Below are 57,671 nucleotides of genomic sequence, written 5' to 3'. Positions count from 1 at the left end.
GGCGGCGGGGGCGTGCCGCACGTTCAGGCCGCCGTGGGCCGTGTCCCACAGGGCCACACCGCCATGGTGACGGGTCGTCAGAAAAATGTAGCGGGCCCCGGCCCGGGCGAACAAATCCGCCCAGGCGCGGGGCCGGTAGCCCGCGGCGGTGAATCCGTCGAGCTGCGCCATGTACCGGTCGTGCGGGACATCGCCCTCGAAGAACGATCAGGACTCCCGCACACCGTCGACCGCGTAGATGCCTCAGTGGATGAAGATCCCCAACTTGGCGTCGGGGAAGCACTGTTGCATGGTCACACGCGCTCCCTCCGGAAGCGCAGGGTGAGGATCTGGAAGGGACGCAGCGCCACCGTGACCGCGCCGTCCTCGTCCACGGTCAGCGGCTGCTCGTCGGCCAGGGGCCGTTCCAGCAGGTCGACGACGGTGGCCCCGGTGTGGGTGAATCCGGGGAGGATCCGGCTGCGGGTGCGGCCACCGAGCGACTCGTACACCCGCACGACGACATCACCGGACCGGTCGTCGGCGAGCTTCACCGCTTCCACCGTGGCGGCCGGTCCGTCCGTGCTGACCAGCGGGGCGACGGGCGCCGCGGGGCCGGTCGCCGCGAGGCGCAGCGGCAGGTTGAGCGCGTACCCCTCGGCGATGGCGTCCTCGACGCTCGCGCCGGGCAGCAGCGCGTAGGTGAAGCGGTGGGTGCCCTGGTCTGCTCCGGGGTCGGGGATGCGCGGGGCGCGGACCAGGCTGAGGCGGACCGTGGTGGTGGTGCCGCCGTCCTCCTCGCGGGTGGTGCGGCCGACGTCGTGGCCGTAGGTCGAGTCGTTGATGATCGCGACGCCGTAGCCGGGCTCGGCGACATGCACCCAGCGGTGGCCGTAGACCTCGAACCGGGCCGCTTCCCAGCTGGTGTTGGTGTGGGTGGGGCGGTGGACATGGCCGAACTGGATCTCGGCGGTGGACCGGTCGGCGCGCACATCGAGGGGGAAGGCTGCCTTGAGGATCTTCTCGGCCTCGTGCCAGTCGATCTCGGTGGCGATGTCGATCCGCCGGCTGCCGGCCCGGACCGTGACGGTCTGGACGATACGGGAACCCTTGCCGAAGTCGCGCTCGATCCGTACCGCGCCGATGAGCGGTCCCTGTTCGGTGAGGGTGACGGTGACCGCGCCGGGGTCACGCAGATCGGTGAAGCGCTTCTTGTAGTGCTTGTCGATGTCCCAGGCGTCCCAGGAGTTGGGCAGGTCGCTGTGGAGGCGCAGCAGGTTCCCGGCGGCGCCGGGGGCGAGGACCTCGCGGTCCGCGGTGAGGTCCCGCACGGAGGCGAGGGTGCCGTCCTCGGCGATCTCGACCCGCACGAGGCCGTTGTCGAGGACGCGTCCCGCCGCCGTGACGGCCTCGGGCGCGGTGGCTCCGCCCAGCGGGGCGCTGCCGGAGGCCGGGACCTCGGTGTAGACGGCGACGGTGCCGTCCGCCAGGCGCTGCCCCTCGACGCCGGACACGTCGGCGGGGACGGTGACGACCTCGGCGCGGGCACGCGGGGCGGTGTTGAACACCTGGGTACGGTCCTGGTCGCCCAGCGCGGCCAGCGCGTCCGCGATGATCCCGGCGAGTTCCTCCGCGACGCGCGCGTACTCCGCCTCGGCCTCGCGGTGCACCCAGGCGATGGAGCTGCCCGGCAGGATGTCGTGGAACTGGTGGAGCAGGACCGTCTTCCAGAGCCGGTCGAGATGCTCGTACGGGTAGGGGAAGTCGGTGTGCAGCGCGGCGGTGGCCGCCCACAACTCGGCCTCGCGCAGGGCGTGTTCGCTACGGCGGTTGCCCTGCTTGGTGCGGGCCTGCGAGGTGTAGGTGGCGCGGTGGAGTTCCAGGTACAGCTCGCCGGACCAGACCGGTGCGTCCGGGTACTCGGCGCGGGCGGCGGCGAAGAACTCGTCGGGGTGCTCGATGGCGACCTTCGCCGAGCCCTCCAGATCCGCCAGCCTGCGGGCGCGCTCCATCATCTCGCGGGTGGGGCCGCCGCCACCGTCGCCGTGGCCGAAGGGGGCGAGCGAGCGGGTGCCGCGTCCCTTGTCCTGGTAGTTGCGGACGGCGTGGGCCATCTCCTGGCCGGAGAACTCGGCGTTGTAGGTGTCGACCGGCGGGAAGTGGGTGAAGACCCGGGAGCCGTCGATGCCCTCCCACCAGAAGGTGTGGTGGGGCAGCTTGTTGGTCTGGTTCCAGGAGAGCTTCTGGGTGAGGAACCACTCGTTGCCGGCGAGCTTGGCGAGCTGCGGGAAGCAGGCGTTGTAGCCGAAGGAGTCCGGCAGCCAGACGCCCTTGGTCTCGATGCCGAACTCGTCGAGGAAGAAGCGCTTGCCGTGGACGAGCTGGCGGGCGAGGGCCTCGCCGCCGGGCAGGTTGCCGTCGGCCTCCACCCACATGCCGCCGACGGGCGCCCACTGTCCGTTGTTCACGGCCTCGTGGATCCGGTCCCAGACCTTCGGGTAGTTGGTCTTGACCCACTCGTACTGCTGGGCCTGGGAGCAGGCGAAGATGAACTCCGGATACTCCCCCGCCAGCGCCGTGACGTTGGAGAAGGTCCGTGAGGTCTTGCGCTTGGTCTCGCGGATCGGCCAGAGCCAGGCGGAGTCGATGTGCGCGTGGCCGACCGCCGACAGGGTGTGGGCGCTGGCGTGCGCGGGCCGCTGGAGCACACCGCGCAGCGCTTCGCGCGCGTCGGCGGCGCTGCCGGGGACGTCGTCCAGGTCCAGCAGGTCCAGGCTGTGGTCGAGGGCCTGGGCGATCTCGTGGCGGCGCGGGTCGTGCTCGCCGAGTTCGAGCATCAGCTCGCGCAGGACCTGGAGGTCGAGGGAGAGGTGCCAGACGTTCTCGTCGAGGACCGACAGATCCGCGCGGGAGAAGGTGTAGAGGGGGGCGCGGCCCGCGGTGAGCTTGTCACCGAGCGGGGTGGGGGCGCGGAAGTCGTTGGCGAGGATGTCGGGGTTGGAGGCGGCCTCGATGAGGAAGTCGACGCGCTCGCCGCCCTCGGCGGGGTGCGCGACGGGGACGTACTGGTTCTGCGGGTTGACCGCCTTGACCGGGCTGCCGTCCGGGGTGTGGACCAGCGCCTCGGCCTGGCTGCCGGGCCAGTCGCCGACGAAGCCGAGGTCGAAGACGGCCTCGACGCGGCTCCCGGCCCAGGCCGCGGGGACCTCCCCGCGGACGCGGAACCAGGTGGTGCCCCAGGGCGGGCCCCAGGGGGTGCCGGTGGTGAAGGGGGTGTACGGGGCGGCCTCGGCCTCGGCGAAGGGCACCGGCTCGTCGGGGGCTTCCCACGCCTCGATGGCGAAGGGTACGGAGGAGGTGTATACGGCGGGCTTCACCCGCTGTTCGAGGACGCGTTCGACTCGGTCCTCGATGCGGCGGCGTTCATCGTGCATAGGAGTGCGTCCTACTTCCGGTTCAGATAGGCGAGGCCGGGATGTTCGGCGGTGTAGCCGTCGACGAGACGGCGGGCGACGGTCACCGAGTCCACGAGGGGGTGCAGGGCGAAGGCCTTGGCCGCGGTGGAGCGCGAGCCGCTGGCCGCGGCGGCCAGGACCTCGCGTTCGACGGCCTTGACCGCGCAGACCAGCCCGGTGGCATGGTCCGGCAGGGGAGCCGCGGAGAACGGATGGGCACCGCTGGCGTCCACCAGGCAGGGCACTTCGATGACGGCTTCCTCGTCCAGGACCCGCAGGGTGGAGCCGTTGCGGACATTGAGGATGAGGGTGGCGCGTTCGTCGCGGGCGATGGCCCGCATCAGGGCGAGCGCGACCTGTTCGTAACCGCCGGACTCCAGGTCGCTGGCGTCGCGTTCGCCGACGCCCGCCGTTTCGCGGTTCTCCGCCATGTAGGTGGCTTCGCGTTCGGCGCGGGTGCGGTCCCAGGCCGAGAGGGCGGCGGTGCCGGGCAGCTCCATCTCCTGGTAGAAGCGGGCCTGCTGGTCGCGGAGGAAGGCGCCGCGGGTCTGCTTCACCTCCTGGTAGGCGCGTACCGTTTCCCGGTTGAAGTAGTAGTAGTGCAGGTACTCGTTGGGGATCGCGCCGAGGGACTGGAGCCACTCGGGGCCGAACAGCTTGCCCTCCTCGAAGGAGGAGAGCGCCTCGGTGTCGGCGAGCAGCCGGGGGAGTTCGTCGCGGCCCGCGACGCGCAGGCCGCGCAGCCAGCCGAGGTGGTTGAGGCCGACGTAGTCGATCCACGCCTCGTCCGGGTTGGCGCCCAGCACCCGGGCGACGCGTCGGCCGAGTCCCACGGGCGAGTCGCAGATGCCTATGACCCGGTCGCCGAGATGGCGGGACATGGCCTCGGTGACCAGCCCCGCCGGGTTGGTGAAGTTGATGACCCACGCGTCGGGGGCGAGGGCGGCGACCCGGCGTGCGATGTCGACGGCGACGGGGACGGTACGCAGTCCGTACGCGATGCCGCCCGCGCCGACGGTCTCCTGGCCCAGGACCCCGCGGTCCAGGGCGACGCGCTCATCGGCCGCGCGGCCCTCGAGGCCGCCGACACGGATCGCGGAGAAGACGAAGTCGGCGCCGCGCAGTGCCTCGTCGAGGTCGGTGGTGGCCGTGACGACCGGGGCGTCGGGAACGCCTTCGGCCTGCTCCGCCAGGACCCGGGCCACGGCCGTGAGCCGGGCGGGGTCGAGATCGTGCAGGGTGACTTCGGTCACCCTGCCCTCGGCGTGATCGCCGAGGAGCGCTCCGTACACCAGCGGCACCCGGAACCCGCCGCCACCGAGAATGGTCAGTCTCATGCCTGGACCTCCGTCGCCCGAACCGTGTTCATACCCGAACCACCTTCACACCGGCCTCCTCCAGCACGGCGCAGGTCGCCGCGTCCGAAGAGGCGTTGGTCACCACTGACTGGAGATCCCCGGGTCCGCAGACCCGCGCCATGCCCGTCCCCGGGAACTTTCCGGAGTCGGCGAGGAGCACCACCCGGTCGCTCGCCGCGATCATCGCCCGCTTGACGGGAACCTCGACGACCGTGGTGTCCATCACCTGTCCGCCGGGGCGGACACCACTGGTGCCCAGGAACAGCCAGTCGGCGTGGAGCTGGCGGAGGCTGTCCTCGGTGAGGAAGCCGACCAGCGAGCGATATTCACGTCTGACCACACCGCCGAGCAGCACCAGCTCGATGCCGGTGTCATCGGCCAGCTCCTCGTACACCACCAGATTGCTGGTGACCACGGTCAGCCTGCGGCCGTGCAGCTGCCGGGCGAGCCGGTACGCGGTGGTGCCGATGTCCAGGAGAACACACTGCCCGTCCTCCACCATCGTCGCCGCGGCCGCCGCTATGGCGTCCTTCTCCGGTACGCGGACCCCGGCGACCTCCGCGAAGGGCTGGTCGCCCTCCTCGACGACCGCCCCGCCGTGGACCCGTGTGAGCAGGCCCTCCTCCTCCAGCTTCAGCAGATCGCGCCGTACCGTCGCAGCACTCACACCCAGTCGCTCGGAGAGGTCGGCCACCGCGGCGGGCCCCCCCGAGCGCAGGGCGCGCAAGATCAATTGATGTCGTCGCTCAGCTAGCACGGCCCGAACACTACTCTTCAAGCTCAATCATTTCCATGCATTCTTATGAAGAACTATTGCCATTTTTGCGCAAGAGGCGCACGATCCTGTGCACATCACTGCAGATCCATGACGAGAGGAGGCTGCTCGTGAGTGAGCCGCCCCCGTCCGGCCACCAGCCGTCCCGATCCCCCGGCCCCGCCGCTCCGCCGGATGTGCTGCTGACCGGACTGCTCTTCTACGATCTGGTCCTCACCGGCCTCGGCAAGCCGCCGACCCCCGGCGAGGAGATCTGGACCGGCGGTATGGGCTGCGGCCCCGGTGGCATAGCCAACCTCGCGGTGGCCGCTGCCCGCTACGGGCTGACGACCTCGCTGGCCACGGTCTTCGGGGACGACTTCTACGGGACCTACTGCCGCGAGATCCTCACCCGGCAGGAGGGCGTCGACCTGTCCCTGTCGCGTACGGCACCGGGCTGGTCCACCCCCGTCACCGTCTCGCTCGCACAGGGCCACGACCGCGCCCTGGTCACCCACGGCCAGGAGCCCCCGCACTCGCAGGACACACTGATGCGGGGCGCCCCGGCCGCCCGCAGCGCCGTGGTGCATCTGGACGCCGAGCCACAGGAGTGGATCGGGCGGGCCGCGGCGGCCGGTACCAAGATCTTCGCGGATGTCGGCTGGGACCCCACCCAGCGGTGGTCGGCCGACCTGCTCGCCCCGCTCTCCCTGTGCCACGCCTTCCTCCCCAACGAGGTCGAGGCGATGGGCTACACCCGCAAGGACACCCCGGCCGCCGCCCTCGGTGTGCTCGCCGACCTCGTCCCTGTCGCGGTTATCACACGCGGCCCCGACGGCGCGCTCGCCGTGGACCAGACGACCGGCGAACACGCCGAGGTGGCGGCACTCCCCACCGACACACTGGACGCGACCGGCGCCGGCGATGTTTTCGGTGCGAGCTTTGTCGCCGCTACCCTGGGCAGCTGGCCCCTCGCCGACCGGCTGCGCTTCGCCTCCCTGGCGGCGGGCCTGTCCGTACGGCAACACAGCGGGGCGCTCGCCGCCCCCGGCTGGTACGGCATCGACCGGTGGTGGCGTACCACCGGCAGTACGGACCCGGCGCTGCGCCGGACGTACGGTTTCCTGGCCGACCGGATCCCGGCCGACCCGGGGCCACCCGTGCATCACGCACCGGTCACCCCACACGTGCTCTGACAGCGACGGCGTACTGAGAAAGGCGGTGGGAGCGGTGCATCTCTCGCGCAGAGGACTGCTCCGTGCGGGCCTGGCCACGACCGTGGCCACGGCACTCGGCGGCACAGCGGCAGGCTGCTCGGCCCCGAGCGGCTCCACAGGCCGGGACATGACCCTCTGGTACTGGACCGGAGGGCTGAGCGACAAGGTCGTCGCCCAGGCAGAAACACACTTCACGGATGTCACACTTCGGCCGGCCCAGATCGGCGGCTACTTCAAGTCCAAACTGCTCACCACGATGGCGGGGCGTGCCTACGTCCCCGACATCACCGGGCTCAAGGGCGAGGACATGGCCTCGTACCTCCCCAACGCGGATCAGTTCATCGATCTGCGCACACTCGGCGCGGACCGGCTCAAGGACCAGTACCTGCCGTGGAAGTGGGCACAGGGCATAGCCCCCGACGGCCGGATGGTGGGTTTTCCCATCGACACCGGACCGGTCGCCCACTACTACCGGCCCGCGGTGTTCGAGCGGGCCGGGCTGCCCACCGAACCGGACGAGGTCTTCGCGGCGACGGCCACCTGGGACAAGTTCCTGGCGGCCGGCCAACAGCTCCAGAAGAAGATCCCCGGCGCCCATATGCTCATCGACCCGCTCTCGGTCTACCAGTACATGATCGGGCAGGGCACCCAGCGGTACGTCGACAAGAACCGCCACTTCATCGGCGACCAGGAACACGTACGCCGCGCCTGGGACACCTCGATCGAGGCGTACGAGCGCGGTCTGTGCTCGAAGTTCGTCTCCGGCACGCCGGACGCCAACTCTGCGACCGAACGGGGCCTGCTGCCCAGTCAGTTCGGCGCGTCCTGGGCGGCCGGTGACCTCAAGCTGGCGGTGCCGAGGACCAAGGGCAAGTGGCGGGTGGCGTCGCTGCCCGGCGGCGCGGCCAACAACGGCGGCTCGTTCCTCGCCATCACCAAGTACTGCCGGGAGCCCGAGCGGGCCTTCGCGATCATCAGCTGGCTGCTCTCCCCGGACAACCAGACCCGCGGCTTCGTGGACGCCACACTCTTCCCGTCCACCCCCGCCTCGTACCGGCAGAAGGCCATGCGCGCGCCCGACCCGTTCTTCGGCGGCCAGGTCACCATCGATGTCTTCGGACCCGCCGCGCAGAAGGTCCCGGTCGCGTACAACAGCCCGTACGACTATCCCCTCGATCAGACGGTCACCGCGGAACTGACCAATGTGAACGCCCTGGGCAAGGACCCGCGCCAGGCATGGAAGGACGCCATGGACAAGTGCCGGCGCATCGCGGACCACCTGGGGGTCACGACATGACCGCGCTCGAGACCGCGCCCCCGCCCACCGTGTCCGACACCGCCGCCCCCGTGCGCGCCCCGTCGAAGATCAGCTCGGCGCTCGCGCACTGGCGGCTCTATCTGGCGATCTCGCCCTTCTACCTGCTGTTCCTCTGCTTCGGTCTGGTGCCGGTGGGCTTCTCGCTCTATCTGTCCTTCCACCGGTGGGACGGTCTGGGCAAGATCGAGTACGCGGGGCTGTCGCAGTACCGCTACCTGATCGGTGACAGCCAGTTCTGGCACTCCATCGGCAACACCCTGATCATCTGGGCGCTCGGCACCCTGCCGATGCTGTTCATGGCACTGGTGGTGGCGGTGATGCTCAACTCGGCGGTGCGGTTCAAGAACGCCTACCGCTTCGCCTACTTCCTGCCCAACGTCACCTCGGTCGTCGCCGTCGGGATCATCTTCTCATCGATCTTCTCCACCAACTTCGGCCTCGCCAACGCCGTACTCCAGTGGTTCGGCCTCGACCAGGTCGCCTGGCTCAACAGCGACTGGGGCATCAAGACTGCCGTCGCCGCCCTGATGACCTGGCAGTGGACCGGCTACAACGCGCTGATCTTCCTCACCGGACTCCAGACCATCCCGAGCGAGCTGTACGAGGCGGCCAAGGTCGACGGCGCGGGACCGGTGCAGACCTTCTTCCGGATCACCGTGCCGATCATGCGGCCGATCATCCTGTTCACCCTGATCGTCTCCACCGTCACCGGGCTCCAAACCTTCACCGAGCCGCAAGTGCTGCTCTCCAACACCAACAACAGCTCGACCTTCGGAGGCGGTGCCGGCAACGCGGGCCAGACGATGGTCCTCTACTTCTTCCAGCAGAGCTTCGACAACAACGACTTCGGCTACGGCGCCGCGATCGCCTGGGGCATCTTCATCGTGGTGGCCCTCTTCTCGATCGTCAACTGGCGTCTGGTCCAGCGCAAGGGAAAGCGGGGGCAGTCGTGATGAGGACGAAGGCCATGAAGGGCGTGCGTGCCCGGGGAGTGACCCTGCATCTCGGTCTGATCGCCGGGGTGATCATCTCCCTCTTCCCGTTCTACTGGACGGTCGTGATGTCGACGTTGTCGTCGACGGAGATCTTCCAGTTCCCGCCGAGGCTGCTGCCCGGATCACACTTCGGCGAGAACGTCCGTCATCTCTTCGAGAAGATCGACTTCTTCGGGTCGATGCTCAACACACTGATCGTCGCGGTCTGTGTGACCTTCCTGGTGCTGTTCTTCGACTCGCTCGCCGCCTTCGTCTTCGCGAAGTTCCGCTTCCCCGGGCGCCGGGTGCTGTTCGCCATGATGATGGCCATCTTCATGGTGCCCGCCCAGCTCCAGGCCATCCCGCAGTTCGTGATCATGGCGAAGCTGGGCTGGATCGGCTCGCTGACCTCGCTGATCGTGCCCGCCGCCGCCAACGCGTTCGGCATCTTCTGGATGCGGCAGTACATGCAGGGCTCGATCCACGACGAGCTGATGGACGCCTCCCGGCTCGACGGCTGTGGCTTCCTGCGCCAGTACTGGCACGTGGCGCTGCCCGTGGTGCGGCCGGGCCTCGCCTTCCTCGGGGTCTTCACCTTCATGGGCCAGTGGAACGACTACGCCTGGCCACTGATCGCGCTGATCAACCCGGACCATGTGACGCTCCAGGTCGCCCTGTCCCAGCTCAACAGTGTCAACGGCACCACCGACTACGGCATGGTCATGGCCGGCGCCCTGCTCGCGCTGATCCCCCTGCTCGTGGTGTTCTTCCTGGGTGCCCGCCAGATCATGGCGGACCTGGCCAAGGGAGCCATTCGCTGACGGGCGGTGCGGGAGAAGACACTCACTCCGCGCCGGGCAGGCTGTCCAACAGCCTGCCCGGCGCCGCCTGTTTCCAGGAGTCCTGGATGATGTCGCGCAGTTCGTCCAGATCCTCCAGGGCCGCCAGCCTCACCCGTACCCACGCGGACGACGCCTCGTGCGGCGGCACCCAGAACTTCTCCGGCTCGGCCGCGATCAGCTCGGTCCGCTCGTACCGGGGGCACCGTACGGCGAACGACGTCTGATCGTCGGGGACCGTGACGAACATCTTTCCGGCGACCCGGAAGGTGGGCATGCGCCACGCCTCCTTCTCCACGGTCTGCGGGAGGGACAGAGCGATTCGGCGGACGTCCTCGGCATCGATCACGCCCTCGATGGTAGGCGGCCGCCCTCTTCCGCGTATTCCCCCGAAAGACTGTTCCTCCAGGGACTGTTCCTCCAGGGCGGCGACGATCTCGGGGGCCGAAATACACAGATCGCTACCGCCCATCGCATAAGCGGTCAATCTCTGAGGAATACCGCGGAATGATCGGTGGATCACCCCCCTGTCCCGTCCGGTGGCCATGCCTTCTCCGTTTCTCCGTCGAGACGCACCTTCCTGGCGCGCGGGACATGACGATCACTCATCCCACCCGCGCCACGGATACGTCCGCCGCCCCGCGGACCCACTGACCGCGCCGGCGACCTCCCCCGGCCGCACCTGCCGAGATCGTGTCCTCACCGTGACACTTCGGCTCCGATGAGGGCACGAACACACCGACGGCGGGCCGGAATCCACCATTCGGTGCCAACCGGCACAAGAAAGCTCCTTTCCGGACCAATTCCCCTGCTCCACAGGGTTTCTTCCCATCGAATAGTCAATCTTCGGTATCCAGATCACCTGGAGTGTGGTTAATGTTCAAGCACAGCCAACTCGCTGGTAACCCCAACGACGGCTCACGTTCGGCTGTCCCCACGCCGTTTCGGCCTCCCCCCTCCGCTTCGACGACGAAGCGATTCGCACCGTCGCGCCGCCATGCCCCGGAAGCGACGCACGAAAGGCAATTTCCTTGCGCACTTCTCGTGATGTCAGACGAAAGCTCATATCCCTCACCGCGGTATCCGCGACCCTGCTCTCCGGCACCGCCGTCGTCTCCCTGGCCCTGACCGGCCCGGCCGCCGCACAGCCCGCCGTCGAGAGCCCCGCGCCCGCCGCGGTCCCGGCCGCCCCCACGGCCGAGCGGCTGATCGTCGGTTACAAGGCCACCGCCGCCGAGGCGAAGTCGAACTCCGCTGCCGCCGCCGACGCCGAGGCCAAGGGCGTCGACGCCGACCAGGGCTTCCAGCGCAGGCTCGGCACCGGCGCCGCGCTGGTCGACCTGGGAGCGGACGTCAGCAAGGCCGAGGCCGCCGATGTCATCGCGCAGTACCAGGCCGACCCGCAGGTCGCCTATGTCGTACCGGACCGGCTGAACACACTGCAGGCGGACCCCAACGACACCGAGTACACCAAGCAGTGGGATCTGTTCGAGACCACCGCCGGTATGAACGTCCCCACCGCGTGGGACACCACCACCGGCAGCGGTGTGACCGTCGCGGTCATCGACACCGGCTATGTCGCCCACTCCGACCTGGCCCCCAACATCGTGGCCGGCTACGACTTCATCGGTGACACCGCGGTGTCGGTGGACGGCAACGGACGCGACAGCGACGCATCCGACCCGGGCGACTGGTCCCGCGCCGGTGAGTGCGGCACGGGCAGCCCGGCGAGCAACTCCTCCTGGCACGGCACCCATGTGGCGGGCACCATCGCCGCCGCCACCAACAACAACAAGGGTGTCGCGGGCATCGCCCACGGCTCGAAGATCTCGCCGGTGCGGGTCCTCGGCAAGTGCGGCGGCTACGACTCCGACATCATCGACGCCATCACCTGGTCCTCCGGCGGTACGGTCTCGGGCGTCCCGGCCAACGCGAACGTCGCCAAGGTCATCAACATGAGCCTCGGTGGCAACAGTTCCTGCTCCACCGCGACCCAGAGCGCGATCAACGCGGCCGTGAACCGTGGCACCACGATCGTCGTCGCGGCGGGCAACTCCAACGCCAACGCGGCCAACTTCTCGCCCGCCAGCTGCAACAACGTGATCAGTGTGGCCGCCCTGAACCGCACCGGTTCGCGCGCCTCGTACTCCAACTTCGGCGCCTCGGTGGACATCGCCGCGCCCGGTGGCCAGACCAACACCGGTACCGCCAACGGCATCCTGTCCACACTGAACTCGGGCACCACCACCCCGGGCGCCGAGTCGTACGCGTACTACCAGGGCACCAGCATGGCCGCCCCGCACATCGCCGGGCTCGCCGCGCTGCTGAAGTCCGCGAACACCTCGCTGACGCCCGCCCAGATCGAGTCCGCGATCAAGGCCAACGCCCGCGCGCTTCCCGGCACCTGCTCGGGCGGCTGCGGCGCCGGTCTGGCCGACGCGGCCAAGACGGTCCAGGCCGTCAGCTGACCTGTCGTCAAGCCTGACAGGGCCGGTCCGGTGTGCGTCACACACACCGGACCGGCCCTTCGGTGTGTCCGGGGGTGGTGGGTGGGTGGTAAATCCTACAGACCGCCGGCCACACGCAGGATCGCGCCCGTGGCGTACGAGGCGTCGTCCGAGAGCAGCCAGGAGACCGCGCCGGAGATCTCCTCCGGCTGCCCGGGACGGCCCAGGGGAATGGCGGACGCGCGCCTGTCCGGGCGCTCGGGGTCCGCGTGGAAACCTGTCCTGATGATGCCGGGAGCGACCGCGTTGACACGGATTCCGGCGGCGGCGACCTCCTTGGACAGACCGGTGGTCATGGTGTCGACGGCCGCCTTGGCCGCGGCGTAGTAGACGTACTCCCCGGAACTGCCGAGCGTGGCGGCCGCGGAGGAGATGTTCACGATGGAGCCGCCCCCGGTGCGTGTCATGTCACGGACCGCGCGGCGCGCGCACAACAGATAGCCCAGGACGTTCACCTCCAGGCTCCGACGCATGCCCGCCGCGTCCGCGTCGGCGAGGGGACCGACGGGGCCGCCGACCCCGGCGTTGTTGACCAGGCCCGTGACGGGGCCGAGTTCGGCGGCCGCCGTCTCGAAGAGCCGGTCGACGCCGCGCTCGTCGGTGGTGTCGAGCCGTACGGTGACACAACGCCGCCCCGTCGCCCCGACCGCCGCGGCGACGGCTTCGGCGGCGGAGGCGTCCGCGCGGTATCCCAGGGCCACATCGTGGCCGTCGGCGGCGAGCCGTACACAGATCGCGGCGCCGATTCCCCGGCTCCCCCCGGTGACGACGGTGACCGGCTGCCGGCTCATGGAAACCCCTGACTCCTGTGACTCCTGTACGGGGAGCGCCCGCGCCACTGGTGCGGGCGCCCCGTGCCACGCGCCGATACGGGCGGCGCCGTCACTCTACCGAGCCGCCCAATACCCAGGAAAACCGCATGCCATAACTCAATGGCCAGTCCACGCCAATGAATTGTCAGCACTTCCCCCACGCCGAACCCGGCCGCTAGTGTCGAATTCCGCGCCGGGGAACACATGGATTCTCCCGACGGAACGTTTCGAATGCCCGAAGGAGGATCGAAAGAACGAGATGAACAACCAACAGGTCACTGTCGTCGACGATGCGGAGAGCCTCGACAGCCTCGAAGCCCTGGAAGTCGAGGACCTTGAGGAAGGCATCGCCTTCCACGCCTTCCGCTTCTTCTCCTCCTCCTGACTCCCCGACCCCGACCCCGACCCCGACCGACTCAACCGACCCGACTGGCTTGACCGTACCGCCCCTTACCGACCTGCACCGACCCCGTACTGACCGTGCTGTCCGACCGCCGGTGAGCCGTCGGCGCCTCCCCCTCGAAGCGCCGACGGTGTACGGCCCGTTCCGGAAAGGCCATGCGAGACGGTGAGAACCTATTTCCAGCTGCTCGGCCACCGGCGTTTCGCCGTTCTCTGTCTGGGACAGGCGGTTTCCCTTCTCGGTGACGCTCTCTTCCCTATTCTCATTGTCGTGTCCGCGGCACAGGCAGGCACCACCGCGGAGACGGTAGCAGTGGTATTCGCCGCGCGTTTCATGGCGCTCGGATCCGTGGTGCTTTTCAGCGGCGCCCTGCTCGACCGGATCAATCCCGTGGCGGGAGCGGTGGCGGCGGACTCGGCCCGGGTGGCCATGTTCATCTGTACGGCCGTCTTCTGGGACGGCTCCCTCCATGTCCTGATCTTCGCCGCCGCCCTGGTCATCGGTGTCTGCGAGGCCATCAGCGAGCCGGCTCTGCTGGTGATCGTGCCCCGCGTCCTCCGGTACGGGCGGGCGCTGCTGCGTGACGCCGCTGCGGACCCCGTGTGGGGGGAGCCGCTCCCGCTGCGCGCCCCGGACGGGGCCGCGCTCGTCCGGTCGCTGGAGGCCTCACTGCACCGGGTGCTGGAGCGCCGGGGCGAGCCGGGAGGTCCGGATGCGTGTCGATGATCTCACCGAGGACGAGTCGGCGGCTGGCCTGCCCGATCTCGCCCGGATCGTCCTGCCCAGGACGCCCGACGACGTACGGGCCAACGAGCGGCTGCACCGGGTGGTGGCCCGGCACTGTCTGGTCCGCTTCCTGCGCGCGCCGAGACGGCTCGGGGACGCGGTGCCCGGCCCGGCGCCGGCGCTCGCGCTGGCCGGGGAGACGCTCGACGCCCTGGAGGTGGACGCCGCGCTGGATCTCGCCTCGCGCCCCGATCTGACGGGCTGGATCTGGCGCAGCGGGGTGGCGGGCGCGGATCCGGTGGTGCTGCTGGCGGAGCTGGAGAGCTGTCTGACCCGGGACGCCGGGGCGGCCGTCGCACGGGTCGTGTTCACCGCCCCGCAGGCCCGTCGTGTGTCGGTCCCGGTGCTGACCCGTTCGGGTCCCGACAGGGGTGGGCTGCTGTTCTCCTGGGCGGCGGAGTCGGAGTCGGACGAGCGGCCGCTGGATCTCGACGCGTCGGGCGCACGCGCGTTCGCGGCCCGGGTGCAGGCGGGCGCCGATGTCCTCGCGGACAGCCGGCCGCTGGGGCTCGCCATGGCGTCCGTCGACATCAGGGCGTTCGCCGCGCTGAGCAACCGTCGAGGTGACCGGCCGCTCAACTTCAGTGTGCACGGTCTGCGGGGGCTGGTGCTCACCAGCGAGCGCCCCGGGTTCGTGCTGGCCCAGCCCCTGGTCCACGAGGCCACTCACCAGCGGTTCAGCGGCGTTCTGGACTGTGTGGCCGTCGTACGGAACCCACGGGCGAGGCACTACTCCCCCTTCGTCGACGCCGAGCGGCCGCTCGGCCATCTCCTGCACGGCGTGCTGTCGTTCATCAGCGGTCTCCACGCGGCCCGGTGCCGGCGGGAGCGGACGGCGGACGCCCGGGAGCAGGAGCGGATCGGCCGCCATCTGACCGAGAGGGCCGCACAGCCGCTGCTCGCCGAGAACAACCTGACCGAGGTCGCCGAGCCGACCGCCGAGGGTGCCCGGCTGCTGGCGGGCTGCCGGGAGGCCGTGGAGTGCCTGCGCCGTGGATGAGGCGTTGCGGGACGCGCTGCGGCGGGCGTGCGAGACACTGGGGCCCGGTGCCCGCTTCTCGCTGGCGCGGCGGGGAAGCCTGGTCGAGGTGCGGATCGTGCTGGGCCGCGCCTGTCATGGCGGTACGCCGCAGTGGGGGGCCGCGGCGCACGATCCGGCGTTCGTCCTGCGCCGGATCGACGACGGGGTGGAACAGTTGCGGCGGGACAGGGAGCGGCTCGCCCACCGGCGGGACATCTCGGTGCCGCTGCACGGCCCCGCGGTGCTCTCCCCGTCGGCGGCCGGGGTCTTCGTCCATGAATGCTTCGGGCACACCAGCGAGGCGGACAACTATCTGGCCCGTTCCCCCTCCCTGCGGCGCGCTCTCGGGGACCGCTGGACGGCCGCGCCGCTGACCGTGCGGGACCGCCCCTCGGCCTGGCCCTATGCCGGGAGTTACGAGAGGGACGACGAGGGCACCGTGCCGCGTACCGTCACCCTGCTGACCGCCGGACGGTGGACGGGGCTGCTCACCCACACCCCGACGAGCGCGCTCAGCGGCGGGGTGAGCACCGGTCACGGCCGGGGCGCCGCCGGACGGCCCGCGCTGCCCCGGTGCAGCGTCCTCGATGTCCTTCCGGGGGACTTCCCGCCGTCCGAGCTGCTGCGGAGGATGGGGGACGGCTGGCTGCTCGGAACGCCGATCGGTGGTTTCTCGGTGCGCCGTCTGCTCGTACTGGAGCTGCTCTGGGTCCAGCGCGTGTACCGGGGGCGGCTGGTCAACGACGTCCGGGGACCCGCGGTGATCTGCGCCGACAAGGCCGCGCTCGCCGCCCAGGTGGCGGCCGTCGGCGACGATGTGACGGTCAACAGCTCGCCGTACACCTGTGTCAAGGAGGGGTACGAGGTCGGCTCCACCCTGATCAGTCCCTCGCTGCTCCTCGGCCGCTGTGTGCTGCGCCCGCTGGCGCACTTCCCCGGGCCGGCCGGAGGCCCGGCGGCCCGCGGCGGAGCATTCACGGTGCCCTGACCACCGGCCGGCCCGTCGCTACGGCCGTCCGGTCGCGGTCCACCGCTGGATCGTGTCCGCGAAACGGCCGAGTCCGTCGGGGCTGTGGGTGAGGAAGAGATTGGGCTCGATGAGTTCCAGCTCCATGACGACCGGCGTGCCGTCGTCCCCGACCGCGAGGTCCACCCGGGCGAAGAGGGCCGGGCCCTGGCCGGGGACCGCGCGCAGCGCGGCGGCGGCGACCTCGGCCTCGGCCCGGCTCGGCCGGTGTGCGGTGAGGCCGGGATGGGCGACCCTGTTGTTGTCGATGACCCCGATATCGGTCAGGACCGGCCCTTTGCGCAGTGCGTGGCTGAACGTTCCGCCGAAGTGGACGAGCGCCCGTTCGCCCTCGGCTATACGCGGGAGATACGGCTGCACCATGGCGGTCTCACCGGCGGCGTGGAGTTGTTCGACATGGCGTTCGGCCCCGGCCGTCATGCCCTCGGCGTACCGGGCGGCGCCCCGGGAGCCGGCGGAGACCGTCGGTTTGACGACGAAGTGCCCCTGTTCGGGCAGGACGATCTTCTCGCCGGGGGCGATGAAGACGGTCGGTACGGTCGGGACGCCCCGGTCGGCGAGGTCCGCGAGATACCTCTTGTCGCTGTTCCAGCGGACAACACCGGCGGGGTTGTACAGCCGGGTCACGGCGCTGATGTCGTCGGCCCGGGCGAGGAACGCGTCAAGCCGCCGCCAGTAGTCCCAGGTGGACCTGATGACCACACTGTCGTACGCCGACCAGTCATGGCCCTCGGTGTCCCAGGCCACCGCTTCGGCGTCCAGGCCACGGGCGCGCAGCGCGCCGACGATCAGCGGAAGGTCGACGTCCCGGTCGATCCCCACGGTCGCCGTGGCCAGGGCCACCCGTCCGGTTCCGCCGACCGCCATCGTCATCGTCTCCTCGTCGTCGTCGTCCGCGCGATGTCGTGCGCGTTGTCGCACGCATCGTCATTGCGCGAAGTTCCGAGCCTATCCCGGGTTCCGGACCAACGGGCCGGACCCCGGCGGGCCGGGCATGATGGGCCGGGTGAGGAGGGCTTCCCGATGAGTTCGCTCGGCAGGAGCCAGAGACAGCAGACAGCAGACAAGAAGAGGCCCCGGCGTGACCGACACCCCCGCATCCGATTTCCTGGAGCTGCTCCACGGCTCCGACAACGGCCAACTGATCGTCGGCATAAGCCACTTCGAGCGGCCCTTCCTGTTCACCACCGAGCTGGCCCAGGGCGCCGGATCCAGTGAGCTCGGGCTGGACCGGGGACGGTTCGGCAAGGTCCGGGTGGCGGAGTTCCGCAGGCTCGCCGGCCATGTCCTGCTCGTCCTGCGCAACAAACACTTCCTCGGTACGGGTGACACCGCCGCGATCCGCGCCGGGGACGAGTCGTTCGCGTGCTCCGTCGTGTGGAGCGCCCCGGTGCTCCGGGAACGGGACGGCACGGCCGTCGTCGACGTGACCGGGCTGGTGCTCGGCGACCACGACGGGATCACCGGGCATCTGCGGGAGCGGGGGCAGGGCGAGTACGCGGTCGACGCGTCGGCGAGCTTCCCGCTGGCCGACCGGTCGTGTACGGGCCCGGACGGTACCCGGCTGGCCGCCCTGCTCACCTTCCGCGGCCCCGGGGGCGGAAGCGCGCTCGGGACCGTGGTGCCCGATCCGCGTGCCCTGACCGTCGTCCAGCATCTGCGGTTCACCCCGCTGCCGGAGCCCGCGCTGCCCGCCCGGCGCTACCACCCGGGCTCCGGCGGCTACGGCATCGGCCACGAGGACCACTCGCTGGTGGGATCCGGCGACCGACAGGTGAAGTTCCAGCCCCGCTTCCGGCTGGAGCGGCCGATCGTCTTCGAGGTGGACCCCGCGCTCCCCGGACCACTGCGCGACGCGGTCGTGGAGGGCGGCAACTGGTGGCGGGGGGCGTTCGCCGCCGCCGGTCTTCCGGACGCGTACCGCGTCGAGGTGGGCGGCGCCGACTTCGATCCGTACCGGCCCGGGGTCAACTCCGTGGTGTGGGTGCACCGCGCGGGCCGTGGCTGGTCGCACGGGCAGGGGCTCACCGATCCACGTACCGGCGAGATCGTCGCCGCCCGGGTCCGGCTCGGCTCCCAGCGGGCGGACCAGGTGCGCGCACTGGGGGAGGCGCTGCTCGCCCCGTACGGCCGTCCCGACGAGCGGGAGCGGCTGGCCGCCGTGGAGAAGCTGGTCCTGGACCGGCTGCGGCAGCTCGCGGCCCATGAGATCGGTCACGCGCTGGGCTTCATGCACAACTACGCGAGCACACTGCACCCCGAGCCGTCGGTGATGGACTATCCGCACGCGCGGATCCGGGTCACCGACGACGGCGAGCTGGATCTGTCCGGGGCGTACGCGACCGGGCCGGGCCCGTGGGACCTGTTCCTCGTCGCGCACGCGTACGGGGAGTTCCCCGGGCGGGACGAGGCCGCCGCCCTGGCCGAACTGCGCCGGGAGGCCGCCGAGTCGGGCCTGGTCCACCTCACCGACGAGGACGGCCACGGCCCGGACGCCGCCCATGCCGACGCGGTCCCCTGGACCACCTCGGGCGGTGCGTTCGAGGCGTTGAAGGAGATCCTCGCGGTACGCCGTATCGCGCTGAACGGCTTCTCGCGCGGGGTCCTGCCGCCCGGGAGGCAGACCGGCGAGCTGGAGGAGCGCGCCACCCTGCTCCAGCTCCTGCACCGGCACCAAGTCACCGCCGTGGCCCGGCTCGTGGGCGGTGTCCGGTACGTGTACGGCCTGGCCGGCGAGGACGGCACCGGCGCCGTCCCCGTCGACGCGGCGGACCAGCACAAGGCACTGGAGCGGCTGGCCGCGCTGCTGCGCGCGGAGCAACTGGCCCTGCCCGCCGCCGTGCTGAACGCGCTCACCCCGCCCGCGATCCGTTACGGGCGTACGGCACAGTCCTTCGACACGCGCGCGGGCCGGGTCTTCGACCCGTTCTCGGCGGTGGCCGCCGCCGCGTCCCTCGTCGGCGAACAGCTGCTGGATCCGGCCCGCCTGAACCGGCTCGCCTGGCAGCACGCGGCCGACCCGGCGGTGCCCGGGGTCGCCGTACTGCTGGGCGCACTCCTCGATGCCACCTGGCACCGCGCCGACCCGGTCCCGGCCGGGGTCCTCGCCGGGGAAGCCGTCCAGCACACCGCCAACTGGGTGCTGTTGCACCATGTCCTGGCCGTTCTGGAGGGCGACGCCCTGCACGCCCCGGTCCGCGCGCTCGTACGGTCGGCCCTGCGCGGGCTGGCCGACCGGCTGCGTACCGGCGAAGGAACCCAGGGGCGCGAGGCTGCCGAGCTGATCAGCGCCACGCTCGCCGACCCGGCGGTGGCCCGCGCCGGATCGCTGCCGAGGATCCCGCCGGGGGCACCCAACTGAGGCCCGCTGGTGGGGACTTCAGCCGAAGTCCCCACCGACCTCGGCGGTGCGCCCGGAGCCTGCCGCCATCGCCCGGTAACGGTCGTCGCCGGCGTCCCGGCCGCCCTCTCCGTGGTCGTAGCGGCCGGCGAAGACATGTTCGCCCGCCGGTACGGTCACACCGTCCTTCAGCGTCCACCGATAGACCAGGGTCCCGTCGTCCGCCGGGCGCACGGTGGCGGTGAAGTCCTCCTCGGGCAGCGAGTGCCAGGAGCCGGTGGCCCTCACTCCGCCGGTCTGCGCGACGCGCAGTTCCACGGTCAGCGAGGTCAGCGGCCGTTCGGTGGTGAGCGTGACGTTGTTCTGTGCCCAGAACGAGTTGCTGTTCGGGTCGACCACACCGTCCGACCGGAGATAGCCGTCCCGGGGGCCCGCGGGCGTACCGGGGGCGGCCGGTGTCCCGCTCTCCGGGGGCACGGAGGGCCGGCGCTCTTCGGGCGTACGGCTCTGCGACGGCCGCTCGGGAGCGTCGGAGGACACCGGGGGCGGGACAGGGCGGCGCGCCGGTTCCGGTGTGGTCGCCACGGTCTGGGGTCCGCCGCCCTCGGTGGCGGCGACGAGGACGTATGTACAGGCGCCGAGCGCGCCGACGGCGGCCGCCGTCACCGCTGCCACCCGCAGCCAGGACGCCGGACCGCGGGATCTCGACGGGGCGGGGGCGGCCCCCTGCCCCGCCATGCCGCGTTCGACGCGCGCGAGTATCCGCGCCCGGTCCGGGGTGTGCGTCCGTGCCTCTTGCCTCAGCCGCTTGCGCAGTTCGTCCATCAGCCTCTCCCCTCCGCACGACCGGATGGAGCCGTGCGGTCGGAAGCAACGGTACGGGCCGACGCGACGCGTGGTCCGGGGCCCCCGGTGAGGTCCGAGGCCACTCTCGCCTGCACCTGTTCCCCGGCCGGGTCCTGACCGGGGGCCAGCAGCCGCCCCAGCTCGGCCATCGCGCGCGAGGTCTGGCTCTTGACCGTGCCCACGGACACGCCCAGCGCCAGGGCGGTGTCCCGCTCCGAGAGATCCAGCGCGTGGCGCAGCACCACACACACCCGTTTACGGAACGGCAGCCTCCGCAGGGCCGCCTGGACATCCAGCACGGCGGGGACGTCGGGCCCGTCGAACCGCTCGCCGCGCTGCGACCAGAACAGTGTGACGCGGCGGCGCTCCCGTACCGCGCTGCGGATCTGGGAGCGTGCGAGATTGGCCACCACCCCGCGCGCGTACGCGACCGGGTGGTCGGCGGCCCTGACCCGGTCCCAGCGACGCCACATCGCGAGCAGCGCGTCCGCGGCCAGGTCGTCGGCCGTACTGGCATCGCCCGTCAGGAGGTATGCCAGACGCGACAGTTCCGCGTAGTGCCGCTCGAAGAACTCCTGGAACTCGGCGGCGGTGGCGTCGTCGGCAACTGAGTCCACGGAGCCGCTCCTTGTCTGTGCTCATCCGCTGTACTCACCCACCGGACGGCCGTCCCGGGCCTCGGCGAGGAGCGTGAGCGTAGCAGTGTGTACGACGAAAGTATTTGCCACCGACAGTGATCGGTACGAGAAGAAACGAACCCTTGAACATCGGTGCCCCACGATGCGGTTGATGTCATGACAGACCGGCTGCCCACGCGCGGACGGGCGCGACCCCGCAGAGGGTGTTCCTCGTCCCCGGCCGGGGACGCAAAGGGGCGGCGGGACCGGTTCACGATCCCGCCGCCCTCTTTCCGTGTGTACGGTTCACACTGCCGTACCAGTGGTGGTTTACCGGTGGGAGAACCATCCCGCGGCGGGCAGCAGCTTCTTGTCGTAGCCGAAGAGCGCCTGGTTCTCCCAGGCGTTGCCCGAGGAGGGGTCCTGCGGGTCCCAGCCGCTGCCCTGTGCGGCGGTCCAGGCCGGCTCCCAGTAGACGACGCCGAGGCCGCGTCCGTTCGGGACCGCCTCGACCACGTTCATCACATCGCGCAGGTTGGCGGCCTGTCCCGCCGGGGTCGCTGGGTAGCCCGCCGCGAGCTGGGAGGAGGTGGCGATGTTGTTCTCCAGCGCGTCGCCGTTGGCCAGGGTGTGGGCGTAGGCGGTCTCGGCGACCAGTACCGGCTTGCCGTAGCGCGCCGCGACATCGTCCATGTTGGCCTGGAGGTCGGAGAGCGGGCCGTGCCAGTAGCTGTAGTACGACAGCGCGATCACATCGAACGGCACCGAGCGCGCCACCGCCTGGTCGAACCACCAGCGGGTGCCGCTGTTGTCACCGCCCTTGGCCAGGTGCAGGGCGATCTGGGTGGAGGAGGAGACGTCCTTGGCCGCCTGGGCGCCCGAGGTCAGCAGACCGGCCAGCTGGGTCCAGTTGTCGGTGGAGCCCTCCGGCCACAGCATGCCGGCGTTGAGCTCGTTGCCGATCTGGACCATGTCGGCGGTGGTGCCCTGCGCCTTGAGCGCGTTGAGGACGTCGAAGGTGTGGTCGTAGACGTCGGTGCGCAGCTGGCTGTACGAGTGGTTCGCCCACGCGGCCGGCTTGGTCTGCTGGCCCGGGTCGGCCCAGCGGTCCGAGTAGTGGAAGTCGATCAGGATCTTCATGCCCTCGGCCTTGGCCCGCTTGGCCATCGCCAGGACGCGCGCCTTGTTGTTGTAGCCGTCGGCCGGGTTGACCCAGACCTTGAGGCGTACGTAGTTCATGCCCGCGCCGCGCAGCAGGCCCAGCGCGTTTCCGCTCGCCCCCGACGCGCTCTGGTAGGTGGCGCCGAACGCCTCGTTCTTCGGCAGTGTGGAGAGGTCGCCGCCCTTGATGGCGAGGCCCGTCGAGCCCGGCGCGAAGGTGAGGTCGTCGAAGTTGGCCCACTCCCCCGCGTGCGCGTCGGAGTTGAGGCTCACCGTGCAGTTGCCGCCGCTCACCCGTATCGAGGTGACGAGACGGATCCACTGCCCGTTGGGGGTGGGCGGCAGGTCCGTGCGCTGTTCGGCGCTGCCGCAGTTGCGCAGGGCGATGTAGGCGGAGTTCTGGCCGCCGCTGGAACGGACCTTGGCGCTGAGGGTGTAGGTGCCGTCGGCCAGCCCGGAGAGGAACTGATAGGTCTCGACCTTGTACGCCGAGGCCGACCAGTGGCTGAGCCGGCGGCTGCCGCTCGCGCCGCCGCTCTCGGTGAACGAGGCGGCGTTCTGGCCGGCCTCCGAGTAGGTGCTCCAGCCGGACGGGGTGGCCGTGCCGGTCGCGTCGGCCTCGAAGCCGGGGTTGGTGAGAGTGGTCGCGGCGTGTGCCTGGGTGGCGGGCAGCGCGGTCAGGAGCAGCGCGCCCAGGGCTGATACGGCGGCGGCTCTGAGGGGGATGTGCCTGGAGCGGAGTGCGAAGTGCATCGTCGATGTCCCTTCGACCGGATGCGGCGGGTGGGGGTGGTTCTCGGTGGGGTGGTTCTGTGGGGGGTGGGATCTGGGGGTGGAGCGGCGGAGCGGGTACGGCTGTCAGTCGTCGAAGCGCACGACCCGTACAGCTCCGGCCGGGACGGCGAGCCCGCCCGCGGCGCGCTCGCCGGTGAGCAGCTCGGTGCCGTCGCCGGTCAGCGGCACCTCGGTGTCCGTACCGGTGTGGTTGATGACGAAGAGGTACGAACCGTTCTCGCCGGCACGGCGCACCACCTCGATGTCGCGCGGCAGTTCGGCGCGCGGGGCGATCCCGGCGTCGGCGGCGGCGACGCCGAGGATGGTGTCGAGGGAGGGTGCGTCCAGCCGGGTGGAAATGTACCAGGCCGTTCCCTCGCCGAGGCGGTGGCGGGTGACGGCGGGCCGGTCGGCGGTGAGCCCGTCGGCATACGTCCAGACGGTCTCGGCGCCCTGCGGCACGACGAACTCGGTCCAGACGTCACCGGTCAGCTCCGCGCCGTCGGCGGCGGTGATCCGGACGCGTTCGCCCGTACCGAGCGGGGAGAACTCCTCGACGGTCAGGCCGAGGACATCGCGCAGGGCGCCGGGGTGGGCGCCGGGGTGGACGGCGTCGTTCGCGTCGACGATTCCGGAGAAGTACGAGACGACCAGGGTGCCGCCGTTCTCGACGTACGCGCGCAGGTTGCGGCCGGTGGCCTCGGTCGCGAGGTAGAGGGCGGGCACCACCACGAGGGGGTAGGCCGACAGATCGGCGTCGGGGTGGGCGAAGTCGATCGTGAGGTGCCGGTCGTAGAGCGCCTCGTAGAAGGTGTCGGCGCGCTCGCGGGCGTCGTGGTCCTCGCTGGGGCGCCACTCCAGACGCTGGGCCCACCAGGACTGCCAGTCCCAGAGCATGGCGGCGTCGGCGACGGTCCGGGTGCCGCGTACGGTCGCCAGTCCGTCCAGGTCGGCGCCGAGCCGGACGACCTCGCGCCAGACGCGGCTGTCGGTGCCGGCGTGCGGGACCATCGCGGAGTGGAACTTCTCGGCGCCGCGCCGGGACTGGCGCCACTGGAAGAACATCGCGCCCTCGGAGCCGCGCGCCACATGGGCGAGGCTGTTCCTGGCCATCTGGCCGGGGGCCTTGGCGGGGTTGCGGGGCTGCCAGTTGACACCGCTGGTGGAGTGTTCGAGCAGCAGCCAGGGCTCACCGGCCGCCACCGAGCGGGTCAGGTCGGCGGCCATGGCGAGGTTCACATGGGTGCGCCGGCCGTCGGTGATCAGGTAGTGGTCGTTGGTGACGAGATCGACCTCACGCGCCCAGGCCCAGTAGTCGACAGAGTCGCACTGGCTCAGGGCCGTCATGAAGTTGGTGGTGACGGGGGTGCCCGGGGCGAGCCGGTGCAGCAGGTCGCGTTCCGCGACGAAGTTCTCCCGCATGGTCGCGTCGGCGAAGCGCGCGTAGTCCAGGCGCTGGGCCGGGTTGCAGACGGTGGGGGTGGCCCTGGGCGGTTCGATCTCGTCGAGGGAGCCGTAGCGCTGGCCCCAGAAGGCCGTGCCCCACGCTTCGTTGACCGCGTCGACGGTGCCGTACGCGGTGGCGAGCCAGCGGCGGAAGTGTGCGGCGCAGCTGTCGCAATAGCAGGCGTTGACGGGGACACCGTACTCGTTGTGGACGTGCCACAGCGCCAGCGCCGGGTGGGCGCCGTAGCGCAGGGCGAGTTGTTCGGTGATGGCTGCGGCGGCCTCACGGTAGGCCGTCGAGCTGTGGCAGATCGCGCCGCGCGAGCCGAAGGCGTAGCGCACGCCCTCCTGACTGACCGGGAGCGCCTCGGGGTGGGCGCGGTAGAACCAGGCGGGCGGGGCGACCGTGGGGGTGCCCAGGTCGACACGGATGCCGTTCTCGTGCAGCAGGTCGATGATGCGGTCCAGCCAGCCGAAGTCGTAACGCCCCTGCGCGGGCTCCAGCATCGCCCAGGAGAAGATACCGATGCTGACCAGGTTCACCCCGGCCTCGCGCATGAGGCGTACATCGTCCTGCCAGACTGATTCCGGCCACTGCTCGGGGTTGTAGTCCCCGCCGAACGCGAGCCGTTCAAGGCCCCGGGGTGCGGTGTCCGGCATGGGCTTGCCTCCTGTGCTGCATGCAGCGATAAGTGCCTGGGGTGGGAACGTGCACACACATCGGCGGCGACGCAGATCCAACATAACCGCACAGGAACAAGCATTGACAAGTGTCCGGAAAGTTTCTCTACTGTGAACGCTCACAGAGCATGGCCGGTCTGCCGCATTCACGTCGGAGACCTTCGTCAGGGGAGTAACACCATGCATTTCACGACGCGACGACGCCTCGTGGCCACGTCCCTCACCATCGCACTCGGCGCCACCACCCTCGCCGCCTGCGGTTCGGGCAGCGACAAGGCCGAGGCCGAGGGGCCCGTCTCGCTCACGTACTGGGCCTGGGCGCCCGGTATGGACAAGGTCGCCGACCTCTGGAACGCCACCGAGGGCAAGAAGGACCGGATCACGGTGACGGTCAAGAAGCAGGCGTCCGGCGACGACCTGGTCACCAAGATCATCACCGCGGCCAAGGCCAAGCAGGCCCCCGACCTGGTGCAGGCCGAGTACCAGGCGCTTCCCACCCTGGTCAGCAATGATGTCCTGGCGGACATAGCCGCCGAGACGAAGGACGCCAAGAGCGCGTTCGCGCCCGGCGTCTGGCAGCAGACCACCCTCGGCACGGACGCGGTCTACGCGATCCCGCAGGACTCCGGTCCGATGATGTTCTACTACCGTCAGGACCTCTTCAAGAAGTACAAGCTCACCGTGCCCACCACCTGGGACGAGTTCGCCGCGACCGCGCGCGCCCTGAAGAAGGCGGACCCCGCCAAGGCCCTCACCACCTTCTCCAGCAACGACTCCGGGCTGTTCGCGGGCCTGGCGCAGCAGGCCGGCGCCCAGTGGTGGACGACCGAGGGCGAGAAGTGGAAGGTCGGCATCGACGACGCCGCCACCACGAAGGTCGCCGACTTCTGGGGCTCCCTGGTCAAGGACGGCTCCATCGACAACCAGCCCATGTACACCCCGGCCTGGAACAAGGCGCTCAACACGGGCAAGCAGCTCGCCTGGGTCAGCGCCGTCTGGGCGCCCGGTACCCTGACCACCGCGGCACCCGACACCAAGGGCAAGTGGGCCATGGCGCCGCTGCCGCAGTGGAACAAGGGCGAGCAGAAGACCGGCAGTTGGGGCGGCTCGTCCACCGCTGTCACCAATGACTCGCCGCACAAGAAGGCCGCCGCCAAGTTCGCCGCCTGGCTGAACACGGACAGCGAGGCGCTGACCGCGCTGGTGAAGGAGAGCGGGATCTACCCGGCCGCCACCGCCGCGCAGACCAGTGGCGCGATGAGCACCGCGCCCGAGTTCTTCTCGAACCAGCCCGACTTCTACACCACGGCCGCCGAGATCGCGAAGGGCACCGCGCCCTCCGCCTGGGGCCCGAACGTGAATGTCGCGTACACCACGTTCCGCGACTCCTTCTCGCAGGCCGCCAAGGACAAGTCGGACTTCGGCGCCGCGCTCACCGACATGCAGCAGGCCACGGTCGCCGACCTCAAGAAGCAGGGCTTCGGGGTCATCGGCTGATGGCCGCCGACCAGAGCCCGGCGCGCGGCTCCGTCCGCGCGCCGGGCGCCCCCGACTCCATGACGGCCCCCGAGACCACCGTCGCCGAGACCGCGTCCCCCAAGGCCCCGGCCCCGCGCCCCGGCCGCTCCCGGGCGAGCAGGCGGGTACGCAACGCCCCGTACGCCTTCCTGCTGCCCGCCATCACCCTGTTCGCACTGTTCTTCGCCCTGCCCATCGGCTACGCGCTCTATCTGAGCCTGCGCAAGGTCGAGGTCAAGGGGCTGGGGCTCGGCAGCGGCGCCCGTACCGAGGTCTGGGCGGGGCTGTCCAACTACACCGACGCCCTGTCCGACTCCGAACTGCTCTCCAGCGCCCTGCGGGTGCTGGGGTACGGCGCGATCGTCGTGCCCTGCATGCTCGGACTCGCCCTGCTGCTGGCACTGATGCTGGACGCCGAGCGCACCCGGCTGAGCGGCTTCTCCCGGCTCGCGATCTTCCTTCCGTACGCGGTACCCGGTGTGATCGCCGCGCTGATGTGGGGCTTCCTCTATCTGCCCGACGTCAGCCCGTTCTTCTACCTGCTCGACAAGTGGGGCCTGCCCCAGCCCAATCTGCTGGACGGCGGACCGCTCTACATCGCGCTGGCCAATATCGCCCTGTGGGGCGGCACCGGCTTCAACATGATCGTGATCTATACGTCACTGCGCTCGATCCCCGCCGAGATCTACGAGGCGGCCCGGCTGGACGGCGCCTCGCAGCTCCAGATCGCGCTGCGGATCAAGATCCCGATCGTGGCGCCCTCGCTGGTGCTGACGTTCTTCTTCTCCATCATCGCGACGCTCCAGGTGTTCAGTGAGCCCACCACCCTGAAGCCGCTGACCAACTCGCTGTCCACGACCTGGTCACCGCTGATGAAGGTGTATCAGGACGCCTTCGTCAAGAACGACATCTATTCGGCCGCCGCCACCTCCGTGGTCATCGCCGCCATCACCCTTGTGCTGTCCTTCGGCTTCCTCAAGACCGTGGGCTCCCGTTCGAACCAGGGAGAGTCCCAGTGACCGCTGTCACCACCCGCCGGGCCGCCCCCGACGCCGGTACGACCCCGGGCACCGCCCAGGGGCCGCCGCGCCGCGGCCGGGACGGCCGCCGTATCGCCTGGGTACCGACCATCGCGCTGCTGATCGGCGCCCTCTACTGTCTGCTGCCCGTCGTCTGGATCGTGGTGGCCTCCACCAAGTCCGGCCGTGAGCTGTTCTCCACCTTCACCTTCCTGCCCGGTACCGGGTTCGCCGGCAACATCGCCGAACTGTCCGCGTACCGCGACGGTGTGTACTGGCGGTGGATGCTCAACTCCCTCTTCTACGCGGGACTCGGCGCCCTGCTGTCGACGGCGGTCTCCGCGCTCAGCGGGTACGCGCTCGCGATCTACCGCTTCCGGGGCCGCGAGACGCTCTTCAACGTACTGCTCGCCGGTGTGCTGATGCCGCCGGTGATCCTCGCCGTACCGCAGTATCTGCTGATGGCCAAGGCCGATATGGCCGACAGCTACCTCTCCGTACTGCTGCCGCTGGTCCTCTCGCCGTACGGGGTCTACCTCGCCCGGATCTACGCGGCGGCGGCCGTGCCGCCCGATGTCGTCGAGGCGGGCCGGATGGACGGCGGCGGCGAGTGGCGGATCTTCCGGTCGGTGGCGCTGCCGATGATGCTGCCGGGGCTGGTGACGGTGTTCCTCTTCCAGTTCGTCGCCGTCTGGAACAACTTCCTGCTGCCGTACATCATGCTGGGCGACGACCAGAAATTCCCCGTCACCCTCGGTCTGTACACCCTGCTCCAGCAGGGCTCCAACACCCCGGCGCTCTACACCCTGGTGATCACCGGCGCGCTGCTCGCGGTGGTGCCGCTGATCGCGCTGTTCCTGGTCATCCAGCGGTTCTGGAGCCTGGATCTGCTGTCCGGGGCCGTAAAGTCCTGACACGACAGGCACGATCATGAGAGAACGACAGGTATGAGCCGCACGGGCAGCAACGGCCGGCGCAAGCCCCCCACGATCCATGATGTGGCCCGGGAGGCCGGTGTCTCACGGGGCACGGTCTCCCGCGTCCTGAACGGCGGCCACTATGTGAGCCCGGCGGCGGAGGAAGCGGTCAACGCCGCGATCCGCCGGACCGGCTATGTCGTCAACCGGCATGCCCGCAGCCTCATCACGGGCCGCTCCGACTCGGTGGCGTTCCTGCTCACCGAGCCGCAGGAGAGGTTCTTCGAGGACCCCAACTTCAATGTGCTGCTGCGCGGCTGTACGCAGGCGCTGGCCGCCCACGACATCCCGCTGCTGCTGATGATCGCGGGCACGAAGGACGAGCGGCGCAGAATAGCGCGGTACATCACCTCCGGCCATGTGGACGGCGTCCTGCTGGTGTCCAGTCACTCCGGGGAGCCCGTCGCCGAGCAGCTGCGCGCGGCGGGTATCCCGCTGGTCTCCTGTGGCAAGCCGCTCGGGCAGAGTTCGAAGGTCAGCTATGTCGCCGCCGACGACCGCGACGGCGCGCGCGAGATGGTCCGCCATCTCGTACGGACCGGCCGCCGCCGGATCGCCACGGTGACCGGTCCGCTGGACACCCCCGGAGGCACCGAGCGGCTCGCGGGCTACCGCGAGATCCTCGCCGAGTCCGGCATCGAGGCCGACGAGCGGCTCATCGTCTCCGGCGACTACAGCAGGGCGAGCGGCGAGTCCCGCGCCGCCGAACTCCTGCGCCGCGCCCCGGATCTCGACGCCGTGTTCGTGGCGTCCGACCTGATGGCGCAGGGTGTGCTCACCGCCCTGCGGGACGCGGGCCGCCGGGTGCCCGACGATGTCGCGGTGGGCGGTTTCGACGACTCCCCCGCGGCCCTGGACACCCGGCCCGCCCTCACCACGATCCGCCAGCCCTGGGACCGCATCAGCGCGGAGATGGTACGGGTGCTGCTCGCCCAGATCGGCGGGGAGGACGCCTCCACGGTGATCCTCCCGACCGAACTGGTCCAGCGGGACTCGGCCTGACCGGCCCCTGCGTCTAGGCTGCTCCCGGCAGAGCACCCGCGTACGGACGTAAGGACACCAGCACCGCATGAACCCCGAGTCGCGGAACAGGCTTCAGGAGATCCAGGACGCCCTCGGGGCGCTCGACGGACCCGAGGCCATCGAGCGGGCCGACGGCCTCGGCGGATACGCGCGGGAGATCGGCCGCTGTGCCGAGGAGCTGACCGGTGGCGGGGAGCCGGAGCCGGGCGAGGCCGCGGAGCGGCTGGCACGGGCGGCCAAGGCGGTGCTCAGGGCGGAGAAGGCGGCGGGGAACTACCGCATCAATCCGCTCACCAGCGGCTTCTCACAGGGACGGTTCGCGATGGCGGTCAACCAGGCGCGCGGCTGGCTGGGCGGGGCCCTCGACGCGCTGGACGGGGTCGAGGACCCGTCGGCGTGACGGAAACGTACATCGGCACGGAGACGTACGTCATGACGGCCGTACGTTCATGCGACGGCCGTACGTTTGCGTGACGGCGTACGGCTGTGTGACGGCGTACGGCCGGAACAGCGCGGCCGGTCCTCCGGGCCTCCGGGGAGACTGACCGGCCGCCCCCGGGTGTCAGTCGGGCAGCGGATGTCCGCACCGGGCGCAGAACCGCGCGTCGTTCTCCTGGGCGAGGTGTCCGCACTCGGCGCAGACCCGGTTGAGCGCGCAGGGCGGTTCGCCGCCCGACTCGCCTCCCCCGCTTGCCCACGCGCCGGACGGCGTACCGTTCCGCCCGGACAGCACTCCGGCCACCGACAGCCCCGGGCGGCGCCGATGCGCCGTCAGATAGACCAGCCCACGCTCCCCCGCCGTCAGCGCTCTGCGCGAGGTTCTGGGCAGCCACACCACCGAGTGCGGGGTGAGCGGCTCGCTCCCCGCCGGGGTCGAGAGACGGCCATGGCCGTCGAGGACGACCAGCAGCACATCGAGGACGTCGTCGCTGTGTTCGGCGACCCCGTTGCCCGGCGCCAGCCGGACGACGTTGGCGTCCAGACCGCGCCCCGGTTCTGCCAGTCTCCACAGGGCCCCTTGCTGCTCCGCGGCTGCCTGCGCGAGCCGTTCGTCGAGAGTCACGAGGACTCGTGCGGTAGCGGGCGGCGTCATCGACGCGTGCCTCCTGACGGTGTGCGGCGGACAGCCCCACGATCCTACGGCCGACGACACCGCCCTCCTCACCATCCGGTGGGCGCACCGCTCACCCCGCGCTCGGTGGTGTGGCCGCTCGGGACCACACCCGCGCCCCGGCCGGAGCCGTCGGTGTGACCGGTCGGGAACTGGTTGTCGAGCGGGGAGAAGACGTTCCGCCGGAAGCGTTCCGCGTCACCGTCAACGTCGTACGGAGACGGTCGAGTTCAGGCGCCGCCGGGCTTCACACGGCGGATACGGCGCCGTATCGCCGGGCCGACACGTACCACCGCACGCTTCTCCATGCCCGCCACTCTTTTCTCTGTGGCCGCCAACTGCTTCTTCATTGCGGCTACTTGCCTCTGGAGATCTTTGTTCGCCTTCGTCAGTCCGGTGATGTGCCGGTCGGCCATGACTCTGTTCTCCACCAGTTGCTCGCGCAGTCTGCTGATGCGGCATCTCAGGGCACCGTCGTCCGAGCCGTCCCACACCTCGATCGAGGGCGGGAACTCCAGGGCATCGAGGCGTGCTCGGAAGGCGGCTCCGCCGTCGCCGTGGGTGAAGGTGTTGAGCATCCTGTGCGGGATCCCGAAGTACCGGCAGAGTTCCAGGGTGCGGGAGTCATGGGCCAGCACCACCGCGGGGGTATCGGCGAGCAGGGCCGAGATATTTGCCGTGGCTGCGGGTGCCGTACGAGAAGTCGTACGTGGACAGTCCGGTGAGCCAGGTCGTCGGGCCGAGCGGAGCCCTGACCTTGTCCTCCTGGAGCAGCGGGTGGGTGAGCCGACGGGGCAGGGCGTCCTCGCCCCCCCCCCCCCCGCGGCCGAGGAGTCGCGACGGAGGCGGACCGCTCCAGCACGGCACGCGTGAAACGCTTGACGGACGATTCGATCGCCCGTAGCCGTTCGGTGTCGTAGTCGTCGCCCGCGTGTGCTCCGACGCCCATGACCACTACGGGAATGGCGAGTTGCTCGATAAGGGCGGACAGTCGGTCCAGGGAGGGCCGGAAGCTGAGCCGGAAGGCGCGTTGGCGAGGGGGACGACGAACACGTCGTACTCCTCGCTGATCCGGGCCGCGCGCTCCGCCGAGACCTCGGTCCGCAGTCCGTCGGACGTCACTTCGGCGCCCGCCGTGAGCAGAATCTTGCGCGCGGCGTCACGGAAGAGAAGGTTGCCGGAGTTCGTTCCTATGAGGTCCTGCTGGATGAACTCCTCACGCGTGGCGACGCGGAACGGACCCTTCCCCGAGCGGGTGAGTATGCGCTTCATGGCCTTCTCTCTGGTGCACTGCGGGGCGGCGGGGCGGCGGGTGAACCGGATCACCCTCGATCGAGTGACTCGGGCACCGCTTTCCTCCAAAAGAGACCTGAAGGGAAATCGAACTCTCTTGGTGAACATTTGGGTATATGCGAGGAGAACTTTCACCGCACCTTAGCCAAATCCTCCCCGTCACGTACATCCGGCTCTCGCGCGAACCACACCGCCACGCCCGTCCGTTGACCTCCGGTATCTTCTCCGGACTCACCTTTTTTCCGTGCTGTTAACCCCTCACGGTGAGGCCAGGTGGGGTTTCCGAGCCTTCGGTGAGCAGCCGCGGGCACCTTCTCTGCACGGGTGCGGGCCTGGAGGGACAGCACAGGGACCGGGACCGCGACACACACCGACAGGGCGAACACCAGGGACGGGAAAGGCGGATGGCGGCGATCGCGCCGACGCGTACGGCGGCGTGTGTCCGTCGGCACCGCCAGCCAGTCGTGCCGGTGGGCGCCACCCTCGGGGTCCGCGCCGCGAAACCGGAGCGAACACACGTACGGACCACTGCCGTATCGCCGCCGCGCTCGGTACCCGGAACACCGCGCGTCCCCTGCCGGTGGTACGTGTTTCCCGTACCGCCTCGGCGTCCGGCCCGGCGTCCGGGGGACCGGACCGGGGCGCCGGCGCAGTCGATGCGCCGGCGCAGTGGATGGGTCGGCGCAGTGGATGGGTCGGCCAGGCCGGAACGGAGCGCCTGGCGGGACGGGGACCGGCGAGGAGCGGACACGGACCTCCCGTGCACGACCGGGCGCGGTGAACGGTAACAGCAACGCCTCACTTTCGAGCCGCCGTTCCATTACGCACAGATGTCCAGGCGTCCCTCACTCGTCGCTCCCGCCACCCCGGGAGTGGTTTCCACCACCCCTCGCCCGTGTCAACTCACCCTCGGAGCAACCCTCGTGGAGTGTTCGCGTCACCCTGGCGACATTCACTCACCCCCTGCTCACATCCCCCGTTCCGCACCGTTCCTAGGCCATTCACAGGGCCGTGGACCGCTCCCTGTCACAACAGCACACACCGCAGGGCCTAGGCTGCGTTACAGCGGTCACCGCCGAAAGCGAGCGCGGTGGCACGAGAGAGAGGGCACCACGATGACATCCACCACTTCCACACCCGCCACACCGGGCAGCATCGAGGCGACGGCGGCACTTCTGCGCTCGGAACTCCCACAGTTGGAGGCACAGCAGCAGACACTCGAAAAGGAACTGTCGGCCGTCACCGGGCGTCTGGACTCGGTACGCACCGCCCTGACCGCGCTCCAGACGCTGTCGGTGACACCGGCGGCCCAGGCCGCCGCGTTCGTACCGGAGCCGACGGTGTCGCCCGAGGCGGCCCCGGCGGCGGCCGAGGACACGGCCGCGCCGGTACGTACGCGCGCACCCCGCAAGGCGAAGGCCGCGGAGACCACCCCGGAGAGCAAGCGCCGTCCGGCCGCGAAGGCCGCCACGGCGAAGCCCGCCAAGGCCGTCAAGGCCACCGCGAAGAAGGCGGACGCGGCCGCCGAGGACGACAAGAACAGCGGGCTGACCGAGCAGATCCTCGACGTCCTGGCCAAGGCCGGGAGCAACCCCGTGCGGGCCCGCGAGGTGGCGCAGGTACTCGGCCGCGACGAGACCCCCGGCAGCATCAACGCGGTGCGCAGCACCCTGGACCGGCTGGTCGGCAGCTCCCGGGCACACCGCGCCGGCCGGGGCCTCTACCAGGCGTCCAGCAGCTGAGGCCGGGCCCCGGCGGCGACATCGCGCCGCGGCACCGTACGAGAATCCGCCCGACCGTGTGGCCCGTCGAGGGCCGCACGGTCCGGCGGGACCGTCATCCGTTGAGGATGCCGGTCACTTGATGAAGTCCTCGACGACCTTCGGCGGCCAGGTGCCGACCGTGAGGACGCCCATGGAGTAGGCCCGGGAGACCAGGGCCGCCCGGTTGGGCACTCTGAGCTTTCTGAGCAGCCCCGTGACGTGGTATTCGACGCCCTGCCTGCTCAGATAGAGCCTCGACGCCAGCGGGATCGTGGAGAGCCCGGCAGCGATTCCCTCCAGGATCCGCGCGTCGATCTCGGTCAGGATCTTCTTCTGGTGGGTCAGCACCCCCGCGTCCTCGGAGCTGTCCGAGGAGCGCATGAGCACCAGGATCGCGGCCACATCGGGGGTCTCGCCGCTCACCGCCGCGGCGGTGAGCGTGCCGGCGAACGCCGCGTCCTCCGGCCCCACGGCCACCACATGAGAGGCGAACCGCTGCCGCTTCCCCTCCAGTAGCCGGGAGAACTGACGCATCAACGGCTGCTGCACACTGGGATGCACCAGCTCGCGGAAGCTGCGGCCGCAGACCCCTGCCGAGGCGTCACCGAATCGGGTGTCACCGAACCGGCGGAAGAACTCCTCGTTCGCCTGCTGAATGGTCAGATCAGGATCGAGTGAGGCCATGCACAGCCCTGGCTGGTCGAAGTGCTCGGCGCCTCCGTGCCCATTCCTTTCGTGCAAGAGGTCACTGGTTGTGACCTGCGCCGAGTCTGCGAGTGCGGCAATCGCCACGAGACCGCCCATCCTTTCGGGTCCCCCGTTTACCGGAAATGTTCAATGTCGTTCGGAGCGTGCTGGACGACCGTGTCCTGGACAACGCCGTCGTCGCCTTGGACAACGTCGTCATCCGGCCTCACGGCCGGGTCGACCGGCTCTTCCGCCCTGTCGAGTTCGCCCTGTCGAGGCTAGGTAACTTCACGCGGGTGCGTCAAAAAAACCCTGTTCACAGGGTTAATGCTGTGGTCGCTCGGGCAGAAGGTTCGGTCCGTAACGCACCTCGGCCCGGCGGATTAAATCCGGCATCCCGGGCATGCCGCAGGGGGAACGCGCCGTCGGCGGAGACATGTTCGAGGTTTCCTCCCGATTGCCTCGGCATTTCCCCTCGGCCCCACAGAATCAGCGGTCACGGCAGCCCCAAAGGCCACGGGGCCTCGACGCGCCATTAACGTACAGACGTCCGAATTCATTGTGGAAGAGCCTCCGCCAGCTCATGCCTTCCCGAGATCCCGAGCTTCCGATAGGAATTAGTCAGATGTTTCTCGACGGCCCGGGAACTCACGCCGAGTTCACCCGCGATCTCCTGATTGCTGAGGCCGCGGTTGACGAGCGCGGTCACCCGCCGCTCGCCCCGGGTGAGCGGCGCCGTCCGTGGCGCGGCAGCCCTGCCGAGGACCTGCCCGGCCCGCTCGACCAGCCAGGGGGCACCACACGACGCGGCGAGCGCGCCCCCCTCCCGCAGCGCCGCCTCCGCCTCGGCCCCCGGGCCCAGCCGCTGCCCCAACAGCACCAGTGTTCTGGCGAGTTCCAGCTCGTACGACGAGTTTCGCAGTACGTCGACGGCCTCGCGCAGCAGTCCCACGCCCCGGGCCCCCTGGAGCCGGCCCCGCAGCCGCAGCGCGCGGCCGATCCCGGCGGGCGCGCCCCACCGTACGGCCCACGCGTACTCCTCCTCGGCCAGTCCCAGCGCGGCGCCGGTGTCACCGAGACGCTGGTGGAGGCCGATGGCGTGCGGCCGCCAGGGGAAGAGCGACGAGTTCCGCCAGCCCGAGCCGTCCAGTCCACGCCCACAGGCCAGCAGGGTGTCCAGGGCGGCGGCCCACAGCCCGCGCTGGGCGTCCACCGACGCCCGGAGGATCTGGAGCGCGGCCGTCGACGCCAGGCCCGCCGGGCGATCCTCACGGGCCCTGCTCAGGATCCGCTCGCTGAGCGCCGGATCGCGCAGTTCGAGCGCGACCGAGCACAGCACCACGGTGGAGATCTCGCGCAGGCCCGTGTCGGCGAGGTCCAGGGCGCGCTCGGCGTACTCACGTGCCTGGGTCGGTCTGCCCTGGGCGGCGAGGACCAGCGCCCAGCCCGCGAACAGGAACACCCCGGCCGCGCCGGTCGCGTTCTGTCGGCGGGTCTGCTGCTCGACGGCCAGCCAGGACCCGACGGTTCCCACGGACTCGGCGGCGAACAGTGTGATCACGGCCAGCGGCAGCACGGTGTGCGCGCCCGCCGAGCCGGCCGGTTCGCGTTCCAGGACCCGCCCGGCCAGCCGCGCCGCGTCGGCGGCGGGCACCCCACCCGTCAGCGTGGCGGAACAGAGCAGCACCACCGCCAGTTCGCGTTCGGCGACCGTGTCGAGCGGCGGTTCCGCCCCGAGCGTACGCAGCCGCGCGACGGCGGACGCCAACTCGGCCGGGTTCTCATGCCCGTGGTGGCGCAGCCGCGCCTCCAGCCGCAGGGCGCTCTCGCGCGCTCCCCCCGCCAGCCGGTCCGCCGGGCCGAGTTCACCGGCGGCGGCCCGCAGCAGATCCCCGGCCCGGCGGGACACCACACCGAGCAGCGCGGGCGGAATACGCAACGCGGCCACGGCCCGGTCGCCCGGCGTGGTCAGCAGCGGTATCGCTCGGGCGATATGCCGCTCGGCCGTCTCCGTATCGAACTCCCGCTCTACCGTGGCGAGTTCGACCAGCAGCCGGGCCCCTCCGCGCTCTGCCGCGCCCCCTCCTTCGGCACACCGTCCCGCACGGTGTTCCAGCACCGCGCGGCGCAGATAACGGGCGGCCGTCTCCGACTCTCCCCGGCGCACCGCGTCACCCGCCGCCGAACGCAGCAGGGGCACCGTCCAGGGACGACCCAGCACGGCGCCCGCCAGCAGATGGTCCGCGACCTCCTCGGCCGACCGGCCGCTCCCGTACAGCAGATCGGCGGCGGCGGTGTGTCCGCGCTCGCGCTCCGCCGCGCTCAGCGACGCCACGACAGCGTCCTGTACGACCGGATGGACGAAGCCCGGTGTCCGACCCCCGGCCAGCAGCCCCGTCTCCCCCAGCGCGCGGCGCGCCGCCGCGAAGCCGCTGTCGTCCAGTCCCGCCAGCCGGGCGACGAGCCCGGGGTCGCCGTGGCCCCCGAAGGCCACGATCGCGGCGGCCAGTTCGCGGACCGCCCGCGGCTGGGTGCGCAGAGCAGCCGTCAGCCGCTCGCGCAGCTCGGGGGGGCGCAGGGCGCGGATCCGCGCGCAGTGTTCGGGGACCGGCGCCAGCCCTTGGCGCGCCATGTCCCGCAGCACCGAGGTGAGGATCAGCGGGTTGCCGCCCGACACACCGTGGCAGGTACGCGCGTACTCCTCGTGCCCCGGCACACCCCACCGCTCACGGATCAGCGCCCGGGTGGCCGCCGGGGACAGCGGTGCGAGGCGCAGCGTCCGGGAGGCCGTGTCGGCGATCTCCCGCACCAGCGGGTGACCGGACCGCCGATCGCCGTCCCGCAGTGCGCAGACGAGGACGACCCGCTGTCCGCGCAGCCGTTTGGTGAGGTGGGCCAGCCAGCGCAGCGAGGGCGCGTCCGCCCACTGGAGGTCGTCCACCAGGATGAGCAGCCCCGCGCTGCTCCCGAGGTCCGCGAGGAGTGTGTGCGGGCCCTGCAGGATCGCCTCGGACAGGGATTCGGCGGTCATGCCGTGTCCGGCCGTGTCGTACATCGCGTCGTGTGCCTCCTCGTGCGTCGCGATGTCGGGCGAGTGGAGAGTGCCGACGGCCAGGCTGTCGAGGAGCTGACGCACCGCCCCGAAGGCGAAGTCCGTCTCGGCCGCGGCGGCGTTCGCGCGCAGGACGCGTACCTCGCCGTACCCGACCAGCTCGGGCAGCCGCAGCAACAGCGCGGTCCTGCCGATGCCCAGCGGTCCTGTCAGCAGCAGTACCGAGGGGATGCCCGCATGGGCGTCGGCCAACGCGGTTCGTACGCAGGCCAGTTCGGTGTCCCGTTCAAGAAGCATCGGCCTGATGTCCTTCCATGGTCCTTACGAACGCGCGCAGTTCCGCGCGTCCGGTGACGCGCAGCTTCCGGTAGGTGTTGCTCAGCCGCAGCTCCACCGTGCGCCTGCTCACCGACAGTGTCTCGGCGATCTCCCGGTTCCCGAGCCCCTGCCCGGCGAGGGTGGCGGTGTGCCGTTCGACGGCCGACAGCGCGGGCCACCCCTGCGGCCGGGCGGGTGGCGTGGGTGGTGCGGGTGGTTCGGATGGCGCCTCCGACGGGGAGAGGGACGGGGATACGGGAAGACCGGGGCTCGTCAGCCGCTCGGTGAACCGGTGTGCGTACCGGGCCAGTCGGCTCGACGGATGGGCGGCGACGAAGTCCGCCAGCCCGGCCAGCGAACGGGCGGCGGCCTCCCGGTCGCCCGCTTCCAACTCGGCGGTGGCGAGCTGGAAGAGCCCCCACAGCCAGGAGAGCCGGGCGGGGGTCGAGCGCAGCACCCGGACCGCCTCCCGGGCCTCGGCCAGCTGCCCACTGCCACCATCGCCGGCCCCGCCACTGCCACTGCCACTGCCACCGTCCGCCACGGTCATCGGTCCGGTCCACAGCCCGGCCAGGGCCACCGCGCTCGGTGTGCCCCAACGGCGGGCCAGGGACTGTTCCTCCGCGCTCAGCCGCGCCGCCTCCGCGCGGTCCCCGAGCACGTGGGCGGCCTCGGCGGCCAGCGGGCGCCAGGCCAACAGCGCGGGGTTGGCCCACCGCCGGCGCAGCAGCAGACGGCCGCTCTCCTTCGACAGTTCCCGCGCGTCCGCCCACCTCCCGTCCGCGGCGGCGACCCGCGCCCTGGCGAAGAGCAGTACGGCCCAGGCCGCGCCCTCCTCGGCGCCGGGCGGTACCGGCGCGGTGGCGAGCGCGGCGGCGTGTTCGTACCGTCCGGCCTCCATGGCGGTGGAGATCCGCAGCCCGATCAGCCCCGGCAGCGCGAGCGGATGCCAGCTCTCCCGCGGCAGGGCCCGTTCGGCGTCCGCGATGTCCTGTTCCGCCGCGTCGAGACGGCCCGCGTGCAGATGCAGTTCGGCGCGCGTGGCCAGCACCCGCGCGGCGGGGGCGCGCAACCGGTCACGCCGGACGGCCGCCAGCAGCGTGTCCAGTTCCGCCCCGGCCTCCTCGCAGTCGTCGGTCAGTACGAGCGCCCGGCAGGCGGCCAGCCGGGGCATCACCAGGTCGGCACCGGGCCCACGCCCCGCCAGGGCGGCACGGGCCAGCGCCCTGGCGGCCGCCGGGCCCTCACCGCGCGCCGCGAGCCGCCAGGCCCGTACACCCGCCTGAACCGGTGGTACGGGGCGGTCCGGCAGCGCGGGCACCTCGGGTACGGCGGGCTCCATGGCGTCCCGGTCCTCGTCCGCGAGCCAGAACAACGCGGCCAGAGCCTCCCGTTGATGGCGGGACGGGCCGTTGGGGAGCGGATTTTCGTCGGGTGGGCGGTCGTGGGACACGTCATCGCCGGACAGCGCCTCGGCCGCCACCTCGCGTGCCCAGTCACCGCTCCCCCTGGCGAGCCCCAGATCGATGGCGCGCGCCACCACCCCGGTGGCGGAGGTGTTCGCGGGCCCCGCCGCGACCGTACGGAAACGGCGGTCGGCGCGGGCGAGCCCGGCGAGCCTACGGTCCGATGCCTCGGGGGCGGTCACCGCTTCCGCCGACGCCAACTCCAGCGACAGCAGGGCACGTTCGGATGGTTCGAGTGGTTCACTCAGGGCCCGGGACAGCTGGGCGACCGCGCGGTCGTGGTCCTCCGCGCGCTGGGCGGCGGCGAAGCCACGGTGGAGCACGGGGACCACCCAGGGCGCGCCGAGGGGTGGCGCTCCGAGCAGCAGCCGGGCGATGTCCTCGTCGTTCTCCCCTGCCCGGTGGGCCAGTTCGGCGGCGCGGCCGTACAGGTCGGCCCGCTGTCCGGCGGGCATCTCCTCCAGCACCCGGGCCATGACCGCCGGGCAACGCACACGCGTCCGCTGCCCCGTGGACACCGTGAGACCGGCCGCCTCCAGTGTGCCGCGCAGCCGTTGCCCCCGTACCGTACGCACCCCCGCCAGGGTGCGCACCAGCGGAAAGCCCAGCAGACCGCCGCAGACGGCCACGGCCCGCAGAAGCTCGGTCGCGTCGTCGGGCAGCCCCCGCAACACCCGCGCCGCGTGGTCGCCGAGGACGGCCGCCATGACCGCGTGCAGCTCGGGCAGCCGGGCGGCGACCGGCGCGTACCCCCGCCCGGTGAACCGGTGCAGTACGTCGCTCAGCACCGTGGGACTGCCCGCCGTGGCCACCGACACCGCGGCGACGAACCGCTGGTCACCGGGGATCCCGCAGCCCAACTCCACGGCGGCGGCGACTCCCCGCTCGCTCAGCGCGCGCGGGACGAGGTGCTTGACGGGCACCGGCGAGGGCGGCAGCAGACCCGGCCGGTCCTGGCCCCGGGGGGTGACACCGCTGCCACTCGCCATGACCACGACCGGGGTGTCCGGGGTCAGCCGCCGCACGAGCGAGTGGAGCCAGTGCAGGGATGCGGGGTCCAGCCACTGCGACTCCTCGACCGCCAGCAGGGTCGGTGTGATCCGCGCGGAGCGCAACAGCCCGTCGAGTCCGGGAAGCGGCTCGGAGCGCCGGCCCGGACGCCGCTCGTCGCCCTTCCCACTCTGACGTACTGCCAGTTCACGGAGGGGCGGACCGGCCGGGAGCGCCCGGGAGGTCAGCAACTGGACGGTCACTCCGTGGCGCAGGTCGCGTTCGGTGGGTGCGGCTCGGGCTCTCAGCACACGCAGCCCGCTGCCCTCGGCGTACCGGGCGGCCCAGCGCAGCAGCGCGTTCTGCGCCTGCCCCGGCCTGCCGGTCAGCGTGACAACGGCGGCCCGCCCCGCACCCAGCGCGCCGAGGACGGATCCGAGCACCGCCTGCTCGGTGCGCCGTTCGAGCAGCGCGATCTCCTCGGCGGGCGATATGGCAGGCGGCCCGGTGCCTGGGACGGCAGAAGGCGCGAAAGGGGGTGCGACAGGCGGTACGGCGCATGGCACGACGGGCCGTTCGACAGTCAGCCCCACGTTCGGGTTCTCGTTGTGTCCGCTGTTCACACCAGCCGCCTCGCCCGGATCGTCTCAGCGTCCCCGGAGCGAGTCCGCGGCCCGCGTTCCGGCGGCCGACTCGCTTCCCGGGACGGCCGAAGTGTGCAGGAGGGCGCCCAGTTCGGTGCGCCTGCTCACACCGAGCTTCCGGTAGACGCTCGTCAGATGCGTCTCGATGGTGCGCACGGTGACGAAGAGCGACTCCGCGATGGACCGGTTGCTGGCGCCCGCCGCCGCGAGCCCGGCCACTCTGCGTTCCGTCCCGGTGAGCATGTCCAGCGGCGAACCGCTCATCCTGCGCATCCGCCCACCCGCCATGACCAGCAGTTTCCTGGCCGCCCCGGCGAGCGCGAGCGCACCGCAGCGCTGAGCCAGGTCGGTGGCGATCCGCAGGTGCTCGCGGGCGGCGCGCTGGTCGCCGGCCTTCAGCAGGGCGCGGCCGAGCAGGTGCTCGGCCCTCGCGTGTTCGGCCCTGGCGGCGGTGCCCGACAGGACGCGTACCGCTTCGGTGAGCAGCCCGACACCCGCACCGCCCGGGGCGATCACCCCTCGGGTGAGTGTGGCGAGGCCGTGTGTACGGGGCGTTCCCCAGCGCTGGGCCAGCTCGTCTCCGTACTCGGCCATCTCCCGTGCCTCGTCCCCACGGTTCATGGTAGCGAGCAGGCAGGCCGCCTCCGACCACCACGGCAGGAAGGCGGGGTTGGTGAATCCTGCCTCCTCCAGCGACGCGCCACACCGCTGGTAGAGGCCGAGTGCCGTCTCCCGGTCGCCGAGCACCCATCTGGCGCGGGCCCGCGCCATCAGATACCAGTGGTATTCGACGACCGACCGGTCCAGCCCCGTCCGCGCGACCCCGCGCAACGCATCCTCCGCCCGCTCCGCCTCGCCCCGCCCGACCAGCACCGTCGCGAGCGCGGTCCGGGGCAGCACACCGAGGTCGCCCTCACGGTCCTCCGGAGTCCCGTACTCCGCCCCCAGGAGCCCGACAGCCGCTTCGGCATCGACGAGGGCGTCGGGGAGTGCCCCCAGCCCGTGCAGCAGAAGAGCGCGTCCGGACAGGGCCAACACACGGGTACGGGCGGCGCCCCCGCGCTCGCCGTACCGGAGCAGCCGGTCGAGCGCGCCGAGCGCCTCGGCGGGCTCGTCGGCGAGGCCGAGCGCGAAGGACGCGTCGAGCGGCGTCCGGCCCTCCGGTGCGTCCTCAGGTGCGTTCAGTGCGCGCCGGGCCTGTGCGACCGTACGTTCCACGGATCTGCCGTCCATCGCGGTCAGCACGCTCATCGTCGCGAGCAGCCGCCGCTGCCCGGGCGTGTCACCGGGCGGCTCGGCCGTCCGCGCGGCCCGCTCCCGGGTCGCGCGGACGGTGGGCTTCCGGTCCGCCCCGACCCTCAGTAGTACGGCTTCGAGCAGCGTACGCAGTTCACGATCGGCGGGGACGGAGCCCGGGCCAGAGCCCAGGCCGGGGGCGGAACCCGCTGCCTCCGCCTCCGCCTCCAGATCCTTGAGGGCCCCTTCGAGGACCCGTACACCGGCGGACGCGCGCCGCGCGGCCAGACACACCGTCCCGTACCGCACGGCCACCCGGGCCCTCGCGCGCGCGTCGACGGCGAGCGGAAGCGCCTCTTCCAGCAGCCGCAACGCCTCGAAGGGATCGGTCTCCGCGAGCGCCTCGGCCCTCCTGACGCGCACCCGCACACTGTCCGGCCGCAGCTCCAGCACCCGTCCCAGACAGCGCGCCGCCTCCTCGGGAGCACCTCGCCCCTCGGCCCGGTCCGCCGCTTCTTCGAGCACCTCCGCCATCCACGGCTCGGCCAGGACAGGCACGCCCATGAGCTGCCGGGCGGCCTCCTCCACGGGCCGGCCCATGTCGCAGAGCAGCAGGGCGGCCCGCGCCCGCAACCGGGCCACGGCTCCGGGCCGAAGCGACGCGAGTACGGCCGAACGCACCGTGTCCTGTACGAAGTCGGGACCGACGCCAGGGCCCCTCCGGAAAACCTCGCCACCTCCCGGCGCCGCCATCCCGGCGCGCCGCAGGGCGAGCACACCCTCGGCCACGAGCACGGAGGGCACGTCGGCCAGCGCGCCGACGAGATCGGGGTCCGCCTCTCCGAGGACGGCGATGGCCCCGGCCACCTCACGTATCCAGGGCGGCTGCCCGTCCAGCAGCGCCACGACGGAACACGCGGCCATCCGGCCCGCGATCCCGGCGACCCGTGCCGTGCCCTCCGCGTCCGGCTGGACACCCTCGGCGTGCAGTTCGTCCAGCAGCCGGCCGAGTACGAGCGGGCTGCCGCCGGAGATCCGGGCCGCGCACTCGGCGAAGGACGGTTCGACCTGAGCGAGAAAGCACTGCCCGACCATCTCGGCCACATCCACGTCGGTGAGCGGCCCCAGCCTCAGCACCGTGGTCGCGTGCTGGGCGGCTATATCCGCAAGAACGGCGGACGCGGCGGATACGGCGGACGCGGCGGATACGGCGGACGCGGCGGATACGGCGGACGCGGCGGATACGGCGGACGCGGCGGAATCGACAGGAGCAACGGGGTCTACGGAATCAACGGGGTCGGCAGGATCCGCAGGGCGTCCTCCCTCACGCCGCGCGAGCACCACCAGCAGCGGCAGACCGTCCGCGCGCCGCAGCAGGAAGTCCAGCCAGCGCAGCGAGTGTTCGTCGCAGCGGTGCGCGTCATCGAGTACGAGTACGAGCGGCCGGACCGCCATCAGATTCGCCGCGAGCCGGTACAGCCCGTGCAGCACCGGGTACGCGCCCGGAGCCTCCGGGGCACCCAAGTCGTCCGGGGCGCCCAGGGCATCCGGGACGTCCGGAGCATCCGACGGCGCCCCTTGGTCGTCACCGCCGGATCCGGCCGCGAGCGCGGGCAGGGCCCGCCGGGCGAAGCCCCGTAGAAGAGGCGATCCCCCGGCGGCGCCCGCGCCGAGGCCCAACGAGCCGAACAGCGCCCGCACCCCGCCGTATACCGAGCCCGGAGCGGTTTCCCCACAGGCTCCGTACAGCACGGTCATGTTCCGGCACGCGCCGCTCGTCAGGAAGGCGTGCAGAAGGCTGCTCTTCCCGCCGCCCTCGGGCCCCGTGAGAACCACCAGCCCCGCACGACCGGCGCGTGCTGCCCCGGCCTGGCGGGCCAGGACCCTCAACTCCTCGACGCGTCCAACCAGAAACCCGGGCAGACCGGACAAGTCAGGTAAACCTGACAGATCTTCCTGTTCCGCCACGACGGCCCCCTCGCGTCTCGGGGGCCACCCGACGCGCCCCGGCTCACCACCAACGGCTTCCGCGCACCAAAAGTTATCCATGAGTCGCGGGAGACAGCGGCACACAAAGCGGGAGACCGGCTCGGAAGGGCGCGCCGGAAACCCGGCGGGGGCGCCGTCACTGCCGACGGTGCCCCCGTCCCGGTCATCGGACTTACCGAAACGACCAACAGGAGTCGCAATTCTCCAAAGGACCAAGGGAAGGCCCCAGGAAAACGACAGTCAATCGGTCAAACCCTGTCGTCAAGCAAATCGGTCAACCGACACCCAGCACGGACCGGCCGCCCCGGCCACCCTGCCCGGAGGACAGATGCTCCCGCAGCAGCGCAATCACCGCGAGTGCCTCCGAGCTCAGAAAGAAGTGCCCGCCGGGGAAGACCTTCAGGTCGAACGCGCCCGTCGTATGCCCCCGCCAGGCTTCCGCCTCCTCCATCGAGGTCTTGGGGTCACTGTCCCCGGTCAGTACGGTGACCGGGGCCCGGAGCGCGACGTCCGGCTCGCACCGGTAGGTCTCAATGGCCTGGTAGTCGCTGCGGATCGCCGGAAGGATCATCCGCAGGATCTCCTCGTCGCCGAGGAGCGCCGTGTTCGTACCGGACAGCAGCATCAGCTCGGCGACGATCCCGTCGTCGGAACGCCGGTGTACGTCCTCGTGACGGACGCTCGACGGCGCGCGCCGTCCCGAGGCGAAGAGACGGGTGAGTTCGCCGCCGTCCGCCTCGAACCGCCGCGCGACCTCGAAGGCGATCGTCGCTCCCATGCTGTGTCCGAAGAAGGTGGTCGGCCGCGCGTGGAACTGCTCGCGCAACACCTCGTACACCCGGTCTGCCATCACACCGATATCCGCCGGGCTGGTCTCCTTGCGCCGGTCCTGACGGCCCGGGTACTGCACCGAGAACACCTCTGCCACGGAGGACAGTTGAGCGGAGACCGGGAAGTAGAAGGACGCCGAGCCACCCGCGTGGGGGAAGCAGAAGAGCTGTCCCTGGCTGTCCGGCGCCGGATGGAAGCACCGTGCCCAAAGGCTCTCCTCGGTGGACGTCGTCATCGTGATGCACCCTTCTGTTCTGCTCTGTTGTTCTGCTCTGTTGTTCTGTTCCGTGCATGGGCCGAACGGCCCGGACCGTCATCGACGGTCCGGGACCTCTCCGGCCGATGCGCTCCGCTGCGGTGGCCTTGTCGAACGAACCTGCCCGATCATGAGTCCGCCGCAAACAAGTTTGGCCTCGATAGTGAGATTCGGTGGTGAGATTTCGACTGCGATTCAGGACAGCCCGAGTTCATCATCGAGAAGCGCGAACACATCGTCGTCCGACGCCGCTTCCAGATCGAATTCCCCCACCCCGTCCCGCGGCTGCTCCGCCCGCAGAGCCGCCCACTTCGCCCTCAGCACGTCGATGCGCCCCGCCACATGGTTGAACTCCTGTACGTCGACGGCCACATCCGCGCCGGCCCCTGCCACTCCGGCCCCCGCGAGCGCCTGTTCCAGCCGGTCGAGGGCGGCGAGCACCGATCCGGCCCCGGTGACCTCCTCCGTCACCAGCTGGGAGCGCAGATGGCCGACGACATCGGCAGGCGTCGGATAGTCGAAGAGCAGTGTGGCGGGCAACCGCAGCCCGGTGGCCGCGTTGAGCCGGTTCCGGAAGTCCACCGACGTCAGCGAGTCGAAGCCCAGCTCCTGGAACTGACGCGAGGCGCCGACCGCCGTCCCGTCCGCGTGCCCGAGCACCGCCGCGGCCTGCTCCCGTACCAGCTTCAGGAGTACGTCTCCGCGCTCCTCGTCGGTCAGCCCGGCCAGTCGCTCCGCGAGCGCCCCCGCCGTCCGGGGAGCGGCCGACGCCGACCGCCGGGAGCGGACGGGGGACGAGCCGGTACGGAGAAGACCACTGAGCAGCACCGGAACCTCACCCCGCGCACGGAGCGCCGGCAGATCCAGCCGTACGGGCAGCACCAGCGCCCGCGCGCCCTGGGCCGTGGCATCGAACAGCGCCAGTCCCTGGCCCACCGAGAGCGGCGGCACCCCGGCCCGCGCCAGCCGTTCCATGTCCTCCTCGGTCACACTCCCGGTCATCCCGCCCGCCCGCTCCCACGGACCCCACGCCAGCGACACACCCGGCAGCCCCTCGGCCCGCCGACGCGCCACCAACGCGTCCAGGAACGCGTTGCCCGCCGCGTAATTCCCCTGCCCCGCCCCACCGAACACCCCGGCCACCGACGAGAACACCACGAACACCGACAGATCAAATCCACGCGTCAGCTCATGCAGATGCCAGGCCGCATCCGCCTTCGGCCGCAGTACGGTGTCCAACCGCTCCGCCGTCAGCGAACCGATCACACCGTCGTCCAGCACACCGGCCGTGTGAACGACCGCCGACACCGGATGCTCCGCCGGCACGTCGGCCAGCGCCTCGGCCAGCGCCACACGGTCAGCGACGTCGCAGGCCACGACCGTGACCTCGGCGCCCTGCCCCATCAGCTCCGCGACCAGCTCCCGTGCACCCTCAGCCCCCGGGCCCCGGCGGCTGAGCAGCAGGAGGCGGCGCACGCCGCGCTCCGCGACCAGGTGGCGGGCCAACAGAGCGCCCAGGCCACCGGTTCCGCCGGTGATCAGCACTGTGCCACCGCGCTCCCAGCCCCGACCGCCGGTACCCGTGTCCGCGTCTGTACCCGTGCCCACGTCCGTGCTCGGAAGCGGGACGCGCTCCAGCCTCGCGGCCCTGATCTCGCCCTTCCTGAGCACCAGTTGCGGCTCGTCGGAACCGAGAGCCCGTACCAGCGTCGCGCGAGTCTCGGCGTCGACGTCACCCCCAGGGACCCCAGTACGGTCGGCGTCCAGGTCCAGCAAGGCGAAGCAGCCCGGATTCTCCGTCTGCGCCGACCGCACCAGCCCCCACACCGCAGCCGCCGCCACATCCGGCACACCGCCACTGTCCACGGCCACCGCGCCCCTGGTGACGAATACCAGCCGCGACCCGGTGAACCGCTCCTCGGCCACCCACTGCTGCAACTGCCCCAGCACACCGGCCGCCAGCACGTGCACACGCTCCGCGACCAGGCCATCGGCCACATCACCCAACCCCGTGACGCACATCAACACAACGTCCGGCACCGAAGGCTCCCCCGCCACCAGAGCCTTCAGGTCGACATGCGTCGCGACGTCCGTACCGCGCAACTCCTCCGCCAGCCCGAACACATCCGGGCCGACCAGCGCGACCGACCCGAGTACGTCACGTACACCAACTCCCGGCGCATCGGGCTCAGCAGCCGCCGTCGGAATCCACTCCAGCCCGAACAGGGCGTCCGCGCCCCCCTCACCACCGTCGAGCCCGCCGTTGAGTGTCTCGCTCGACACCGCCCGTACGAGCAGAGCGTCGACGGACGCCACCGGACGGCCCTCCGGGTCCGCGACCGCCACCGAAATGGCGCCCTTGCCCGCCGGAGCGATCCGCACCCGCAGCTCGGACGCACCGCTCGCGTGCAGCGAAACGCCTTCCCACGAGAACGGCAGGCCACCAACACCCTCGCCGCTCCCCTCGTCCCCACCACCGAGGAGCGAGGCGTGAAGAGCCGAGTCCAGCAGAGCGGGGTGCAGCCCGAACGCGGCGGCTTCGCCCTCCGTACCCTCCGGAAGGCTCACCTCCGCGAAGATCTCGCCGTCACGGCGCCAGGCGGCCCGCAACCCCTGGAACACCGGGCCGTACGCGAAGCCGAGCGCGGCGAACCACTCGTAGCAACCGTCCAGGTCTGCGGCTTCCGCACCGGTCGGCGGCCACACCGTGGCATCGAAACCGGTCTCCACCACACCATCGCCCATCGAAAGCACACCGGTCGCATGCCGGGTCCACGGATCGTCCACCGCGCCCTCGGGCCGGGAGTAGATCCCGACCGAACGACGGCCCGACTCATCGACGGTGTCCACCGCGACCTGCACCTGGACCGCACCGCGCTCGGGCAGCACGAGCGGAGCGGCGAGGGTCAACTCCTCGACCCGGTCGCATCCCACCTCGTCGCCCGCCCGAATCGCCAGCTCCAACAACGCCGTCCCCGGCAACAACACCCGGCCCATCACCACATGGTCCGCCAGCCACGGATGCGAACCCACCGACAGCAACCCGGTGAACAACACCCCTTGGCCCGAGGCCAGTTCGACCGCCGCCCCCAACAACGGATGCCCGGCAGCCCCCAGCCCCGCCCCCCGCACATCCCCTGCACCCGACACCGACTCCGCCGGCCAGAACCACTGGTGCTGGAAGGCGTACGTAGGCAGCACCACTCGCCGCGCACCAGCCCCGGCGAAGAACGCCGACCAGTCCACCGGAACACCCCGCGTATACACCTGCGCCAGAGCAGCCAGCGCAGTCAGCTCTTCGGACCTGTCCTTACGGAGCAGGGGTACGGTCACGGCGCCCCCCTCGACCGACTCCTGAGCCAGCGCCGACAACACCCCGTCCGGCCCCAACTCCAGGAAGGCGGTCACACCCGCATCAGCCAACGCCCGTACGCCGTCACCGAACCGGACAGCCTCCCGGACATGCCGCACCCAGTACTCAACCGCACACAACTCCCCGGCCGCAGCCTGCCTCCCCGTCAGATTCGACACCACCGGAACAGACGGCTCCCGGAAAACAAGCCCCGAAACCACCGCCCGGAACTCATCCAGCATCGGATCCATCAACGACGAATGAAACGCATGCGACACCCGAAGCCAGGTCGTCCTGCGCCCCTGCTCCGCGAAGAGCGCAGCCACCTTCAGGACCGCGTCCTCGTCCCCGGATACGACAACCGACCCCGGCCCGTTGACAGCAGCGATCGACACGTCACCGGCCAGCAGCGGCAGAACCTCATCCTCCGCCGCCTGCACAGCCACCATCGCACCCCCCACCGGAAGCGCGGCCATCAACGACGCCCGCGCAGCCACCAGACGGCACGCGTCCTCCAACGAGAACACCCCCGCCACATGGGCCGCCGCAACCTCACCGATCGAATGACCCGCCACAAAATCCGGGACCACACCCCACGACTCCACCAACCGGAACAGCGCCACCTCCACCGCGAACAACGCAGGCTGAGCAGCCCCCGTACCGTTCAACAGCTCCGCGTCATCACCCCACATCACGTCACGCAGAGACTCGCCCAACCGCTCCAGCACCGCATCCAACGCCTCCGCGAAGACAGGGAACCGGCCATACAACTCACGCCCCATCCCCAACCGCTGCGAACCCTGCCCCGAAAACAGGAACGCGCACTTCCCACCAACAACCGAACCCGACACCACCGAAACATCCGGCTCACCCACCGCCAGCGCCGCCAGCGCACGCACCGTCTCCACCGGCTCACCGGCCGCCACCACCGCCCGGTGCTCGAACCGCGAACGGCCCGTCGCCAGGGAAAAAGCGATGTCGACCCGTCGCCCCTCGGGCCGCGCCTGCATATACGAGAGCAACCGAGCCGCCTGCCCCCGCAACGCCCCAGGTGTCTTGCCCGAAAGCACCCACGGCACAACAACCGGCTCCCCCACCGACTCCCCGGAACCATCCACCCGCCCCTCCACATCCACCCCCCCGGTCAAAGCATCGATCGGCTGCTCCAGAATGACGTGTGCGTTCGTCCCACTGATCCCGAACGACGACACCCCCGCACGCCGCACCCGACCCAACTCAGGCCACACCTGCTCCGACCTCAACAGCTCCACCGCACCCACAGACCAATCCACATGCGACGACGGCACATCAACATGCAACGTCCGCGGCAACACACCGTGGCGCATCGCCATCACCATCTTGATCACACCCGCAACCCCCGCAGCGGCCTGGGTGTGCCCGAGGTTCGACTTCACCGAACCGAGCAGCAACGGCCGCTCCGGATCACGGTCCCGGCCGTACGTCGCCAACAACGCCTGCGCCTCGATCGGGTCACCCAGCGTCGTACCCGTACCATGCGCCTCCACCACATCCACGTCGCCCACGGACAGCCCACCACTCGCCAACGCCTGCCGGATCACCCGCTGCTGCGCAGGACCGTTCGGAGCCGTCAAACCATTCGACGCACCATCCTGATTGACGGCCGACCCCCGCACCACGGCCAACACCTCATGGCCGTTGCGCCGAGCGTCCGACAAGCGCTCCAGGACCAGCATGCCCACACCCTCGGACCAGCCCACCCCATCAGCCGACTCCGAGAACGCCTTGCACCGACCATCCGGCGACAGACCACGCTGCCTGCTGAACTCCACAAACGTACTGGGAGTGGACATCACCGTCACACCACCCGCCAACGCCAACGAACACTCACCACTCCGCAGCGCCTGAGCCGCCAGATGCATCGCCACCAGCGACGACGAGCACGCGGTGTCCACCGTCACCGCCGGCCCCTCGAACCCGAAGGTGTACGAGACCCGGCCGGACGCCACACTTCCCGCGCTGCCCTGGCCCTGGTGACCTTCAAAGCCCTTGCCGTTCAGAGTGGTTCCGTAGTCGTTGTACATCACCCCGGCGAACACACCGGTCGGGCTCTCCTTCAGCGACACCGGGTCAATGCCCGCCCGCTCGATCGCCTCCCACGACGCCTCCAGCAACAACCGCTGCTGCGAATCCGTCGCCATCGCCTCCCTCGGACTCATCCCGAAGAACGCCGGATCGAACTCCCCTGCCTCGTAAAGGAATCCGCCCGACCGGGTGCAGGAGGTTCCCAGGTGATCCGGGTCCGGGTGGAAAAGGGCGTCGACATCCCAGCCTCGGTTGGTCGGGAAGTCCGAAATCGCGTCGGCACCCTCCGACACCAACCGCCACAGATCCTCCGGCGAAGCCACCCCACCCGGGAACCGACAGGCCATCCCGACGACCACGATCGGATCGTCCGCCACCGACGGCAGCAGCCCGACCGGGACCGACGCCTCGGCCTCAGCACCGGTTTCAGCGCCGAACAGCTCGTCGAGCAGGTAATCCGCCAGAGCGGTCGCGTTCGGGTAGTCGAAGATCAAGGTGGCGGTCAGCCTCAGCCCGGTCACCGTACTCAGCCGGTTCCGCAACTCCACCGCCGTCAGCGAGTCGAAGCCCAGATCCCGGAATTGGGAGCCCATGTCCACGGCCCCCACTCCCGCATGGCCGAGCACCTGGGCGATCTGCTCCCGTACGAGCTCCAGGAGAACCCCCTGCCGCTCCACCGGTCCCAGCCCTGTCAATCGACCCACCAACCCGGTAGCGGCGGCTGATCCTGCGGGCACCGTCCGACGTACATGCGTACGGATCAACGCCCTCAGCAGCGAAGGAACTTCACCCTGCGCCCGTAGCGCGGCAAGGTCCAGTCGTACGGGAACAACCACGTCCCGGCCAGTGGCGAGCGCGGCATCGAACAGCGCCACCCCCTCCCCGATGGAGAGCGCCGGCATACCCGAGCGGGCCATCCGGAGCATGTCCTCCTCGGTTACACTCCCGGTCATCCCGCCCGCCCGCTCCCACGGACCCCACGCCAGCGACACACCCGGCATCCCCTCGGCCCGCCGACGCTCCATCAACGCGTCCAGGAACGCGTTGCCCGCCGCGTAATTCCCCTGCCCCGCCCCACCGAACACCCCGGCCACCGACGAGAACACCACGAACACCGACAGATCCAGCCCACGCGTCAGCTCATGCAGATACCAGCCCGCATCCGCCTTCGGCCGCAACACAGCACTCAGCCGCTCGGAGGTCAACGAACCGACAGTCACGTCGTCCAGCACACCCGCAGTGTGCACAACAGCGGTCAGCGGATGCGTACCGGGTACCGAGCCCAACAGCCCTGCCAGCGCCGCGCGATCGGCGACATCGCACGCCGCGACCGTGACCTCGGCGCCCTGCCCTGTCAGCTCCGCGACCAGCTCAGCCGCGCCCGGAGCCTCCATCCCCCGCCGACTGGTCAGCAGCAGACGGCGTACGCCACGCTCGGCCACCAGGTGCCGGGCGAGCACCCCGCCGAGACCGCCCGTACCACCCGTGATCAGTACGGTCCCCCCGGCATCCCACACAGGACCAGCCTCGGAACCGGACTCGGTACCGAGCCCAGACCCGACCCCTGAACCGGAATCCTCAACAACCACACGCACCAGGCGGCCGGCCCGCACCTCACCCCCACGCACCACCACCTGCGGCTCATCCACCACCGGAACCACACCCGGCACAACAGAATCCGGATCCAGATCCACCAGACCGAAACAACCCGGATTCTCCGACTGCGCCGACCGCACCAACCCCCACACCGCAGCCGCCGCCACATCCACACCACCCACAGCACCCCGCGACACAAACACCAGCCGCGAACCACCAAACCGCCCATCCCCCAACCACTCCTGCACCAACGCCAGCACACGAGCCACCAACACATGAGCCGACCCCACCACATCACCGGCCGACCCACCCACCACAGGAACCAACACCGTCCCCGGCACCGAAGAATCCCCCGACACCAACGACGCCAGACCCGAACAAACAGGCACCCCAAGACCAAACGGATCCGGACCCACAACCACCACCGAACCCGAAACACCCGCCCGCACCGGCACCCAGTCCAACCCGAACAACGCGTCGCGCCCCACCCCCGCGCCACCGAACCGCTCAGCCGTCACCGCACGCAACACCAGCGAATCCACGGAAGCAACCAACCCACCAGCCGTGTCCGCGACAGCGATCGACACCGCACCCCCCTCCACCGGGGACAACCGCACCCGCAGAGCAGAAGCCCCGGTCGCGTACAGGGACACCCCCTCCCACGAGAACGGCAGCCCACCAGCACCGTCCGAACCGAGGAGCGAAGCGTGAAGCGCGGAATCCAGCAACGCAGGATGCAACCCGAACCCAGCGGCCTCCCCCTCCGCACCCTCCGGAAGACTCACCTCCGCGAAGATCTCCTCGCCACGACGCCAGACCGCGCGCAGCCCCCGGAACACCGGACCATACGCAAACCCAAGGCCCTCGAACCGCTCATAACAACCCTCCACCCCCACAGCCACCGCACCCACCGGCGGCCACACCCCACCATCGAGCTCGATCCCGGCATCAACCACACCGACACCCGCCGAAAGCCTGCCACCGGCATGCCGGGTCCACTGCGCATCCGCCGCGCCTTCCGAACGTGAGTAGACACCCACCGAACGCCGCCCCGAATCGCCTGGAGCACCGACCACGACCTGCACCTGGACCGCGCCCTGCTCGGGCAGCACGAGCGGAGCGGCGAGGGTCAACTCCTCGACCCGGTGACACCCCACCTCATCACCCGCCCGAATCGCCAACTCCAACAACGCCGTACCCGGCAACAACACCCGGCCCATCACCACATGGTCCGCCAGCCACGGATGCGAACCCACCGACAGCAACCCGGTGAACAGCACTCCCTCGCCCTCCGCCGGCTCCACCGCGGCCCCCAGCAACGGATGCCCAGCAGCCCCCAGCCCCGCAGCCCGCACATCCCCTGTTCCGCCAATACGACCGACCGGCCAGAACCAAGTGCGCTGGAAGGCGTACGTAGGCAACTCGACCCGTCGGGCACCGGCCCCGGCGAAGAACGCCGACCAGTCAACCGGAACACCCCGCACATGCAGCTGGGCCAGAGCCTCCAGAGCCACAGCCTCCTCGCCCCGGTCCTTACGGAGCAGGGGTACGGTCACGGCGCCCCCCTCGACCGACTCCTGAGCCAGCGCCGACAACACCCCGTCCGGCCCCAACTCCACAAAGGCGGTCACACCCGCATCAGCCAACGCCCGTACACCGTCACCGAACCGGACAGCCTCCCGGACATGCCGCACCCAGTACTCAACCGCACACAACTCCCCAGCCGCAGCCAGCCTCCCCGTCAGATTCGACACCACCGGAACAGACGGCTCCCGGAAAACAAGCCCCGAAACCACCGCCCGGAACTCATCCAGCATCGGATCCATCAACGACGAATGAAACGCATGCGACACCCGAAGCCAGGTCGTCCTGCGCCCCTGCTCCGCGAAGAGCGCAGCCACCTTCAGGACCGCGTCCTCGTCCCCGGATACGACAACCGACCCCGGCCCGTTGACAGCAGCGATCGACACCTCACCGACCAGCAGCGGCAGAACCTCACCCTCCGCCGCCTGCACAGCCACCATCGCACCCCCCACCGGAAGCGCGGCCATCAACGACGCCCGCGCGGCCACCAGACGGCACGCATCCTCCAACGAGAACACCCCCGCCACATGGGCCGCCGCAACCTCACCAATCGAATGACCCGCCACAAAATCCGGGACCACACCCCACGACTCCACCAACCGGAACAGCGCCACCTCCACCGCGAACAACGCAGGCTGAGCAGCCCCCGTACCGTTCAACAGCTCCGCGTCATCACCCCACATCACGTCACGCAGGGACTCGCCCAATTGCTCCAGCACCGCATCCAGCGCCTCCGCGAAGACGGGGAACCGCCCATACAGCTCACGCCCCATCCCCAACCGCTGCGAACCCTGCCCCGAAAACAGGAACGCGCACTTCCCACCAACAACCGAACCCGACACCACCGAAACATCCGACTCACCAGCAGCCAACGCCGCCAACGCACGCACCACACCCGCAGAACCACCATCCGCGAGCACCACCCCACGATGCTCAAACACCGACCGCCCCGTCGCCAACGAGAAACCCACATCCAGCGACCGCACCCCGGACGACACCACCGACAACAACCGCGCCGCCTGACCCCGCAACGCCTCCAGCGACTTACCCGACACCACCCACGGCACCACACCCGAACCAGACAACGACACCACAGAGCCAGAGCCAGAGGCAGAGGCAGAGGCAGAGGCAGAGGCAGAGGCAGAGGCCGACTCAGCCACAGGAACAGGAACAGGAACAGGAACAGGAACAGGCTGCTCCAGAATCACATGCGCGTTCGTCCCACTGATCCCGAACGACGACACCCCCGCACGCCGCACCCGATCCGTCTCGGGCCACACCTGCTCCGACGTCAGCAGCTCCACCGCACCCACAGACCAATCCACATGCGACGACGGCGCGTCGACATGCAGGGTGCGTGGCAGCACACCGTGGCGCATCGCCATGATCATCTTGATGACACCGGCGACACCGGCGGCGGCCTGGGTGTGGCCGATGTTCGACTTCACCGAACCGAGCAGCAGCGGCCGCTCCGGGTCACGGTCCCGGCCGTACGTCGCCAACAGCGCCTGCGCCTCGATCGGGTCACCCAGCGTCGTCCCCGTACCATGCGCCTCGACGACATCCACGTCGCCCACGGACAGCCCACCACTCGCCAGCGCCTGCCGGATCACCCGCTGCTGCGCAGGACCGTTCGGAGCCGTCAGACCGTTCGACGCACCATCCTGATTGACGGCCGACCCCCGCACCACGGCCAACACCTCATGGCCGTTGCGCCGAGCGTCCGACAAGCGCTCCAGGACCAGCATGCCCACACCCTCGGACCAGCCCACCCCATCAGCCGACTCCGAGAACGCCTTGCACCGACCATCCGGCGACAGACCACGCTGACGCGCGAAGTCCACGAACACCGACGGCGTCGACATCACCGTCACCCCACCCGCCAACGCGAGCGAACACTCACCACTGCGCAACGCCTGCATCGCCCAGTGCATCGCCACCAACGACGACGAACACGCCGTATCCACCGTCACCGCCGGCCCCTCAAGACCCAACGTGTACGACACCCGACCCGACGCCAGACTCGGCGAACTACCACTGCCCTGGAAACCCTCGAACTCCGGGCTGCCCAGGACCACGCTGTAGTCGTTGTACATCACCCCGGCGAACACACCGGTCGCACTGCCCCTCAACGACACGGGATCGATACCGGCCCGCTCGATCGCCTCCCACGACGCCTCCAGCAACAACCGCTGCTGCGAATCCGTCGCGAGCGCCTCGCGCGGACTCATCCCGAAGAACGCCGGATCGAACTCCCCTGCCTCGTGCAGGAATCCGCCTTCTCGTGTGTAGGTCGTGCCCTTGTGGTCGGGGTCCGGGTGGAAGAGGCCGTCCACGTCCCAGCCACGGTTGGCCGGGAATCCGGAGATCACATCAGCACCCTCCGTGACCAGCTGCCACAGATCATCCGGCGAGGCCACCCCACCCGGATAGCGGCAGCTCATCCCCACCACCACGATCGGATCGTCCGCCACCTCGATCAACCGCGCAACCGTCGGCAGTGCCACGGCCCTTTCCGCACCGAGGAGTTCATCGAGGACATGGCCGACCAGAGCCTCGACCGTCGGATAGTCGAAGACCATCGTGGCCGGCAGCCGGAGACCGGTCACCGTGCTCAGCCGGTTGCGCAGTTCGACCGAGGTCAGCGAGTCGAACCCCAACTCGCGGAACGCGCGCCCCGGATGGACCGCACCGGCATCGGCATGTCCGAGTACGAGCGCCACCTGTCCCCGTACAAGATCGACCAGGATTTCCTGCCGTTCAACCCCGCTCAGCCCGGCCAGACGCTGCACAAGCCCTGCCGCCGTAGCCGATCCGGCAACCGCGGCCCGCCGGGAACGGGCGCGAGTACGAGTACGGATCAGCGCCCTCAGCAACGGTGGGATCTCACCCTGCTCACGCAGCAGCGCCAGGTCGAGCCTCACCGGTACCACCACAGCGTCGTCGGCGACAAGGGCCGCGTCGAAGAGCGCCACCCCCTGCTCCACCGACAACGGTGACACCCCCGAACGGACGTGCCGGTCCACGTCCCCCCCGGCGAGCGCGCCGGTCATCCCGCCGACAGGCTCCCACGGCCCCCACGCCAACGACACACCCGGCAGCCCCTCGGCCCGCCGACACTCCATCAACGCGTCCAGGAACGCGTTCCCCGCCGCGTAATTCCCCTGCCCCGGACTGCCGACCACACCCGCCACCGACGAGAACACCACAAACGCCGACAGATCCAGCCCACGCGTCAGCTCATGCAAATACCAGCCCGCATCCACCTTCGGCCGCAACACAGCACCCAGCCGCCCCGGCGTCAGCGAACCGACCGTACCGTCATCCAGCACACCCGCCGTATGCACCACAGCCGACACCCCATGCACCGACAGCAACGCACCCAACGCCCCACGATCCGCCACATCACACGCCACAACACCGACCTCGGCACCCTGCAACTCCAGCTGCGCCACAAGCTCCGCAGCACCCCCGGCCGCAAGGCCACTCCGACTGACCAGCAACAACCGACGCACACCATGCACCCCGACCAGATGCCGCGCCACCACCGCACCCAGACCACCCGTACCACCCGTGATCAACACCAG

The 57,671-nt window shown here is 70.5% G+C and carries 34 protein-coding genes and 2 pseudogenes (1 of these 36 running past the window's edge); 16 read left to right on the top strand and 20 right to left on the bottom strand.

Going from position 1 to position 57,671, the window contains the following annotated elements:
- The 4 genes and pseudogenes from ACIP8W_RS26170 to ACIP8W_RS26155 all read right to left on the bottom strand — a co-directional run.
- Positions 1–240: pseudogene (locus tag ACIP8W_RS26170) on the bottom strand (alpha-L-fucosidase) (its annotated part extends 33 nt beyond the left edge of the window); the annotation flags it as partial.
- Between the two features lie 53 nt (positions 241–293).
- Complete coding sequence (locus ACIP8W_RS26165; RefSeq protein WP_401956545.1) at positions 294–3,413, bottom strand: alpha-mannosidase; 3,120 nt, start codon at positions 3,411–3,413, stop codon at positions 294–296.
- Positions 3,414–3,424: 11 nt separating this feature from the next.
- Positions 3,425–4,771 (bottom strand): 6-phospho-beta-glucosidase, encoded by a 1,347-nt coding sequence (locus ACIP8W_RS26160; protein ID WP_401956543.1) that lies wholly within the window; start codon positions 4,769–4,771, stop codon positions 3,425–3,427.
- Positions 4,772–4,799: 28 nt separating this feature from the next.
- Complete coding sequence (locus tag ACIP8W_RS26155; RefSeq protein WP_401956540.1) at positions 4,800–5,549, bottom strand: DeoR/GlpR family DNA-binding transcription regulator; 750 nt, start codon at positions 5,547–5,549, stop codon at positions 4,800–4,802.
- A 128-nt stretch (positions 5,550–5,677) separates the two neighbouring features.
- On the opposite strand from ACIP8W_RS26155, the gene ACIP8W_RS26150 reads away from it, so the two are divergent.
- The 4 genes from ACIP8W_RS26150 to ACIP8W_RS26135 are packed head-to-tail and all read left to right on the top strand — an operon-like array spanning position 5,678 to position 9,876.
- On the top strand, positions 5,678–6,742 hold the full coding sequence (locus ACIP8W_RS26150; RefSeq protein WP_401956538.1) for a PfkB family carbohydrate kinase: 1,065 nt from the start codon (positions 5,678–5,680) through the stop codon (positions 6,740–6,742).
- A 34-nt stretch (positions 6,743–6,776) separates the two neighbouring features.
- Positions 6,777–8,060, top strand: coding sequence for an extracellular solute-binding protein (locus ACIP8W_RS26145; protein WP_401956535.1), 1,284 nt, complete (start codon positions 6,777–6,779; stop codon positions 8,058–8,060).
- Positions 8,057–9,034 carry a carbohydrate ABC transporter permease gene (locus ACIP8W_RS26140; RefSeq protein WP_402204862.1) on the top strand — a complete coding sequence of 326 codons (978 nt, stop codon included), beginning with the start codon at positions 8,057–8,059 and terminating at the stop codon, positions 9,032–9,034. Before ACIP8W_RS26145 ends, ACIP8W_RS26140 begins: the two co-directional genes overlap by 4 nt.
- Positions 9,035–9,048: 14 nt before the next feature.
- On the top strand, positions 9,049–9,876 hold the full coding sequence (locus ACIP8W_RS26135) for a carbohydrate ABC transporter permease (RefSeq protein ID WP_401956531.1): 828 nt from the start codon (positions 9,049–9,051) through the stop codon (positions 9,874–9,876).
- A 22-nt stretch (positions 9,877–9,898) separates the two neighbouring features.
- Here the strand turns inward: ACIP8W_RS26135 and ACIP8W_RS26130 are convergent, their stop codons facing one another.
- Complete coding sequence (locus tag ACIP8W_RS26130; RefSeq protein ID WP_401956530.1) at positions 9,899–10,243, bottom strand: MmcQ/YjbR family DNA-binding protein; 345 nt, start codon at positions 10,241–10,243, stop codon at positions 9,899–9,901.
- Between the two features lie 682 nt (positions 10,244–10,925).
- Here ACIP8W_RS26130 and ACIP8W_RS26125 point away from each other — a divergent pair.
- Positions 10,926–12,359: pseudogene (locus tag ACIP8W_RS26125) on the top strand (S8 family peptidase); the annotation flags it as partial.
- Between the two features lie 98 nt (positions 12,360–12,457).
- Here ACIP8W_RS26125 and ACIP8W_RS26120 read toward each other — a convergent pair.
- The gene (locus ACIP8W_RS26120) at positions 12,458–13,192 is read right to left on the bottom strand and encodes an SDR family NAD(P)-dependent oxidoreductase (protein ID WP_402151542.1); all 735 of its coding nucleotides are present in this window, start codon (positions 13,190–13,192) and stop codon (positions 12,458–12,460) included.
- Between the two features lie 280 nt (positions 13,193–13,472).
- Between ACIP8W_RS26120 and ACIP8W_RS26115 the strand changes: the two genes are divergently transcribed.
- The 4 genes from ACIP8W_RS26115 (at position 13,473) to ACIP8W_RS26100 (ending at position 16,411) form a co-directional block, all read left to right on the top strand.
- Positions 13,473–13,598: a hypothetical protein gene (locus ACIP8W_RS26115; RefSeq protein WP_401956526.1), complete on the top strand. Its 126-nt coding sequence runs from the start codon at positions 13,473–13,475 to the stop codon at positions 13,596–13,598.
- 288 nt (positions 13,599–13,886) lie between these two features.
- Positions 13,887–14,342, top strand: a complete 456-nt coding sequence (locus tag ACIP8W_RS26110; RefSeq protein ID WP_401956524.1) for a hypothetical protein — start codon at positions 13,887–13,889, stop codon at positions 14,340–14,342.
- Positions 14,329–15,402 carry an aKG-HExxH-type peptide beta-hydroxylase gene (locus ACIP8W_RS26105; RefSeq protein WP_402204859.1) on the top strand — a complete coding sequence of 358 codons (1,074 nt, stop codon included), beginning with the start codon at positions 14,329–14,331 and terminating at the stop codon, positions 15,400–15,402. Before ACIP8W_RS26110 ends, ACIP8W_RS26105 begins: the two co-directional genes overlap by 14 nt.
- Entirely contained in the window at positions 15,395–16,411 is a 1,017-nt protein-coding gene (locus ACIP8W_RS26100; protein ID WP_402204857.1) for a metallopeptidase TldD-related protein, read from the top strand. The genes ACIP8W_RS26105 and ACIP8W_RS26100 overlap by 8 nt, the downstream gene beginning before the upstream one ends.
- Before the next feature lie 18 nt (positions 16,412–16,429).
- Here the strand turns inward: ACIP8W_RS26100 and ACIP8W_RS26095 are convergent, their stop codons facing one another.
- Positions 16,430–17,371 (bottom strand): RimK family alpha-L-glutamate ligase, encoded by a 942-nt coding sequence (locus ACIP8W_RS26095; protein ID WP_402204855.1) that lies wholly within the window; start codon positions 17,369–17,371, stop codon positions 16,430–16,432.
- Positions 17,372–17,531: 160 nt separating this feature from the next.
- Here ACIP8W_RS26095 and ACIP8W_RS26090 point away from each other — a divergent pair, with 160 nt between their 5' ends.
- Positions 17,532–19,811, top strand: coding sequence for a zinc-dependent metalloprotease (locus tag ACIP8W_RS26090; RefSeq protein WP_402204853.1), 2,280 nt, complete (start codon positions 17,532–17,534; stop codon positions 19,809–19,811).
- An 18-nt stretch (positions 19,812–19,829) separates the two neighbouring features.
- Here ACIP8W_RS26090 and ACIP8W_RS26085 read toward each other — a convergent pair whose 3' ends face one another.
- From ACIP8W_RS26085 to ACIP8W_RS26070, 4 genes are all read right to left on the bottom strand, one after another.
- Positions 19,830–20,615: a hypothetical protein gene (locus tag ACIP8W_RS26085; protein ID WP_402204852.1), complete on the bottom strand. Its 786-nt coding sequence runs from the start codon at positions 20,613–20,615 to the stop codon at positions 19,830–19,832.
- Positions 20,615–21,253 carry a SigE family RNA polymerase sigma factor gene (locus ACIP8W_RS26080; protein ID WP_402204850.1) on the bottom strand — a complete coding sequence of 213 codons (639 nt, stop codon included), beginning with the start codon at positions 21,251–21,253 and terminating at the stop codon, positions 20,615–20,617. The genes ACIP8W_RS26085 and ACIP8W_RS26080 overlap by 1 nt, the downstream gene beginning before the upstream one ends.
- Before the next feature lie 330 nt (positions 21,254–21,583).
- Positions 21,584–23,167 carry an arabinogalactan endo-beta-1,4-galactanase gene (locus ACIP8W_RS26075; RefSeq protein WP_401956507.1) on the bottom strand — a complete coding sequence of 528 codons (1,584 nt, stop codon included), beginning with the start codon at positions 23,165–23,167 and terminating at the stop codon, positions 21,584–21,586.
- A gap of 105 nt (positions 23,168–23,272) precedes the next feature.
- Complete coding sequence (locus ACIP8W_RS26070; RefSeq protein ID WP_402153162.1) at positions 23,273–25,294, bottom strand: beta-galactosidase; 2,022 nt, start codon at positions 25,292–25,294, stop codon at positions 23,273–23,275.
- 201 nt (positions 25,295–25,495) lie between these two features.
- On the opposite strand from ACIP8W_RS26070, the gene ACIP8W_RS26065 reads away from it, so the two are divergent.
- The 5 genes from ACIP8W_RS26065 to ACIP8W_RS26045 all read left to right on the top strand — a co-directional run bounded on the left by ACIP8W_RS26065 (position 25,496) and on the right by ACIP8W_RS26045 (position 30,252).
- Complete coding sequence (locus ACIP8W_RS26065) at positions 25,496–26,812, top strand: ABC transporter substrate-binding protein (RefSeq protein ID WP_401956503.1); 1,317 nt, start codon at positions 25,496–25,498, stop codon at positions 26,810–26,812.
- Positions 26,812–27,852: a carbohydrate ABC transporter permease gene (locus ACIP8W_RS26060; RefSeq protein WP_401956501.1), complete on the top strand. Its 1,041-nt coding sequence runs from the start codon at positions 26,812–26,814 to the stop codon at positions 27,850–27,852. The genes ACIP8W_RS26065 and ACIP8W_RS26060 overlap by 1 nt, the downstream gene beginning before the upstream one ends.
- A complete protein-coding gene (locus ACIP8W_RS26055) occupies positions 27,849–28,766 on the top strand; it encodes a carbohydrate ABC transporter permease (protein WP_401956499.1) in 918 nt (305 codons plus the stop codon). Before ACIP8W_RS26060 ends, ACIP8W_RS26055 begins: the two co-directional genes overlap by 4 nt.
- 33 nt (positions 28,767–28,799) lie before the next feature.
- The gene (locus ACIP8W_RS26050) at positions 28,800–29,831 is read left to right on the top strand and encodes a LacI family DNA-binding transcriptional regulator (RefSeq protein ID WP_401956496.1); all 1,032 of its coding nucleotides are present in this window, start codon (positions 28,800–28,802) and stop codon (positions 29,829–29,831) included.
- A gap of 67 nt (positions 29,832–29,898) precedes the next feature.
- Complete coding sequence (locus ACIP8W_RS26045; RefSeq protein ID WP_401956493.1) at positions 29,899–30,252, top strand: hypothetical protein; 354 nt, start codon at positions 29,899–29,901, stop codon at positions 30,250–30,252.
- Positions 30,253–30,414: 162 nt separating this feature from the next.
- Here ACIP8W_RS26045 and ACIP8W_RS26040 read toward each other — a convergent pair whose 3' ends face one another.
- The 3 genes from ACIP8W_RS26040 to ACIP8W_RS26030 all read right to left on the bottom strand — a co-directional run bounded on the left by ACIP8W_RS26040 (position 30,415) and on the right by ACIP8W_RS26030 (position 32,235).
- On the bottom strand, positions 30,415–30,945 hold the full coding sequence (locus ACIP8W_RS26040) for a hypothetical protein (RefSeq protein ID WP_402204846.1): 531 nt from the start codon (positions 30,943–30,945) through the stop codon (positions 30,415–30,417).
- Between the two features lie 248 nt (positions 30,946–31,193).
- Positions 31,194–31,601 (bottom strand): hypothetical protein, encoded by a 408-nt coding sequence (locus ACIP8W_RS26035; RefSeq protein ID WP_401956489.1) that lies wholly within the window; start codon positions 31,599–31,601, stop codon positions 31,194–31,196.
- 316 nt (positions 31,602–31,917) lie between these two features.
- Entirely contained in the window at positions 31,918–32,235 is a 318-nt protein-coding gene (locus ACIP8W_RS26030; protein ID WP_401956488.1) for a hypothetical protein, read from the bottom strand.
- Between the two features lie 1,136 nt (positions 32,236–33,371).
- On the opposite strand from ACIP8W_RS26030, the gene ACIP8W_RS26025 reads away from it, so the two are divergent.
- On the top strand, positions 33,372–33,998 hold the full coding sequence (locus tag ACIP8W_RS26025) for a hypothetical protein (RefSeq protein WP_402204844.1): 627 nt from the start codon (positions 33,372–33,374) through the stop codon (positions 33,996–33,998).
- 114 nt (positions 33,999–34,112) lie between these two features.
- Here the strand turns inward: ACIP8W_RS26025 and ACIP8W_RS26020 are convergent, their stop codons facing one another.
- From ACIP8W_RS26020 to ACIP8W_RS25995, 6 genes are all read right to left on the bottom strand, one after another.
- Entirely contained in the window at positions 34,113–34,811 is a 699-nt protein-coding gene (locus tag ACIP8W_RS26020) for a LuxR C-terminal-related transcriptional regulator (RefSeq protein ID WP_402204842.1), read from the bottom strand.
- Positions 34,812–35,262: 451 nt separating this feature from the next.
- Positions 35,263–38,055, bottom strand: a complete 2,793-nt coding sequence (locus tag ACIP8W_RS26015) for an ATP-binding protein (protein WP_402204840.1) — start codon at positions 38,053–38,055, stop codon at positions 35,263–35,265.
- Positions 38,045–41,155, bottom strand: a complete 3,111-nt coding sequence (locus ACIP8W_RS26010; RefSeq protein ID WP_402204838.1) for a LuxR C-terminal-related transcriptional regulator — start codon at positions 41,153–41,155, stop codon at positions 38,045–38,047. Before ACIP8W_RS26010 ends, ACIP8W_RS26015 begins: the two co-directional genes overlap by 11 nt.
- Before the next feature lie 24 nt (positions 41,156–41,179).
- Entirely contained in the window at positions 41,180–44,344 is a 3,165-nt protein-coding gene (locus ACIP8W_RS26005) for an AAA family ATPase (RefSeq protein WP_402204837.1), read from the bottom strand.
- 331 nt (positions 44,345–44,675) lie between these two features.
- Positions 44,676–45,467 (bottom strand): thioesterase II family protein, encoded by a 792-nt coding sequence (locus tag ACIP8W_RS26000; RefSeq protein ID WP_401956472.1) that lies wholly within the window; start codon positions 45,465–45,467, stop codon positions 44,676–44,678.
- A 216-nt stretch (positions 45,468–45,683) separates the two neighbouring features.
- The coding region (locus ACIP8W_RS25995; RefSeq protein WP_402204834.1) for an SDR family NAD(P)-dependent oxidoreductase at positions 45,684–57,671 on the bottom strand (11,988 nt) is incomplete at its 5' end.

The organism is Streptomyces sp. NPDC088554, from assembly GCF_044752945.1.
Taxonomy (GTDB): Bacteria; Actinomycetota; Actinomycetes; order Streptomycetales; family Streptomycetaceae; genus Streptomyces.
This window is presented reverse-complemented; position numbering and strand designations above follow the sequence as displayed.

Bases quoted from the DNA above. Each gene is read 5' to 3' on its own strand.
- ACIP8W_RS26165 (WP_401956545.1), bottom strand. From the start codon at position 3,413: ATGCACGATGAACGCCGCCGCATCGAGGACCGAGTCGAACGCGTCCTC.
- ACIP8W_RS26160 (WP_401956543.1), bottom strand. From the start codon at position 4,771: ATGAGACTGACCATTCTCGGTGGCGGCGGGTTCCGGGTGCCGCTGGTG.
- ACIP8W_RS26140 (WP_402204862.1), top strand. From the start codon at position 8,057: ATGACCGCGCTCGAGACCGCGCCCCCGCCCACCGTGTCCGACACCGCC.
- ACIP8W_RS26135 (WP_401956531.1), top strand. From the start codon at position 9,049: ATGAAGGGCGTGCGTGCCCGGGGAGTGACCCTGCATCTCGGTCTGATC.
- ACIP8W_RS26120 (WP_402151542.1), bottom strand. From the start codon at position 13,192: ATGAGCCGGCAGCCGGTCACCGTCGTCACCGGGGGGAGCCGGGGAATC.
- ACIP8W_RS26115 (WP_401956526.1), top strand. From the start codon at position 13,473: ATGAACAACCAACAGGTCACTGTCGTCGACGATGCGGAGAGCCTCGAC.
- ACIP8W_RS26105 (WP_402204859.1), top strand. From the start codon at position 14,329: ATGCGTGTCGATGATCTCACCGAGGACGAGTCGGCGGCTGGCCTGCCC.
- ACIP8W_RS26085 (WP_402204852.1), bottom strand. From the start codon at position 20,615: ATGGACGAACTGCGCAAGCGGCTGAGGCAAGAGGCACGGACGCACACC.
- ACIP8W_RS26075 (WP_401956507.1), bottom strand. From the start codon at position 23,167: ATGCACTTCGCACTCCGCTCCAGGCACATCCCCCTCAGAGCCGCCGCC.
- ACIP8W_RS26070 (WP_402153162.1), bottom strand. From the start codon at position 25,294: ATGCCGGACACCGCACCCCGGGGCCTTGAACGGCTCGCGTTCGGCGGG.
- ACIP8W_RS26065 (WP_401956503.1), top strand. From the start codon at position 25,496: ATGCATTTCACGACGCGACGACGCCTCGTGGCCACGTCCCTCACCATC.
- ACIP8W_RS26060 (WP_401956501.1), top strand. From the start codon at position 26,812: ATGGCCGCCGACCAGAGCCCGGCGCGCGGCTCCGTCCGCGCGCCGGGC.
- ACIP8W_RS26050 (WP_401956496.1), top strand. From the start codon at position 28,800: ATGAGCCGCACGGGCAGCAACGGCCGGCGCAAGCCCCCCACGATCCAT.
- ACIP8W_RS26045 (WP_401956493.1), top strand. From the start codon at position 29,899: ATGAACCCCGAGTCGCGGAACAGGCTTCAGGAGATCCAGGACGCCCTC.
- ACIP8W_RS26040 (WP_402204846.1), bottom strand. From the start codon at position 30,945: ATGACGCCGCCCGCTACCGCACGAGTCCTCGTGACTCTCGACGAACGG.
- ACIP8W_RS26030 (WP_401956488.1), bottom strand. From the start codon at position 32,235: ATGAAGCGCATACTCACCCGCTCGGGGAAGGGTCCGTTCCGCGTCGCC.
- ACIP8W_RS26025 (WP_402204844.1), top strand. From the start codon at position 33,372: ATGACATCCACCACTTCCACACCCGCCACACCGGGCAGCATCGAGGCG.
- ACIP8W_RS26015 (WP_402204840.1), bottom strand. From the start codon at position 38,055: ATGCTTCTTGAACGGGACACCGAACTGGCCTGCGTACGAACCGCGTTG.
- ACIP8W_RS26000 (WP_401956472.1), bottom strand. From the start codon at position 45,467: ATGACGACGTCCACCGAGGAGAGCCTTTGGGCACGGTGCTTCCATCCG.